Origin of the sequence: Mycobacterium sp. shizuoka-1, from assembly GCF_002723835.1 — a bacterium.
Lineage (GTDB): Bacteria > Actinomycetota > Actinomycetes > Mycobacteriales > Mycobacteriaceae > Mycobacterium.
The window spans coordinates 168,206-210,127 of sequence record NZ_BEWG01000020.1 but is presented as its reverse complement, the minus strand read 5'-3'; the positions used below and the strand labels follow the sequence as shown (position 1 = coordinate 210,127).

Here is a 41,922-nt window from a genome sequence, read left to right as displayed (position 1 = left end):
CTCCCCAACGGCCAGACCGAATGGATCCCCCCACCCGACCTACCCATGCTGCGCGGCGGCACCAACACCTACCACCACCCCGAACGACTGCTGGAGACCGACAGCGACCCACCGCGCGACGAAGACGGCGCCGCCTAGCTGTCTTGACCCGGTGCCGAGAGCCCCATACCGTGACCGGGTGGCGACGTTGGCCACACGGCGGCTTCAGGAGCCCGCAGGCACGGCATCGCTATTTGACCACCTACGACGAGCTCCGGTCGTTGAGCCCCACACCGGACGTCGTCCACGACATTCCCACCGAATTCGGCACTGTTCGGGTGTACCAGCACGGGCCGGATGGCGGTGTCCCCATCGTCTTGATCCACGGCTTTTTCCTGACATCGGCCATGTGGTGGGCGCAGATTGGCGATCTGTCACGGGATTTCACTGTCTACGCGATCGACATGCTGGGGCAGCCGGGAGCCGGCATCCAGACGACATCACTGCCCACTCCCGCGGACGCCGCACGCAATGTCGATGCGGTCCTGGCCGAACTTGGCCTGAGCGCTGTCCACCTGGTCGCGCACTCCTACGGCGGCTGGCTGGCAACCCACACGGCGGCCGAAACACCTCACCGGCTGGCCAGTCTGACGCTGATCGATCCCGCGCACACCGTGGTGCGGCTGTCCGCCCGGTTCTGGCGAACCCTCGCACTGCTGTTGACGCGTCCAGGATCCGCGCGGGCGGTCCGAGCAGCGGCGTGGGTGACGGGCCACCCCGTGCCCGGCAGTGCCATCGACATGCTCACCGACCTGTTCGTGACCGGATTCGCCTGTTTCGCAACGCCGTTGCACACCCCGCCGCTGCGCTTTCACGGTGACCCGCTGCTGCGGTCGGTCGACCTCCCGGTCCAGGTGCTGCTGGCGGGCACGTCGATCCACAATTCGGGCAAGGCGATCAGCCGAATCGAATCGGCGGTACCGGGATGGCGCTACCGGCTGTGGCCACAGGCCTCACACGCGCTGCCTGCCGAAGCCCCGACCGAGGTGAACGAGTGCATCCGCAGCTTCGTCACGGAGGCGCTCACGCCCTGACGGAGACTTTGAAGATCAGGGCCCGCAACGCGCCGAAGGCACCGTGCGCACTGATGTACAGCCGTTTCGTGTCATATCCGGCAACGTCTTTCATGGTCTCCGCGCCGAACCGAGCCGGGGCCTGCCCGTCGATCACCGTGACGTCGGCACCAAGCAGAGCGTGCCTCACGTGATCACGTTCGGCACCGGCGGCGGTGGCCACGACCTCGCCGACAGTCCGCGTCCCACCGACCGACGGAATCGCCGCGCAGGTGACACCACGCTGGTCGAGGAAGCGATTCACCGACTCGATGGTGGCATCGGCGCCGACGACCAGGCTGAGATTGCCGAGGTTGATCGTGATCTCGGTGTTGTCTCCGGTCGTCAGCGCCGCGTCCGGATCAGGTGTCAGAGTGCCGTCGAGGGCGGCCCGAACGGCGGTCCCGAACGCGTTGACGTCCGGCTCGTCGGCAGACGGCTCGGGCAGCATCACCCCGGGGTTCAGCAGCCCTCCGGGATCGAAGGCCCGCTTGATCGACCGTTGTGCGGCAATCTCCACCGGGGTGAAGCGCTTGGTCATGAACGGAATCTTCTCGGTTCCGACTCCGTGCTCGCCGGTGATGGTGCCGCCTAATGTCAATGCAGCCGCGATGATCTCGTTGTTCGCTGCTTCTAGCGCGGCCGCGGCCAGCGGGTTGTCCTTGTCGTAGAACGTCGTCGGGTGCAGATCGCCGTCGCCGGCGTGGCCGCACACCGCGATGAACAACAAGCCGTCGCGGTGGCGCTCGGCGGTGGCCTGGATGGCTTGCTGCATCTCGGGGATCCGATCCCGGGGCACGGTGACATCGCCGATGAAGAAGCCTTTGCCGCTCTGCACCACCGAGTTGGGAGCGTTGAGGCGGCCGAACCACAGAGCGGCGCGGTCCTCATCGGTCTCGGCGATGCGCACTTCGGTGGCCTGCTCGCGCAATACCCGTTCCACGACCGCCTGATCCCGGGCAACCTCGGCGGCGGTGCCGTCGACGTCGATGAGAACGATGGAATCGGCATCGAGCGGATAGCCCGTGTCGTAGAACTGCTGCAGCCCAGCGATTCCCGCCCGGTCCAGCCACTCCACCGCCGCCGGCACCACACCGGTGGCGATGATTGCGGCGATGGTGTCGGCCGCCGTGCGGGCGGTGGCGAAGGCGCCCATCAGGCTATGCGTGACCTCGGCGACCGGCCGCAAGGCGACCGTGGTTTCGGTGACGACGCCCAGAGTTCCCTCCGAGCCGATCAGCAGACCGAGGAGGTCAGGCCCCTCGTCGTCGGCGCGGAAGGTCGCCGTCGACCCGTCCGGCAGGACGACGTCGGCGCTGAGGATGTGGTTGTAGGTGACGCCGTACTTCAACGCGTGTGGCCCGCCGGCATTCTCGATGATGTTGCCCGCCACGGTAGCCAGGTGTGCCGAGACGGGGTCGGGTGAGAAGCACAGACCGTGGGGCGCCAGCGCCGCCTGCAGGTCGGAGTTGATCACCCCGGGCTCGACACGGGCGCAGTGGTTTTCTGGGTCGATGTCCAGAATCTGATCCAGTCCGGACAGGTCGAGCAGGACACGCCCCGCGCTCGGCATCATTCCGCCCGAACAGTTCGATGCCCCGCCGCGCGGCACGATTGCCACCTTGTGTCGAGCGGCGAGCTTTATGATCGGGGCAATGTCGCCGCGGCCGTGCGGGCGCAGCAGCAGGTCGGCCACTCCACCGACGCCCCAGTAATCGCGGCCGCGATGGGCCAGTAGTTCCTTGTCGGTGGTCACGTCGCCGTAGGCAGCGGCCGCCACGGCGAAGGACTCGATCGGTGAAGTAGGCGGGGGCATCTCAGTCATCGTCCTTCTGTTCTTTCAACCAGGCTTCTTCTTCCCCCGGCGCGGGCAATACCCGACCACCTTCGATGGCGAAATGTGCAGGGCTGTTCTGGATGACGACGAGCACCTGCTTGGCCGGGATGCCGGTGACCCGGGTTGCCGCAGCGGCAATCTCGGCCACGAGTTGGCTGCTCTGGGCTTCGGGATGGCCGGTACGAACCCAGCCGTTGATCAGAAGTGGCTGGGCAGGTTTGCCGTCGGTGTAGACGTCGTCGGAAGCCAATTCGTGGAACACGACATTGACGTACGTGCCGGGCACGTGGTTGATCATCGAGTGGATCCGGGTCAGTTCCCCTGCCAGCTCAGCCTTGGTGTCGGCGCTCAGCGTCGAGCGCACTGTCGTGCACGTGTAGACGGGCATCGGTCAGCCCAGGAATGGCAGTTGCGGCACGGTGGGCACAACCAGAACGGTGGGCCCGTCGGCGGCCAGTGCCGCCTCGAACTCCCGGACGAGCTCCTCGGTGCCGCCGACCGTAGCCGTTCGGCACCCGAAACCCGTTGCCAGCGAACCGATATCGAGGTCGGGCAAATCCATTCCGGGGACGTTGGGAGTCTTCTCCAGCAGCGCAAAGGACTTCAAGACGCAGTACTCGCCGTTGCGCTGGACCACAAATACGATGGGCAGCTTGTGCTGCGCAGCCGTCCAGATGGCCTGTATCGAATATTGGAACGACCCGTCGCCGATGGACGCGACGATGGTCCGCTTCACCCCGCGCGCCCGGTCGCCGAGCGCGATGCCCACCGCCGCCGGAACTCCCCACCCGATTCCGCCGCTTCCGGTGGCGAAGAAGCTCCCGGGCCGCCGGGTGGGCCACCACGTGATCAGGTCCGCCAGCGTGGAGGTCGACTCCATCACGACCGCGGCATCGTCGGGTTTGACCGAACTGAGCACCGCATAGACGTCGTTGGGCAGCAAGGGCGCCGATGCAACGGGCAGCTCGGCGGCGCGGTCCCTGCTCAATCCCGGCGGAGCCGTCCGGCCGTCGGGAACCTCGACGAGGTCCAGCAGCTGTTCGAGCACGCTGCCCATGTCGCCGAGCAGGCTGTCGCCCACCGGCGCGGTTGCCGCGAGGTGCGGATCGGCGGTGACATGCAGCACGGCGGTGCCCTCGGGCACGTAATCGCCCGCGACGAACGGGTAGTAGCGGAACACCTGCGCGCCGATCACGATGACCACGTCGTACCCGCTCAGTGCCTCGCTGACCCCGGCGATGGTCAGCGGCAGCGGACCGCCGTACAACGGGTGGTCTTCGGGGAACGAGCATCTGTCCGAGAGCGCGCTGCCGCGCACCGGTGCCCGCAGTTTCTCCGCGAACGCGACACCGGCGTCCCAGGCGCCTGCGCGATCCACCTCGGGACCGAGCACCAGCAGCGGCCGTTCCGCCCGGCTGATCCGCGCGGCGAACTCGCGCAGGCGTTCGGCGTCGGGTTGCACCCGGCGGCTGACCGTGCGGACGACGGCCGGGCCCAGGGCCGGCTTGTTCCAGTCGTCGAGAGGGATGGACAGGAACACCGGGCCGGCCGGCGGCTGCGTCGCCACCGCGTAGGCGCGCATGAATGCGGCGGGCACATCCTCTGCGCGTGCCGGCTCGTAGGCCCACTTGACCCATGGCTGCGGCATGACCGTCGGATCAGGGTTGTTCAGATACGGGTCGCACAACGACATCTCGCGGGTCTGCTGGCCGGCGGTGATGATCAGCGGCGTGTTGGCCCGATAGGCCGCGACCAGGCTGCCCATCGCGTTGCCGGTGCCGGCTGCGGTGTGCAGATTGACCAGAGCGGGCCGGCCGGTGGACTGGGCGAAGCCGTCGGCCATCGCCAGCACCGAAGCCTCCTGCAGGCCGAGCACATAGGTGAAGTCGTCCGGAAAATCCTGGAGAAACGTCTGTTCGGTGGACCCGGGATTACCGAACATCGTGGTCAATCCGAGCGCGCGAAGCAGGTCATAGGTCGCCTCGTGGACAGTTGTGGTGCTGGTCATCGGATGACCCCTTCGTCGGTCACGTGCGGGCGGTCGATGCACAGATCACACACTCCGGTGATGCCCCACCGCCCCCGTGAAAACCACGGGGGCGCACGAAACCGGTGCCACCCCCGTACGGCGGCGACAATTTCCAGCTTCAGTCGCTGCGGCATCGCCGGCATGCCAAGATCACCGGCATGAGCAGGGGTGCTCTCATCGGCCGGCAGGCCGAACAACAGCAGCTCGTCGAGCTGTGCGATCGCGCCAGAGCCGGCCACAGCGGTGTTCTCGTCGTCGACGGCGAGGCCGGTATCGGCAAGACGGCACTGCTCGCCGACCTGGTCGCGACGGTCGACGGCGGACTTCGCGTCATCCGCATCAGCGGCGCCGAATCGGAAATGGAGCTCGCGTACGCCGGTGTGGCGCAGTTGTGCCGCCCGATCCTCGCCCACATCGATCGGCTGCCCGACCCGCAGAAGAACGCTCTGCGGGCGGCATTGGGCCTGCGCGACGATGCCGCGCCGGATCGGCTGCTGGTGAGTTTGGCGGTGCTCACGTTGCTCGGCGACGCCGGCGCCGAACGCCCAACCGTCTGCATCATCGACGACGCACAGTGGGTCGACCGCGCCTCGCTGCAGGCGCTCACCTTCACCGCCCGCCGGCTTCTCGCCGACCCCGTGCTGATGATCTTCGCCACCCGCACCGAGTTGGCTCCCCACGAGCTGACGGGTCTGCCCGACCTTCATCTGACCAGGCTCGCCCACGCCCACGCCAGCACGCTGCTCGCCGACGTCATACCCGGTCAGTTGGACGAGGCTGTCCGCGAGAACATTCTCGCCGAAGCAGATGGAAATCCGTTGGCCCTGCTCGAGCTTCGCCATTCGATGGCACCCGCGGCGCTGGCCGGCGGTTACGGACTCACGGCCGCGACATCGGTCACGCGCCGGATCGATCGAGAATACGACCAGCGGCTCGATGGGCTGCCGCCCGCAACCCGGAGCCTGCTGCTCGTTGCCGCCGCGGAGCCCACCGGCGAACCGACATGGTTGTGGGCTGCCGCCGCCCGCCTGGGCCTCGGTGCCGACGTGGGCGTGCCCGCCGAACACAGCGGCCTGATCACGATCGGATCCCGCTTGCGCTTTCGTCATCCCCTGGTTCGGTCTGCCGTCTACCGCAACGCGTCTCCGTCGCAACGGCGGCACGTCCATGCCGTGCTCGCCGACGTGGTGGCGGGCCCGGGGGCCGAGGAGCACCGCGCCTGGCATCGGGCGCACGCCACGAGTGCACCCGATGAGACTGTCGCCGTCGAACTCGTCCAGTCCGCCGAGCGAGCCCGCCGTCGCGGCGGCGTTGCCGCCGCCGCGGCGTTCCTTGCGAATGCGGTTGAGTTGACGCCCGATCCCGCCCGGCGGGCCGAGCGGGCGCTGGACGCGGCACTGCTCAAGCTGGACGCAGGTGATCTGGAGTCCGCGACCCGGCTGCTTGGGACTGCCAGGGGCGTCGGGGACGAATTACTCAGCGCAAGAATGGATCTCCTACGCGCCAAGATCGCCTTCGCCGCCCAGCGTGGCCGAGACGCACCCCCGTTGCTGCTGGCTGCGGCGGAGAAGCTGGGCCCACTGGATCCGCTGCTGGCCCGCCGAACCTATCTCGACGCACTGACGGCGGCGATGATCGTCGGCCGTCTTTCCACCGATAAGCAGGCGTCCGCGGCAGCGATCGCCACGGCCGCGCGCCAGGCTCCGCCTCCGCCCGGTCCGGCGACGGCGGCCGACCTTTTCCTCGACGGGATCGTGTGCCGACTGACCGAAGGTCATGGCGCCGCCGCCCCGCTACTGCAGCGGGCCATCAGCGAGTACCTGAAGGAGGACGAAGCCGGTGTCGCCGATCCGCGATCGCACGACCTCACCCTGCGCGTCCTGCTCGATCTGTTCGATCAGGACACCTACGACACACTCAACGCCCGTCAGGTCGAACTCCTACGTGCTGCAGGGGAATTGACGGTTCTGCCCGCCGCACTGACCACGTACGCGGGAGCCTGTGTCACCTCCGGCGACTTTGCGCAGGCCGCGAATCTGCTCGAGCAGTCCGAAGCGATCTCCACCGCGACTGGCGCACCGCCGCACCGTTCCATCCAGACCTATCTCGCCGCGTGCCGCGGCGACGAAGAACAGGCCGAACAACTCGCTCAGGCCACGATTGCGGACGCGACCGCGCGTGGCGAAGGCAGCGAGATCACCGTCGTTCTCTTCTCGTTGGCGATTCTGCACAACGGCCTCGGGCAGCATGACAAAGCGTTGACCGCCTGCGCATCGGCCCTGGAATACGACGATGTCGGCATGTACGGCCACCTGCTCAACGAGATGGTCGAGGCTGCCGCCCGGTCCGGCCAGTCGAGCATCGCCGAGACAGCCGCCGCGAACCTGATCGAGCGGGCCGAGGCGACCGGAACGCCAACCGCACGCGGATACGCGGCGCGAGCCAGGGCGCTCACGGCCGGCGGCGGCGACGCCGAGCACGACTATCGGGTTGCGATTGCAGAACTGGCGCGCTCACCGCTGAAGGTGATGACCGCTCGCACCCACCTCCTCTTGGGCGAGTGGTTGCGCCGCGCCAACCGCCGAGCCCAAGCACGCGATGAGCTACGCATCGCTCATGGAATGTTCCGGGACATGGGTGCTGACGGCCTGGCCGAGCGGGCGCTGCGGGAACTGCAAGCCGCCGGCGAGTCGGTCCGGAATGAACGAATCGACCGGGCTGCAACGGCATTGACCACACAAGAGAGCTACATCGCCAGACTGGCGGGAGACGGTTACAGCAACTCCGAGATCGCCAGCCATCTGTTCATCAGTCCGCGCACGGTCGAATGGCACCTCAGCAACATCTTCGCCAAACTGGGGGTATCGTCGCGCCGCGAACTCAGGCGACCCCGCGAACCACGCTAGCGCCCAGCCTGACTCAGCCTTCCCGCTCCACCACCACATCCGACGGCACCTTGTCGGGGCGCAGACCACGCCAACTCGGGTGCCGCAGCCGGCCGTCCGACGTCCATTCGCCGTAGCGCACCTCGCCCACCAGTTCCGGGCGCAGGTACGTCACGCCCTTGGCGTCGAGTTTGGGAAGCGGTGCGGCGAAGGGGGATTCCTCGGTGTGCAACGGCGCAAAGGTCTTCTTGAGCCGGGCCAGCTCCTTGTCGGAGAAACCGGTGCCGACCCGGCCGACGAACCGCAGTCCGCCATCGTCGGGAATGCCGAGCAACAGCGCCCCGATGCCGCCGGCGCGCCCGCCGTTGCCCGTACGCCAGCCACCGATCACCACCTCCTGGGTGTTCCAGTTCTTGTCCTTGATCCACGCCGCCGAACGCCGGCCGGGCTGATACGTCGAGTCCCACTTCTTGGCGACGACACCTTCCCACTTCTTCTTGCGGGAGTAATCCAACGCGTCCGGACCGTCACCGTCGAGTAGCGGTGGCACGATCAATTCCGTTCCCTCGGCCAATGTTTCGAGGACCTTCCGGCGATCGCGGTATTTCGCCTTCAACAACGAGCGGCCGTCGAGTCGCAGGATGTCGAACGCCCAGAACTCGATCCTGGTGGCACGCACCCGATTCTGCATCTCACCGAAGCTCGGCACGCCGTCGGAATCCAGGGCGACCACCTCGCCGTCCAGGATCACCTCGTGCTCGGCGAGCTCGGCGGCCAGCGACTGCAACTGCGGATAATCGGCGGTGAGATCGCGTCCGCTGCGGGACTGCAGCCGCATCTGACCGTGGTCGATCTCCACCAGCAACCGGTAGCCGTCGAACTTGCCCTCGAAGCCGTACTGCGCTCCGGTGAGTTTCTCGACCGAGCCGAGGGTGGCCAGCATCGGCGAATAGTCCTGCAGCCGCGGCGCGGGTTGCTCCTTCATCCGGTGCGCCAGCCACTGGTCGCCGTTCGTCTGGATCAGCGCATACCGTCCCGAGATCCGCTGCCCATGCAGGTCGACGATCACCTCACCGCCCTTGGCCGGACCGTCCGGGGCGCGATCCCGGAACTTCTCCGCCTCGTAGGTGCCGGAGTCCCAGATGATCACCTTTCCGCCGCCGTACTCCCCCTTGGGGATGGTCCCCTCGAACGTCGCGTACTCCAGCGGGTGGTCCTCGGTGTGTACGGCGAGGTGGTTGACGGCCGGGGTGTCGGGCAGGTTCTTGGGCACTGCCCAGGACACCAATACCCCGTCATGCTCCAACCGGAAGTCGTAGTGCAACCGCCGCGCGTGATGCTCCTGGATGACGAACGTGTTGTTCTCCCCGACCGCGGGTGTGGCTGCGGGCACCGGCTCGGGGGTCTTGCCCGCGTCGCGCATGCTGCGATACGTCGTCAGCCGGTCGCGCGGTGGGACGTCAGTGTCCAAAGCGGCCAGCAGATCGCCGTGCTCGGCCACCCGATCCAGGACTTCGTGGTACTCCAGGTGGCGCAATTCGGGATCGCCGATCTCGTCCCACGTTCGTGGCGCGGCCACCGTCGGGGTCTGCCGCCCGCGCAGCGAGTAGGGGGCGATCGTGGTCTTGGACCCGTTGTTCTGGCTCCAGTCCACAAACACCTTGCCCGCCCGCAGACTCTTGGTCATCGTCGCGGTGACCAGTGTGGGCATGCTCTGCTCCAGCTGCTGGGCCACCCGCCGGGCCAGTACCACCGCCCCGTTGCTGCTGACCGGATCGGCCAGCGGGGCGTACAGATGCAACCCCTTGCTTCCGCTGGTGAGCGGATAGACCGTCAACCCGATGTCGTCCATCAACTCGCGGACCGCGTTGGCAACCTCGCACAGCTGCGGCATGGTCACGCCCTCGCCAGGGTCCAGGTCGAACACCAAACGCGTTGCCGGGCCAGGTTTTCCATCGGGAGTGAATCGCCATTGCGGCACATGCACTTCCAGCGACGCCTGCTGGGCGATCCAGGCCAGCCCGGTCGAGCTGTCGATGATGGGATAGGTGGTGGCACCCGAGCGGTGCACCACCGTCGCACGATCCAGCCAGCCCGGCGCCGAACTGGCCAGCTGCTTTTCGAAGAAGGCCGGCTCATCAACCCCGTTGGGCCAGCGTTTGCGGGTGACCGGGCGGCCGGCGATGTGCGGCAGCATCACCTCGGCGATCGTGGTGTAGTAGGCGAACACATCGGCCTTGGTGGTTCCGGTCGCGGGGTAGAGCACCTTGTCGGCGTTGGTCAGCGCAACGCGCGGTCCCCTCGTCGCGCCCGGGGGCCACACGTCATTCACCATCACAACGTATTACCCACTGCTACCGTGGACCAGTGACCAAAATGCTGGTGGCCGCCGTGCTGGCGCTGCCCGCGTTGATCGGCGCGCCTGCCGCGGGTGCCGATCCAGAAGATCACGTCCCCTACTGTTCGGCCGGCCAGGACCCCGTCAACAGCAACTGCCGGCCAGCACCCAATCAGGAGAACAGCGGTGGCGGTGCGCCAGGGGCCAACCCCGACCTGCCGACCGGGGTGAATCCGGGCGTCGCGCCGGCCGTCTGACTCAGAATCTGGGTTCAGGCCTGCATACTGGACAGATGCGTTCCATCTGGAAAGGCTCGATCGCATTCGGTCTGGTGAACGTCCCCGTCAAGGTGTACAGCGCCACCGAGGACCACGATCTGAAGTTCCATCAGGTGCACGCCAAGGACAACGGCCGCATCCGCTACAAGCGCGTCTGCGAGGTGTGCGGTGAAGTGGTCGAATTCCGCGACATCGCCAAGGCCTACGAGTCCGACGACGGCCAGACCGTGGTGATCACCGACGACGACATCGCCACCCTGCCCGAGGAACGCAGTCACGAGATCGAGGTGGTCCAGTTCGTTCCGGCCAGCGAGATCGACCCGCTGATGTATGACCGCAGCTACTTCCTCGAGCCGGACGGAAAATCGTCGAAGTCCTATGTGCTGCTGGCCAAGACGCTCGCCGACACCGATCGGGTGGCGATCGTGCACTTCGCTCTGCGCAACAAGACCCGGCTGGCGGCGCTGCGGGTCAAGGACTTCTCCAAGCGCGACGTGATGGTGGTGCACACCCTGCTGTGGCCCGACGAGATCCGCGATCCCGATTTCCCGGTCCTCGACAAAGAAGTGGAGATCAAGCCCGCCGAGCTGAAGATGGCCGGGCAGGTCGTCGACTCGATGGCCGACGACTTCCATCCCGAGCAGTTCCACGACACGTATCAGGAACAGCTGCGCGAACTCGTCGAAGCCAAGCTCGAGGGCGGCGAGGCGTTCACCACCGAAGAGCAGCCGGCCGAGCTGGACCAGACCGAGGACGTCTCGGATCTGCTGGCCAAGCTCGAAGCCAGCGTGAAACGGCGGCGCGGTGAGGCGGGCGGCTCGGACGACGCGGCATCCGCCGCGAAGGCGCCCGCCAAGAAGGCGCCGGCCAAGAAGACGGCCGCGAAGAAAGCGCCGGCCAAGAAGGCGGCCGCGAAGAAGGCACCCGCCAAGAAGGGCTGACCTTTCTGCGGATTTTCGTCGAATCTTCGAACTCGGCACCAAAATAGAACGTGTTTCAGTTACGTTCCGGATGGAGCGTTAACAGCCTTAGTGGTCTTGTTACGGTGTTCGCCGACAAGGGAAGAGAGACACGTGATACTCGACAAGTTCAGACTTGACGGTCAAGTTGCAGTGGTCACCGGTGCCGGTCGCGGTCTGGGCGCGGCGATCGCCGTGGCCTTTGCCGAAGTCGGCGCCGACGTCGTGATCGGCTCACGTACCCAGTCCGAGTTGGAGTCGGTCGCCCAGCAGATCGAGGGGGTCGGCCGGCGCGCCCACATCGTCGTCGGCGATCTCGCGCACCCGGAGACGACGGCCGCGCTGGCCGGCACCGCGGTCGACGCATTCGGCAAGCTGGACATCGTCGTGAACAACGTCGGCGGCTCCATGCCCAACGCGTTGATGACCACCAGCGTCAAAGACATGAAGGATGCGTTCACGTTCAACGTGTTGACCGCACACGCCCTGACCCTGGCGGCGGCGCCGCTGATGATCGAGCACTCCGGCGGCGGCAACATCATCAACATCACCTCGACCATGGGCCGGCTGGCCGGTCGTGGTTTCGCCGCATACAGCACCGCCAAGGCGGCGCTGGCGCATTACACCCGGCTCACCGCGTTGGACCTGTGCCCGAAGATCCGGGTCAACGCCATCGCACCGGGATCGATCCTGACCTCGGCGCTGGAGATCGTGGCCTCCAACGACGAACTGCGCGACCCGATGGAGAAGGCGACGCCGATGCGCAGGCTCGGCGATCCGCTCGACATCGCCGCCGCCGCGGTGTATCTCGCCTCGCCCGCCGCCAGCTATCTCACCGGCAAGATGCTCGAGGTCGACGGCGGCCTCATCGTGCCCAACCTCGACCTTCCGATTCCCGACCTGTAAGGAGCACCATGCCCATCCGCGTCGCACAGATCGGCACCGGCAATGTCGGTGTCCACGCGCTCAAGGCATTGATCACCAACCCGGAATTCGAGCTCACCGGGGTGTGGGTCTCCTCTGACGCCAAAGCCGGCAAGGACGCCGCCGAGCTGGTCGGGCTGGACGGCACCACCGGTGTCACGGCCACCACCGACCTCGACGAGGTGCTGGCGGCCAAACCGCAGTGCGTGGTCTACAACGCGCTGGCCGACCACCGACTGCCCGAGGCGCTGGAGGATTACCGGCGCATCCTGGCCGCCGGGGTCAACGTCGTCGGCAGCGGGCCGGTGTTCCTGCAGTGGCCGTGGCAGGTGATTCCCGACGAAATGATCCAACCGCTGGAAGATGCCGCACAACAGGGCAATTCGAGTCTGTTCGTCAACGGCATCGACCCGGGGTTCGCCAACGACCTGCTACCGCTGGCGCTGGCCGGCACCTGCCAGAACATTCAGCAGATCCGCTGCATGGAGATCCTCGACTACGCCACCTACGACAGCGCCACGGTGATGTTCGACGTGATGGGCTTCGGCAAGCCGATGGACGAGATTCCGATGCTGCTGCAGCCCGGCGTGCTGAGCTTGGCCTGGGGCTCGGTGATCCGGCAGATCGCGGCGGGCCTTGGCGTGGAACTCGACGGCATCGAAGACCTCTACGTGCGCGAGCCCGCGCCCGAGGACATCGAGATCGCGGCAGGCACCATCGCCAAAGGCACCGCCGCTGGACTTCGGTTCGAGGTGATCGGACTGGTCGGCGGTGCCCCGGTGATCGTCGTCGAACACGTCACCCGCCTGCGCGACGACCTGTTCCCCGAGTGGCCCCAGCCGGCCCAGCCCGGCGGCAACTACCGGATCGAGATCACCGGCGAACCGTCCTACGCCATGGATCTGTGCCTGAGCTCACCCAATGGCGACCACAATCACGCCGGCCTGGTGGCCACCGCGATGCGTCTCGTCAACGCCATCCCGTCGGTGGTGGCCGCCCCGGCGGGGATCCGCACGACGATCGACTTGCCGTTCGTCACTGGCAAAGGGCTGTACGCTGCTGGGTAGGGGAACTGCCAGGAAGGGAATACCGATGCGGCACAGGCTCCGCTATGCGTGTGCGTTGCTCGTCGCCGCGGGCGCGGCCGCCGGTGCGCCGGCTCCGGCCGCCGGAGCCGACACGACGTTGATCACCCCGTCGGGCCCAAGCTGTGTCGACACCGGGGGCAGCTCGGTGATCGGTGGCCAGACCACCGAATGCGCCACCCCCGGCAACGTGCAGCTCAACTCGACGCCCGAAGTCCCCGAGGATTTTGCCTATCCCTGGGGCGACGAGTTCTTTGGTCCCGCACTGATTTTCGGTGGCCCAGGCCCCGCAGGCGGCGGTGGGGCCCATGGCGGCGGAGGCCGCTGAGCTCGAGATCGCGGCCACAAAGGAGGCCACCATGGTTACCAAGATTGTTCTCGGCGCTCCGATTGTGCTCGCGGTCGCGGCAGTCATCGCGGCCGCACCGGCCGCGGCCCGCCCCGCGCAATGCACCGACACCGGTCCCAGCACCACAGTCTGCGAAACCCCCGGGCATGCGGCGATTGTCACCTCGCCCAACCCGGCTTTGCAGAACCCGCTGGCCGGCTGGGGCTTCGGCGGCTTCGGCATCGGCCTCGGCGGCGTGTTCATCGGTTTGTGAAGTTTCGGGTACCCTAACTTTCTTGTTGGTGTCCCCGGATAGAAGGCTCGTGGTGTGACACAGGTCCTCCGTCGGCCGGGCTGGTATCTGCTCGGTCCGGCCTTTGTCGCGGCCATCGCCTACGTGGACCCCGGCAACGTCGCGGCCAACATCAGCGCCGGCGCCCAGTTCGGCTTCCTGCTGGTGTGGGTGATCGTGATGGCCAACGCGATGGCGGGGCTGGTGCAATACCTGTCGGCGAAGTTGGGCCTGGTCACCGGCCGCACACTGCCCGAAGCGGTCCGCGACCACACCCGCACCCCCAGCCGCATCGGCTACTGGATCCAAGCCGAGTTGGTCGCGATCGCCACCGACCTCGCCGAGGTGGTCGGTGGTGCGATCGCACTGCGGCTGCTGTTCGATCTGCCGCTGTTGGCTGGCGGGGTGATCACCGGCGTGGTGTCGCTGCTGCTGCTGGCGGTACAGGACCGGCGCGGCCAGCGGGTCTTCGAGCGGGTGATCACCGGCCTGCTGGGGGTGATCGCGGTCGGCTTTCTGGCCAGCCTGTTCGTCAAGGCGCCGCCGGCGGCTGACGTGGTGGGCGGCCTCGTCCCCCGCTTCGACGGCCCGGAAAGCGTCCTGCTCGCGACCGCCATGCTCGGCGCGACAGTGATGCCGCACGCGGTCTACCTGCATTCCGGGCTTGCCCGCGACCGGCACGGCCACCCGGCGGCGGGCGCCCCTCGCACCCGATTGCTGCGGGCCACCCGCTGGGACGTGGGCATCGCCATGCTGATCGCCGGCGCGGTCAACCTGTCGATGCTGCTGATCGCGGCGACCAATCTGCAAGGCCTCGGCGACACCGACTCGATCGAGGGCGCCCACGCCGCAGTCCGCGACACCCTCGGCCCCGCGGTGGCACTGCTGTTCGCGATCGGGCTACTGGCGTCGGGGCTGGCGTCGACCTCCGTCGGAGCCTATGCGGGCGCCATGATCATGCAGGGCTTGCTGCGCAAGACCTTCCCGCTGCTGGTGCGCCGGCTGGTCACCCTGATTCCCGCGCTCGTGGTGCTCGCGATCGGGATCGACCCGAGCCGCGCGCTGGTGATCTCCCAGGTCGTACTGTCCTTCGGGATCCCGTTCGCCCTGATACCGCTCATCAGGCTGACCGGCAATCCCACGCTGATGGGGGCCGACGCGAACAGCCGTCTGACCACCATCCTCGGCTGGTCCGTCGCCGCGGTGATTACGCTGCTGAACGTGGTTCTCATCTATCTCACGCTCGCCCACTAGTGATGAGGCACCCGTATTTCGCCTACGGGTCGAACCTCTGCGTGCAGCAGATGGCCCGGCGCTGTCCCGGGGCCGCCGACCCGCGGCCGGCGACCCTGGCCGACCACGACTGGCTGATCAACGAGCGCGGTGTCGCCACCGTCGAGCCCTTCGCCGGCAGTGAAGTCCACGGGGTGCTGTGGTGGCTGACCGACCACGACCTGGCCACCCTGGACAGCGCCGAAGGGGTGCCGGTGCGCTATCGCCGCGACCGGCTCACGGTGCACACCGCCGACGGCCCGGCGCCGGCCTGGGTGTACATCGACCACCGGACCGAACCCGGTCCACCCCGGCCCGGCTATCTGGAGCGCATCATCGACGGCGCGCTGCACCACGGCCTGCCCGCGCGCTGGGTGGAGTTCCTGCGCCGCTGGGACCCGACCCACTGGCCGCGACCACTGGCATCGAACGGCACTGGGCCGCAATCGCTTTCCGAACTCCTCGCCGATCCGGCGATCGTCGAGGTGAGCCGGCTGCGGTCGCGGTTCGGGTTCCTCGCCATCCATGGCGGCGGACTGGAGCAGATGACCGACGTGATCGCCGAACGGGCCGCCGACGCGGCGGGCGCCTCGCTGTATGTGCTGCGCCACCCGCAGGACTATCCGCATCACCTGCCGTCGGCACGCTACCTCGGTGCCGAATCCGCCCGGCTGGCCGCATTTCTGGACCACGTCGACGTGGCGGTGTCGGTGCACGGGTACGGGCGCATCGGGCGCAGTACCGAGCTGCTGGCCGGCGGCGGCAACCGGGCATTGGCCCGCCACCTCGCCGCCACCATCGACGTTCCCGGCTACCGGGTGATCACCGATCTGGGTGACATCCCCGCCGAACTGCGCGGCCTGCATCCGGACAACCCGGTCAACCAGCCGCGCGCGGGCGGGGCGCAGCTGGAGCTGCCGACCCGGGTGCGGGGCATCAGCCCGCGCAGCCAGCCCGCGCAGGCCGATGGGCTCTCGCCCGCCACCTCGGCCCTCGTGCGGGGGTTGGCCGCGGCGGCCCGGTCCTGGTCCGGCTAGCGGGAACACGAACTCCTGCAGACGAATCGGTTAACGTCAGCCCCGTCCGCGAACACCGGCACGGACGCTGCTGGAGGATCCCCTGTGTGGCCGACGTCGACTTCGCCCTGCTGGATCTGCCGCGCGCGGCTCCCCCAGCCGATCAGGAGGCGTACCTGCGCGCGGCGATCGCCTGGCACTTCGGCCCCGACACCGGCTCGCCGTACTGGTTGCGCATCGCCGCCGGCCTCGACTTCGACCCGCTGACCGAGGTCCGGACCTTCGCCGACCTGCGCCGGTTCCCCAACCTGGTCAACGAGTTACGGCGCACCCGGGCCGAGGACCTGATTCCGCGTGGCTACGGGTCACCGCCGCCGGTCCCGCTGATCTTCGAATCGGGCGGCAGCACAGGCGCACCCAAGCGGACGGTGCAGCTGCCCGATTGGGTGGCCCAGGTCGCCGACTGGCAGACCGAGGATTTCCGTCGCGCCGGGTTCGTCGCCGGTCGCGCGTTTCTGTGCCTGATGCCCAGCGGCCCGCACGGGGTGGGCTACTTCTCCCGGGTGGTGTCGGCGCGGCTGGGGTCGATCTGCCACACCGTCGACCTCGACCCGCGGTGGGTCAAGGCACTGGTGGCCCGTGGCGCGGCGGCGGAGATGTCGGCGTACCTGCGCCACCTCCTGCAGCAGGCCGACCACGTCCTGCGCAGCCAGGAGATCGTCAACCTGCACACCACGCCGCCGCTGCTGGATGCGATCGCCCGCGACGACACTCTCGCCGGGTTGGTCGGTGACACGGTCCGCTTCATCCTGCTCAGCGGCGCGCACGTGGATCTCGACACCCTCGACGTGCTGCGCGATGTCTTTCCCGCCGCCACCATCGCCATGGTGTTCGGCAGCACGATGATCCTGTCGCAGGCCCAGACCCGGATCGTCGGCGAGACCGCCGTGTTCGATCCGCGCAGCCCCTACATCGTGTTCCGGGTGGTCGATCCCGACACCGGCGGCCAGGTCGAGTACGGCAAACGCGGCCAGGTGGTGATGAACCACATCAGCAAGGGCATGTTCATCCCGAACAACCTCGAACGAGACAGCGCGATCCGGTTGCCCGGCCCGGCCGGGCAGATCGGTGACTCGGTCGCCGAGGTCGCACCGGTCGCCACGCTCGACGGCGAGCCGGTGATCGAAGGCGTGTATTGACCGTGATCGAGCTGCCCGCATTGAGCGGATCCGGCGAATACCGCTCCCGCAAAAGAGAAGTCATCGCCGACGCCGCGGGCGCGCCGATGGCCAAGCTCAGCGTCGCGCCGCCACTGTTCATCGCCCGGGCGATGGCGGCCCAACGCAAGTCCGCGCCGCTGCCCACCGATCAGCGAAAAGCACTGCTGGACAGGGCCGCCGGGGCGTTCGTCGAGTCGACGGCTGCCGGGCTGGACTTCGAGTCCTACGTCCGGGCGACCAGCCGGGTCTCCGGTCTGCCGGTCGCGGTCGCCCGCGCGCAGGCCCGGGAGGTCAGCCAAGCCGTCGCCTGCACGTTCGACGCCGTAGCGCCGGCCCGCCCGGTCGCGGCGGCGCCGCATTGGCGCTCGGTGCAGCCTGGCACCGGACGCGCGATCTGGTCGCGGCGCGGCGAGTTGTTCGGTGTGCACGCCTCCGGCAACGCGCCCGGCGTGCACGGACTGTGGCCGCAGGCGCTGGCGCTGGGGTACCGGGTTGCGATCCGCCCGTCGCGCCGTGAACCCTTCACCGCACATCGGCTGGTGACCGCGTTGCGGGAGGCCGGTTTTCGCGACCAGGACGTACTGTACCTGCCCACCGACCACAGTGGGGCGGACGACATCGTCGCCGCGGCCGACCTGGCGTTGGTGTACGGCGGCGCCGACGTCGCAGCCAAGTACGGTGGCGATCCGGCTGTGCACGTCAACGGCCCGGGCCGGACCAAGATCCTGCTCACCGCCGAACAGGACTGGCGCGAGCACCTCGACGTGATCGTCGATTCGATTGCCCGCCTGGGCGGGATGGCGTGTGTCAACACCACCGCTGTTCTCGTCGAGGGGGACCCGGCGCCGCTCGCCGGCGCGATCGCCGAACGGCTCAGCGCCATCGAAGTGCTGGCGCCCGAGGACGAGCGCGCGATCCTGCCCGCCCAGTCGATCGCCTCCGCGCGGGCTCTCGCCACCTTCCTCGCCACGCGCGCGAAGGGCACGACCGCCGTATTGGGCGCCGACCAGATGGTGGCCGACCTGGGCGACGGCCGGGCCGTGCTACGACCGGCCGTGCATCTGCTGGCCGACCTCGACGCCGAGCAGCTCAACACCGAGCTGGCCTTTCCGTGTGTCTGGATCGCCGGCTGGAATCGCGCCGACGGCGTTGGGCCGCTGCGGAATTCACTGGTGGTCACCGCGATCACCGACGACGACACCCTGGTCGGCGACCTGATCGACGAGCCCACAATCGCCAACGTCTACCACGGCCCGGTGCCCACCTACCACACGGCGCAGGAGCTGCCACACGATGGATTCCTGGCCGAGTTCCTGATGCGCACCAAGGGATTCGTCAAGTGAGCGTCGCCTCGGCGGCAACGGCGAGGACGTCGTCGATCTGATGGCGTTCCCGCCAGGCGGCCCGCTGCCGCATGGCACCGTTGCCCTCCCGCAGCAGCCGGGCCAGTTCGGCATGCACCCATTCGTCGTCGCCGAGTTCGACCAGCGCCGGGCGTAGCACCTGCAGCCAGTGGCCCAGCACGGCCGACGTGGGGGCGCTTGCCCAGCCCTGTGTCACGTCGAGCGCCTGACCGTCCAAGCCGTCGTGCGCCGCTTTCCACGAGGCGGCACGCACCAGGTGATCGTCGATCCTGGGCATGGGTTCACCGGCCCGCTCGGCGGCCAGCGCCGTCATCACCGCGGCGCGGGTCAGCGTGGCCAGTAGCACGGTCTCGGCCGCCGTGGCCGGCACGTCGGCGACCCTGACCTCGACGGTCGGGAACTTCGTGGACGGGCGCACGTCCCAATAGACCATCCCGTCGTCGAGCATGGCCCCCGAGTCGAGCATCATCGCGACGACGTCGTCGTAGTGTTCGGCCGACTCGAAATGCGGTGGCGGTCCGGCACTGGGCCACCGGCCCCACAACACACTGCGCCAACTCGCGTGCCCGCTGTCGGCGTTGCGGTAGATCGCCGAGTTGGCGGTCAGCGCCAGCAGCAACGGCAGCCACGGCCGCAGCCGGTTGCCAACGGCGATCGCAGCGGCGCGGTCGGGCACCTCGACGTGCACATGACATCCGCAGATGCCCTGCTCATGGGCGATCATGCCGAACTGGCGGCCGATCGCGCGGTAGCGCTCGGTGTCGGTGATCGGGAAGCTCGGTGGCACCGTCGGCGGCAGGCCGACGGCCAGCAGTTGCGCACCCGCCTGCCCGGCGGCCTCGGCTGCGACCTGACGCAATCGGGTGATTTGTTGGCGCAGCTGCGAACTGGTCTCCGCCACCTCGGTGGCGGTCTCGACCTGGCAGGTGGTCAGCTCCAGTTGCAGGTCGACGCCGCGGGCGGCGGCGTGCTTGGCCACGTCGGCGTTGCGGGCAACCGGTTCACCGGTGCTGGGATCGACGAGGAGGAACTCCTCCTCCACGCCGACGCTGGGCAGATTCACGGTCCACAGGGATGCCCGCGCGGGGCCGGCGTCAAACTCGGGCGTCGGCACCCGGTGCCACCGACCGGGACCGATCCTGTCGATGCGCCGGGATCCGGCCATAGCATGCCGAGATGGTCAAAGATTTTCGCTTCGGCATCGGCGTGCGATCGGTCAAGTCGGCGCCGAAGCTGCGCGACACGGTGCGGCGGTTCGAGGACCTGGGTTTCGACGTCCTGCACGTGCCGGATCATCTCGGCCGCTTCGGGGTGCCGGCGCCGTTCCCCACCATGGTGGCCGCGGCGGAGTATTCGAAGACGATGCGGGTGGGGACCTTCGTGATCAACGCGGCGTTCTACAAGCCGGCGATCCTGGCCCGCGACGCGATCGCCGTCGATGTCCTGAGCGAGGGCCGGCTCGATCTCGGCCTGGGCACCGGATATGTGCGAGAGGAGTTCGAGGCCGCCGAGATGCCGTATCCGAGCGCCGGCGAACGCGTCGACCACCTGCGGCACACCACCAGATATCTCAAGGAGACCGCGCCGTCGATTCCGATCCTGATCGCGGGCAACGGTGACCGCGTGCTGCGGATCGCCGCCCAGTACGCCGACATCATCGGCCTGACCGGCGGCGGGGTGCCCGAGTATCCCGGCCACGACCCGCTGGCCGAGCGCATCGACTTCGTCCGCGACGCGGCCGGCGAGCGGTTCGCCGACCTCGAGCTCAACATCGCGATCACCGGGGTGCCCACCGATGCGTCCGGCATCCCGGACCTGGCCCTGACTCGCGGCTACGCACCTGATGCCACCGAGGAGCAGCTGCTGGCGCTGCCGACCGTGCTGTCCGGCACCCCGCGCGATATCGCCGACACACTGCGCGCCCGCCGAGACGCCTACGGCATCACCTACTTCACCGTGCAGGACTATCACGCCGAATATTTCGCGAAGGTCATCGCCGAACTCCGCTGAGGGGTTTGTGCAGCCGCGAGTCGGGCAATGGCTTCAACCACACAGGCACCCCAACGACGGTTTCACAGGGCTATTCGGATGCAGCAGTACAGCGATAACGAGACAAGAATGCAGCAGTGCGCGCAGGGTGTGCTGATCGGACTGGCCCAGGACGTCGAGCCGGAGGCCGACAGCAATGCCACCGCGGTCGCCCGCTACGAATGGGGCGCGCTACTGCCACGCCGGAGACAGCCATGAAACACCGCCTCGTCGCCTGGTTTCGCAAGGACTACCCGCAGGCCGCGCCCGCGCGCGGTCACTGCCCGCTGATCGCCCTGTGCGGCGAACGCACCGACACCAAGCGGTAAGCTCCCAGCCGGTGCGCCCCCGTAGCTCAGGGGATAGAGCACGGCTCTCCTAAAGCCGGTGTCGCAGGTTCGAATCCTGCCGGGGGCACTGTTCAGAGGTGGTATCTAGCCACACTATCTAGCGTGATTCATCGTTTATTCATCGTTAAGCAAGTCGGCAACCGCGGTGTGCGCATACGGCCGCGGGCCATGTATTTGTCTTGCGTCATCGAGATCCGGCTGTGGCCCAGGTGGTCGGCGCCGATCCTCGCGGACAGTCCCTCGTCGTCGATCAGCGTGGCCACGGTCTTACGGAAGCTGTGCGACGTGGGGCTTGGCAGCCGAGCCGCAACACGTCTGCTGGCCCAGGCTAGAGGGCAACGTGAGCCTTCACGCTGGGCCAGCAGACGGCTGCTCTACTTCAGCGGGCAGGCTGCACGGTGCGCCAGCGCCACATCGAGCCGATCCTTATCGGACCGCATCCAGCTCGCGCCGATCTCGACGATGTCGCCGCACACCAGGCAACGAGCAGATACCTCGTCGTGGTGCACGTAGCTCAGGTCGAAGAGCTCAGCCGGCAGGTTCGACACCTTGGCGTTCGCCATGGTTGTTCTTCTTTCTTGATGATGGTTGTGGGTCAGTCGATCCCCACAAATTCCGGGTCACAACTGGGGGAAATACAGCGCATGGCCTAAAGATCCGCTCACGCGTTGGTGTTCGTCACGGCCGCCTATGGTTCAGCGCACCTGGTGACAACTCGACGCGCCGCCATGACTTCCGCGCGCACGCCGCGGGCCCGCCTGAAGATCCGCTGGCGCCCACCGAGGCCGCGAGAAAGATCCGCACGTCGCCTCGGCGGCGAACACTACACCCGTGTGTGCCGAGACCACAAGAGGTCGGCGCAACCCCGGGGGGAGGACCCCCGGCGGGCATGCCGAGACGCGCCGGATGGCATAGCGCCCGCCTGTCCGTACGAAACTCGGACCGTTTGACGTTCGGAGTTTCATACATTTGACAATGCCCCCGTAGACGTCCTGCGATGCTTTTGCGCATGGCGACTCAGCAACATGGCGGCGCATACGCCGATCCGGAGCTAGAAGGCAGTGCGATCCACCGCGACCAGTTGATCACCAGCCTTCGGGAGCGCAACCCGGACCTGGCGCAAAAGAACATTCGCATTTCGGGCTACTCCGACCCCGTCGATGGGGAATGGGACTTGAGCGGCCCGCGACCTCTCCGTCTGTACAGCGTGCACTTCATGGTGAGCGACCCTTTGGCCGAGTCCGACATGAGGGCATGGTGGGATCAGCTTTCCGGCGATGATCAGGAGCGCCTGAAGCAGGCTTTACAGCAGTACCCGGCTGAGCCGGCGATCGTGGACCTGCTCGTGTCGGCGGGCGAGCCAATGAGTACAACGTGGACGGCGACGTCGATCGCCGACCGTCCTCAAGCGATCGCAATTCACGATCCATTGAAGTCGTTCCTCGAGAACAAGATCGACGACGAGGAGTGAACCCACACCACTGCTGACCATCAACGCGGCGGCGGACTACTTCCGCCAGGGCGGTACGCCTTTCACGCCCCACAGGGCTCGCTGTAGGCGGCCGAGCGCGAGTGGCGGCGGGTCGTTGTGGTATTCGCGGTGGACGGCGAAGGACAGCAGGACGTTGCCCATGTGCTTGCCTTCGTCGTCGAGGCGTTCCATCCCTTGGTCGAGGTACTCCTGAATTTCTTGGCTGGTCGCGCCTTCGGCGAGCCGCTTATTGATTTCGCGGCGCATCAACAGCGCCCACCACGCACTCAGTCGCGCCCGGTGTTGATGTGACCACAGCTCACGAAACATTCTGAGTTCGGGCGTGACTTCGAGGTCTGTGAAGTAGGTTGTGGCGCCGGCGGGGAGTTTCCATGCCCTTCGCCGCTGCGATCGGGTGGCCCATTTGCGGCCTACCGCATGAGCAGACCCGCGCACGGAGATTGCTCCCTCACGGGTGCCGTGGCCGTGCCCGGCGAGGGCTGGCCAGAGGTAAAACTCCGCAGTGACGTGGCCGCCTGGCTCGAGTCGGATGGGATTCGAGAGGTCGGGGGTCAGATCCTTTGGGTCACAGTCTTTCCGAAGGAACTGCCATGGCTGAATGGTTGCGCGGTGCCGCCGGAGGGTCCAGCGATAGCGGTGCCGGACCGCGTACGAGATGTTCTCGACTGACACCGCTGTTCGACCCACGTTGGTGACCCTTACTTGGCCGTATTCGATACCTATGTCGGACATGCCGTCCATGCCGGCCCGGACGTCAGCGAAGGCCGGCCGGCCGCGGCCTGCAGTCCTCCACGTCATGTGCCCGCCATCATCGGTGTAGCAGAACACGAGCTGCACCTTCAGCCGCGCGCCAGAGAGTCGGTACAGCGTCAGCTGCCAGACAACGCCAACAAGAGCGACCGATGCGCTGCAAATCGACACAATGAACGCAGCGACGGCAAGAGGGTCCGGGCCTGCGGGTTCAGGCGGCATGGCCAAAAGTCAGTCTTGCTCGCGCCGGTAGCGCATCCACGCAGGCTCCCCGGGCTTCGCAAGCTTCGCGGCTCGTTCATTGAGCGCGGCGAGCTGCCGGGCCTCTTCTGTCTCCAGATCAGTCTCGTGCTGACGGGCCTGGAGCTCAAAGGGCAGGTCGACAGTCTCGTACTGCTCGTTCGCGTACTCGATGGCTTCGTCAACTGCTCTCACCGCGCGCTCGAAGCTGTCCTCAGGAGCAGTGATGTGCATCCCCTCGCCGTCGTCAGCATGCTTGTAGTTGAACTGCGCCTTGAATCCCAGGTCGCTCAGCTTCGCGTGGAAATGCTGCTTCCACTCGGCCGGCGCCGTCGGTACGGTCCCGATGAACAGATCGACGGTTCTGGCTCCGTACCCCGGCTTCACCTCGGGTGTTCCCACGCGGGCCACCGGCTCCCAATCCGCCATAATCTGTGGCTCCTTGTCTCCATCGAGTAGGACTGGTCCAGGCGCAGACCGTACCGAGGCCCACCGACAACCCATCGTTTATTCATCACTTTTGACGGAGAATTGCAGGGAAACCTTGAGAACTATCGCGGCTATACCAGGATCAAAGCGCCTGAGTAACTATCATTTGCGTGCACCCGGGGGATAGCCAGAGAATTGGATCTTTCAGAAGCCGGTGTCGCAGGTTCGAATCCTGCCGGGGGCACCAAAGTGTTTCTTTCAAACCTGCGCCATCTGGCGCAGGTTTTTCGTTGGCCCTGATCAGGGCATCTGCCAGGGGTTGCGCTCGCCTCTGATCACCGTCGGCGTTGGCGGCATCTGCCGCGTGTTGAACTGCCGCTTCAGCAACGGCAGGATCAAGCAGAGTCCGAAAAGGCTCCGCCAGCTCGCTGCTGAGATCGTCGTCTTTGACCTCAAACCGGGCGAAAAATGCCTGGTTGAAGAGCCGCCTTTCGTGGTGCCCGGCCAGCACGTAGCCCTTGCTCCAGTTCGTCGCGTAGTCGAGTGCTGCATGGAGCGCGGTTTCGAAGCGGTCTACCTCAATATCCGTCGCAGCCAGCCGTGTCTCGATCGCGGAGAGCTGACGCGCAATGCGATCCTGCTCCGTCTTAAGCAGGTCAAGCGGGACAGCACCTGCGTAGTGGGCTTGCAGAAGCCAGATCCGTTCACCTGTGAGGCCGTCATGCTGCGTGGTGAGTTGCTGCCGTTCGGTATTAGTGGCACGTCGATACTCGCGGAACTCGTCGCGCACCATCGCTTCAATCTTGTCCCGGAGGTCGGGCTGCATCTGCAGCGCCCGGTACTCACCTTCGATCAGTTCTTCCAGTCGAGCGATCAGGATCGCGCGCTGCGTACAGTCCGTCGTCTTGGTGCCGTCCAAGGCATATGAAATATGGATATACCTTGCCGGAGCGGTTCTTTGACATCGTGACGATCAGGCGACTGCCGCATCGCCCGCAAAACACGCTTGATTTCAGATAGTGCGGATGCTCGCGCTGCTTCTCCCCCATCGCGTGCGACGCGAGCACATCCTGCACCCGTGTCCACGTCGCCGCATCGACAAGCGGTTGATGGCGCCCGGGGTATCGCACCCCGCGGTAGGTGACCTCACCCTTGCAATAGGGCGTGGTCAGAATTTTATGCAGCGAGTTGTACTTGATGGGCCGACCTGGCGACTTCGGCGTCGGCCTGGTGGCCAACCCACGTCGCTCAAGCTCGGTAGCGAGCAGCTTGAGTGTCCAGTCACCCGTCGCATACGCGGTGAAAGCCCACGCAATCAACGGAGCTTTATCTGGGTCGACATCGACGGTTCGGACTTCGCGGCCCTCAGCATTCACAGCGCGAACATTGCGATAGCCGAGCGGCGCCTTGCCGGGGTTCCGCCCGTCTTGGCCTTCTGCTCCATGCCCTTGTTCAATTCTTGCGCCAGGTTGCGGCTGTAGAACTCGGCGATTGAACTCATGAATACTTTCAAAAATTTATGAAAGAATTAACACGCCGTGCGAGGATTTGATCACAAAACAATGAGTTTGCTGACATCGAGAGTTAAATAACCACTGCCGCAAAGCTACTGCGCAAGCTTCAGCGGGCAGACGCGGTCAGAATACGGAGAAGGCTGTCGTTTAATTCGCGGGAATTGATTGGATGTAGCTGGCGTCGAGGGGGCCGTATCCACCTGAATAGTTCTGGATATCGACGATCACAGGTTTGCCGCCATGGAATTGGAAGGTTGCCTGAAAAGTTACGGTGCCACTAGACAGGCCACTGATCATTCCGTCAACAATTTTCGATGGAACACCGGCTGCGGTGTATCCGTTGGGTAGAGTCCCGTCGTGGAACACAGGCGATTCAATCGTTTTACCGTTTACTGAAGAGACATTCACTCCTCGGAGTACGACATCGCTGCCGCCCCCTTCAACGAGCCTCTGGTGCCCCTTAAACGTAGTTGAAGTGAAGTCATCGAATATTGCACCACTTAGTTTAAGTCGGGTATTTTCAGGGAGATCAGAATTTTGCTGGATGTCTTGGATTGTTGTGAACAGAGTAAAGATTTCGTCTCCGGACATTTGCTCGGACTGAGGGACAAAGCTTTTAATGTATTCATAGCCACCCGCCGCTTCTTGCTCGTTGAATCGTTTTCGTACTTTTTCGTAATGCTCTTCTAGCAGAGTTTTGCCAGTAAATTCGGGGTTGATAGAGGCTTGATTAAGCACACTATATGCCCAGTCGAGTCGTTCTTGGGCGGTGAAGTATCGTTCGTTGAGGAACTGATCAGGGGTTGCATTGCTTACATTGAGGTTGGCTGGGCGCTCTGCCCTAGTGCTTTCTGCTTTTTGTTCGGCAAGCTTGTCTTGGACTGTGTCAAGGGCGATTTTGTCGACATCGTGTCCTATGTGATCTTTGACGACGGTTTCATATCCTAGGATGGCTAGGCCACCTAATACGAGCGCGCCAATTCCCTTTTTGAGTTTATTGTATTTTTTGTCGTTGTTGTTTGGGTTGCCTGGGCTTTGCGGCAACTGATCCGAGTTGGCGACCATGGTATAAGTGCTCCTTAAATTTACTTGTATCTATTACACTAAATGGTGAGAAAAAGCAATGCCAGGTTGGCGCTAGCGCATAATGTGGATTACTGCTTGTTTGGCACCGCCGTTGGTGGTGCCGTTTACACATCCCGCCAGTTCCGACCGCGCGTGCTCAACCAGCGATTGATGCCCGAAAAGGAGCAGCCGGGCCTCTGCGCGTTCCGCGTCGGACCGGTCTTCTCGCACCTACGGGTTCCAGCGGCTGTCTTCATTCATGTCCTTGAAAGCTGCTCGCGTCGATACGAACTTGTCCGCGATTGCCGTGGCGCCGCGCCTGGGCTTCCACAGCATGCGGTCGTGGTCGAAAACGCCTTCAGTCGACAGGGTGGTGGTCGCTATGGACACTCGCGCTCTTGCGGTTGAGGGATGTATTGCTCACGGCCTGCTGCTGGAGGTCGCCGAGCGGGCCAGGTAGCCGCCGTTGGCGCTAAGTCAATCTTCCACTGTTTCTTCGTGTTCGATGTCCATCCGTCTCGGGGGTTCCCCGGCGACCAGCTTCGATGATCCGCGCCGAGCATCAGGCGGATTGACTCACGTCGCCTTCCAACCCGGGCGGTCGCCGTCCGATCGAATCGGTGTCCTGGTGGCGAAAGCCGTTTCCGCCGGCGCGTTTGGCCCGATACATGGCCCAGTCGGCGGTGGCGACGAGCTGGTCGACCAGAAGCTTGTCGTTCCCGTGGGCCTCGTTCGGCCGCACCGCGCTGGTGCCGACGCTGGCGGTGACCCCCGCCGGCGACTGCGCGATCGCCGTGCAGATCCGGTGCGCCAACTCCCGGCAGTCCGCGGTCGGCGACGTCGTTGCAAGCAGGAACTCCTCGCCGCCACTGCGCGCGACGACCGCGATGTCGCCGGCGGTCTGCGTGATGGCTTGGGCGACATGCACCAGCGCCTCGTCGCCGGCCGCGTGCCCGTACCGGTCGTTGACCGCCTTGAACGCGTCCAGATCGATCAACGCCACCACCAGATAGGCGCCTGAGGCCCGGGCCATCTCGATCAAGCCCGAGGTGTCGCGGTGGAAGGTCCGTCGGTTCAGCAACCCCGTCAACGGATCACGTTCGGCGCGAAGCAGATCCGCCCCCAGCGCGCGGACCAGTATCTGGATCGCCAGCGGAAGCGCGATGTTGATCTGGATGATCAACCACCAGTCCACCGCGGCCAGAACCGGTTGTCCCTCGGCGGCCATCCGCGCCGCACCGCTGGTCACCACCGCCGCGGCGACGGCGAAGTTGTACAGCACGAACCCGGTGGTGAGGAAGAACGCGATATAGGCACCGATGGTGGCGAACGCGATACACCCGACCACCGAAGGCAGCGCCCTCGGATAGGCCAGACACGCCATCGCGATCGATGCGTTGGTGACCACGGCGAAGACGAAGGCCTCGCGCCGCGTCGGCCAGCGCACGGCGAACAGCACCGCCCCGCCGATGCCACCGAGCACCGCCAGCCAGGTCAGGGTGATGGGCACGGTCCCGGTCGGGCCGTCGGCGGATCCGAGCAACGCCAGCAGACACGCGACGAACGAACTCGCGAGGAACGCCATCAGGGCCCGGGTGGCCCCGCGCATGCCTCGGTCGGCCAGGTAAGCGCTCAACCAGTCGTAGTGGTCAGAGGTGCGCCACCACCGCTCGAGCACAGCACTCGACATGGCCCAACCCCCGCAGTACCGGAAAAACTATGGTCACGATACCGAGGAGCTAATCGCCCCGGGTCTCGATCACCCGGTTCGCGATGTCGACAAGCCTGGTGTTGGTGGTCTGTGACAGCTCCCGCAGCATCTCGAACGCCCGCATGGCGTCGACATTGAAGCGTTCCATGATCACGCCCTTGGCCTGGCCGATCACGTCGCGGGTGGTCAACGCCGACTCCAGCTGCTCGCCGTGGCGGCTGGCGATGATCGCCGATGCCGCGTGCGCGGCCAGCACCGAGCCGATCGCCTCGGACTGACCGTCGAACGCGTGCGGCGCCAGCCCGAACAGATTGAGCGCGCCGGCGGTCGACTCGCTGGTGTACAGCTTGAACGACAGGCCACTGCGCACCCCGAGTTCGGCGACTGCACTGCTGTACTTGGGCCAACGACGTTCCGTGGTGAAATCGTCGGTCCGCACGATCAGCTCATCGATCGCCGCCTGAATACAGGGACCTTCCCCGCACGTCTCCTGCAGCGCGTCGAGCTCGTAGATGAGCTCGGAGGTGCCGAACAGCGATTCGAACTTGCCGCCCTTGCCGATCAACAACACACCGCAGGTGTCGGTGCCCGGAATCATCTCGGCCGCCGCAGCCGTCACGCCGGCGAGAACCTCGTCGACATCGCGCGGCAGGGCGGTGGCCCGGGACAGCTCGGCCATCCGCTGCGCCAGATCGTGGTTGGACCTAGACATCGGTGTGGTGTTCCCCGAAGCCCATCGAAACTAACCGAAACCACTCGCCGCCCCACCCGACGACGACGTTTGTGGATGATCGGCCCTGGCAATGCTGCGCTGAAGCGGGCGCGGTGGTCGACACCCACGCCCGCCGAGGTCCTGTCGGTTCAGACCGCGAGCCGATGGGACCGCCTCCCCTCGCCGCGGCTCGGGCATTCCGGCCCGCTACTCTTTTAGCTGTAGTAACTTCGGCGCTGTGGCAGGCAACGTCTGGATTCTCGGTGGCTACCAGAGCGACTTCGCTCGAAACTTCGCCCGGGAAGGCCACGACTTCGCGGCGCTGACCCGCGAGGTCGTCGATATGACTCTGGCTGAGTCGATGATCGACGCCGTCGACATCGGCGTCGTCCACGTCGCCAACGCGTTCGGGGAGCTGTTCTCCCAACAAGGACACCTCGGTGCCATGCCGGCCACCGTGCACGAGGGGTTGTGGGACACCCCGGCCACTCGGCACGAGGCGGCCTGCGCCTCCGGCAGCGTGGCCGCGTTGGCGGCGATGGCCGACCTGCGCGCCGGCAACTACCGCACCGCACTGGTGGTCGGCGTCGAGTTGGAGAAGACGGTGCCCGGCGACACCGCCGCCGCCCACCTCGGTACCGCGGCCTGGACCGGTCACGAGGCCACCGATGCCAAGTACGTGTGGCCGTCGATGTTCTCGCAGGTCGCCGCGGAGTACGACCGCCGCTTCGGACTCGACGATGCCCACCTGCACGCAATCGCGACAACGAACTTCGCCAACGCGCGGCGCAACCCCAACGCCCAGACTCGCGACTGGCAGGTCCCCGATCTCGCGTCGGGCGGCAGCGACGACACCGTCAACCCGCCCGTGGAGGGCCGGATCCGTCGTTACGACTGCAGCCAGATGACCGACGGCGGGGCCGGCATCGTGCTGGTCAACGACGACTTCCTCCGCGATCACCCCGGGGTGCGCCCGATCGGGTTGATCGAGGGCTGGGGTCACCGCACGGTCGGACTCGGTCTGCGCCAGAAACTCGACCATGACGCGGCCAACCCGTATGTGGTGCCGCACGTTCGAGCCGCCGTACACGACGCGTTCGGCCGGGCCGGCGTCGGGATCGACGACCTCGACGGCTTCGAGGTGCACGACTGCTTCACCCCGAGTGAGTATCTGGCCATCGATCACATCGGCCTGACCGGCCCCGGCGAGTCCTGGAAGGCGATCGAGAACGGCGAGATCCAGATCGGCGGCCGTCTGCCGATCAACCCGAGCGGCGGGCTGATCGGCGGCGGGCATCCGGTGGGTGCGTCGGGCATCCGGATGATGCTTGACGCCGCCAAACAGGTCAGCGACCTGGCCGGTGACTATCAGGTCGACGGAGCGCGCCGTTTCGGTACCCTCAACTTCGGCGGGAGTACCGCCACCACAGTCAGTTTCGTGATCAGGTCGGCAGACGATGGACACTGAGATCGTCGGGAAGTTCCTGTCCACCCTGCCCGAGGACGACGACCACCCCTACCGCACCGGACCGTGGCGGCCACAGACCGCCGAGTGGCGCGCCGACGATCTCACCGTGGTGGACGGCGAGATTCCCGTCGACCTCGACGGGATCTACCTACGCAACACCGAGAATCCCCTACATCCGGCGTTCAAGGCCTACCACCCCTTCGACGGCGACGGGATGCTGCACATCGTCGGATTCCGCGATGGAAAAGCGTTCTACCGCAACCGGTTTGTCCGCACCGACGGATTCGCGGCGGAAAACGCCGCCGGCGGCCCGCTCTGGCCTGGACTGGCCGAGCCGCTGTCGCTGGCGAAGGTGGACCACGGCTGGGGCGCCCGCACGCTGCTGAAGGACGCGTCCAGCACCGACGTGGTGGTGCACCGCGGCACCGCGCTGACGAGCTTCTACCAGTGCGGCGACCTGTACCGGGTCGACCCGTACTCGGCCGAAACCCTCGGCAAGGAGACGTTCAACGGCGCGTTCCCGGCCGACTGGGGAGTCTCGGCACATCCCAAGGTTGACGATCGCACCGGCGAGATGCTGTTCTTCAGCTACTCGAAGTCCGCACCGTACCTGCGCTACGGCGTGGTCGACGCGAACGACGACCTGGTGCACCACACCGACGTCCCGCTGCCCGGCCCACGGCTGCCGCACGACATGGCCTTCACCCGAAACTACGTCATCCTCAACGACTTTCCGCTGTTCTGGGATCCCGAGCTGTTGGAGCGCGACCTGCACGTCGCCCGTTTTCACCGGGACACGCCCTCACGGTTGGGGGTGCTGCCCCGCCGCGGGAGCAGCAGCGACATCCACTGGTTCGAGGCCGATCCCACCTATGTCCTGCACTTCGTGAACGCCTACGAGGACGGCGACGAGATCGTGCTGGATGGCTTCTTCCAGGGCGACCCGGAGCCGACGGACAACGGCACCGGCACCAAGTGGCAGCGGGCCTTCCGGTTCCTTGCTCTCGACCGGATGCAGACCAGGCTGCACCGCTGGCGGCTCAACCTGCGCACCGGCGGTCTCACCGAAGAACCGCTGTCGGACACCATCACCGAGTTCGGCATGATCAACAGCGGGCATCTCGGTGAGCCGTACCGCTACACCTATGCGGCCACTGGCAAGCCGGGCTGGTTCCTGTTCGACGGACTGGTCCGCCACGACGTGCACACCGGCGCCGAGCAGCATTACCGCTTCGACGACGGCGTCTACGGAAGTGAGACGGCCATGGCGCCCCGGGCCGGTAGCCAGGCCGAGGACGACGGCTACCTGGTGACGTTGACCTCCGATATGACCGCCGACGCGTCGTACTGCCTGGTGTTCGACGCCGCCCGGCTCCCCGACGGGCCGGTGTGCAAACTTCAACTGCCGGAACGGATCTCCAGCGGCACCCACTCCACCTGGGTGGCTGGCGATGCGTTGCGCCGCTGGCGTGCCACCGATTCGGCCGCCGAGGCGATCGGGCTGTAGTGGGCGATACCGTACCCGCCGGGACACCCACCGTCCTGGCGCCCGATGGCCCCAATGCCATCGGCCGGATGCTGGGCCTGCTCGGCGACGAGTGGAACCTGCTGATCGTCCAGCAGGCGCTGTTGGGCGCCAGCCGGTACAGCCAGTTCATGGCCCGCTTGCCGATCTCGAATTCGGTTCTGACCAACCGGTTGCGGACGCTGGTCGACGACGGCCTGCTGACCCGCAAGGTGCATGCCTCCACCCGGGCGCGGACCGAGTATCTGATCACCGAGCGCGGCCGGTCGCTGTGGCCGGCGTTGCTGTCCATCTGGGGTTGGGAACGCAACTGGGTGACCGGGCATCGCGAGAACCTGCCCGCCATGTGCCACACCGCCTGCGGGTCGTACTTCACCCCACAGTTGCGGTGCAACGCCTGTCACGCCGCAGTCGCGGGCGCGGAGGTGGCCCTGAGCCTGGGGCCCAGCGGGACGTGGTCTCGCTCGGCGCCCGCCGCCTCGACACGGCGCCGCTCGGAGAGCGACGCCACCGCCCGGCATGCGGGCCTGTTTCCCGAGACCATGAGCATCCTCGGGAATCGCTGGGCGGCAGCTCTTCTGGTGGCCGCCTTCCTGGGCACCACCCGCTTCACCGATTTTCAGACGCAATTGGGGGCACCGCCGAGCCTGCTGGCCGAGCGGCTGCAGACCTTCTGCCACATCGGTGTGCTGACCACCGCGCCGACCGAGCGCTCGGGCCCCGAGCGGGCCGCCTATCTGTTGACTGAGAAGGGTCTGGCGTTCTTCCCGGTGCTGACCGCCGCCCTGCAATGGGCCCAGTGGTGGTTCCAGGCCCCCGAAGGTCCCGCGGTGGTGATGACGCATCGGGAGTGCGGGGCCGGCTTCACCGGCGAACTCGCGTGCGATCACTGCACCGAGAGGCTGAGCGGCGCCGAGGTCACGCCGGTCGCTATTTAGGCGGGAGTATCTGGAATCCCTTGAGAATCACCGCGGAATCGGCGGCGTAGGTAGGGTTGTCGGGCTTGATCGTCTGCACTGTCAGCGTGGTGACGTAGTTGACGTCACCGGCCTGATAGACCACCGCGAGTGAGGTCGCGTTGCGAGCCGGGATCTTGCCCATCGCCGGGGCGGTGTAGCTGGTCGATTGCGCCGGTGACCCGCACACCTGCGCCGGGGCGGACTTCAGATCCTTGACCTTCAGCTTCGACACCAGCTGGGTGTTCTGGGCGTCGAGAATCTGCTGCGGCTTGCCCAGGTCGGACCCCACCTTCTGCAGCGTCACGACCGCGTTGGGGGTGAACCCCGCGTCGGTGAGGCTTTCGTTGCGCAGCGCGAACCGGATCGTCTCGGAGTCCAACTTGGTGGTGCGCTCCCAGCCCTGCGGTTGCGGCAACCGCAGTCGCGGCTCCTGATCGGTGCGGGTCGGGATGTCGGCCATCGGCACCGACACTTCGTCGCATTTCACCGCTACCGGCTTCGCGTCCTCCGAACAACCCGCGATGGCCACCACCAGCGCGGCCGTCAACGCGGCCGACAGCCGTAACGTCATCCTGCGCAATCTCGTCCCTTCGCGAAAACCCGGCCCAGCCTACCCGCGACCGGGCGAGATCCGGTCGAAAAGTATTAGCACTCTTACTGCCCGAGTGCTAATCTGGCGGTGCACAGTAGAGCTGCCCGCCAGGGTGGCGGGCTTACGTTCGAAGATCCAGGAGGTGAGTACTGTGCTGCGCTTCGATCCGTTCAATGACCTCGATGCCATGGCCCGGGGACTGTTGGCCAGCCAAGCTGGAACCGATCGCAGCCCCAGGTTCATGCCGATGGACCTCTACAAGGTCGACGACCACTATGTCCTGACCGCCGACCTGCCCGGCGTGGATCCCGGTTCGATCGACGTCAACGTCGACAACGGGACCCTCACGCTGACCGCGCACCGGTCGGCACGCTCGGAGGACTCGGTGCAGTGGCTGACCAGTGAGCGATTCTTCGGCACCTACCGTCGCCAGCTCGCACTCGGCGAGGGCATCGACACCGGCAAGATCTCGGCCACCTACGAGAACGGCGTGCTCACGGTGACGATCCCGCTGGCCGAGCGGGCCAAGCCCCGCCGCATCGAGATCACCCGCACCGGCGAGAGCAAGCCGATCGAGCCGACGACCGTCGACGCGGGCTGAGGCCCAACCTATTCCGTCCGTTCCTGCTCGGCCGTCACTCGTGACGGCCGAGCAGGAACGTGAGGTTGTTGCGCACTGCCGGCCATTCGATGTCCAGGATCGAGTAGACCACGGTGTCGCGGCGCGACCCGTCGGCCAGCAACTGGTGACTGCGCAGCACGCCGTCCATCTTCGCGCCGAGCCGTTCGATGGCCGCCCGGCTGGCCTGATTGAAGAAATGCGTGCGCAACTCCACAGCGACGCAACCGAGTTCGTCGAACGCATGGCTCAGCAGCACCAGCTTGGTCTCGGTGTTGACCCCCGTGCGCCGCGCCGACGCCGAGTGCCAGGTGTGTCCGATCTCCAGACGGCGGTTGGCGGCGTCCACATGAAACAGGCTCGACGAGCCGACGACCACACCGTCGGTACGTCGCCGGATCACGTACGTCACGCCTTCGTCGGCAGCCTGCATGGCAGCCATCCTGGACACCCACGCTGCCGCGGTCTGCGGCGTCGGCGCGCTGGTGAACCACAGCTCCCCCACGTCCTCGGCGGCGACGGCGATCTCCGGAATGTGGGAATCATCCAGCGGCTCAAGGGAAACCCAACGCGGGCCGGTCAGCGTGACGGGTGCGACGAACCGGCTCATCGTCTGCCCGCCAGCGCCGCGATCAGTGCCCACGCCGACGACAACAGCGCACCGGCCGTGCACGCCGCTCCGAGGTAGAACCCGTATCCGGCCGACATCGGCGGGCTGACGTTGAGGTGGTAGTACCAGTAGGTCAGCACGCCGAGCAGCACCGAGATCACCAACGCTGCCGCGGCGGCCAGCCGCGGGGACAGCTCGCGCGCCACCATCGCGCCGGTGACGATCAGCACCGAGGCCAACAGCACGATCAACTGGCCGGCGCCGAAGCGTGGCGGAAGCACAATGCTGCCGACCGTGCCACCGATCGCGCTGGCCCGGCCGCCGCCGGCCGCCGATGTGGTCAACCACGGCAGCCAGGCGCTGACCGCCAGCGCCGCCGCGCACAGCACGACGAACCAGCCCGGGCGCAGGTGTGCCATGGTCAGACCCTAACCCGCCTCGTCCAGGACCCCGGAACGCCGCATCGACAAGGTCCGATCCAGATCCAGCCGGGCCAGGAACTCGTCGTCGTGGCTGACCACGATCAGCGCACCGCGATAGGCCGCCAGGGCGTCCACCAGTTGGTCCACGGTGGCCAGGTCGAGATTGTTGGTCGGTTCGTCCAGCACGATCAGCTGGGGTGGCGGTTCGGCGAGCAGCAACCGTGCCAGCGCCACCCGGAATCGTTCCCCGCCCGACAGCGTGGCCACCGGCCGGTAGACCGCATCACCGCGCAGCAGGAACCGCGCCAGGCGGGTGCGCACCAGGGCGGCATCGGCATTCGACGCTCCCGCCAGCACGTTGTCCAGGACACTGGCCCGCTCGTCGAGACCGTCGATGCGTTGGGGGAGGTACCCGACCCGGTCGGTCAGCAACCGCCCGGCGGACCCGGCGAGCAGCGCCTCGAGCAGTCTGGTCTTCCCGATTCCGTTCGGCCCCGTCACGGCAATCCGTTCCGGACCCATCACCACCAAAGGTCCACGCCGGCCGGGCAATTCGGCGATCCGGCGGCTGGCTGGAACCTCCAGATCAGGCAGGTCGACGCGGATGCGTTCGTCACTGCGGAGCCTGGCCTCGGCTGCCTGCAGGGCGTCGGCCGCCGCGGCCGCCTTGTCCTCGAGCTCGGTGCGAAGTTTGCCTGCCGCCACCTCGGCGGATGCCGCCCAGGTGTTCATCACGATCTTGGGCGCGCGAAGGTTGTCATAGTCCTTCTGCGCCTTGCGGTTACGCCGCGCCAGCTTGATCTCGGCCGCCGCGCGCCGGCGCTTGTGCACCCGTACCGTCTGCTCAGCCGCCGCGACCGCCTGCGCCGCAGCGGCCTGTTCGCTGTCCAGGTGCGCCCGCCACTGATCGTAGGGGCCGCCGAACGTGGTCAGCCGGTGGTTGTGCAGTTCAGCGGTGTTGTCCATCCGGTTGAGCAGGGCGATGTCGTGGCTGACCACGACCAGCGTGCCGGGCCATTCGGCGATCACATCGAACAACCGGGCGCGGGCGTCCCGGTCGAGGTTGTTGGTGGGCTCGTCGAGCAAGGTGACCTGAGCCGGCTCCAGCCGCGCAGCGGCGACCGCCAGCAGTGTCGCCTCCCCACCGGATACCTGCCCGACCGTGCGGGTCAGGTCGGCGGTTCCCAGTCCGATGCGGGACAGCGCCTGAGCGGCACGGTCGGCGACGTCCCAGTCGTCGCCGATCACGTCGAAGTCCCCCTCGGTCGCGACGCCGGACTCGATGGCGGCCAACGCCGCCAGCTTGGCGCCGATGCCGAGCACGTCGGCGATGGACAGGTGCACGTCCAGCGTCAGGGTCTGCGGCAGGTAGGCGACGTCACCGGTCACGATGACGCTCCCCCGGCTCGGGGTGAGTTCCCCGGCGATCAGCCGCAGCAGGGTCGACTTGCCGGAGCCGTTGGCACCGACGAGCCCGGTGCGTCCGGACGTCAGGGTGCCGCCCACTGCGTCGAGTGCGACGGTTCCGTCCGGCCAGACGAAGTCGAGGTCGATCAGGGTGACGGCAGAGTCGGTGGGCATGGGTCTCCAATGTGGTGGTCAGCGGGCTGGTGAGCGGCGCTGTGATCCACGGCGGAGACCGTCCTTTCCGACTTGCGGTGCGACATCGAGTACGAGCGAGCGCCACGCTAGTGCGGCAACGCAGACGGGGGCAACCGATTTATCTACGCTGTTGCGATGACCGATCTCCCCGACTGGGTTCGACAGCTCGACATGAGCCCGCACCCCGAAGGTGGCTACTTCCGCGAGACCTGGCGCAGTGAGCTGGTGATCGGTGAGTCGGCGCTGCCGCCCGATTACAACGGCCCGCGCAGCGCCGGTACGGCCATCTACTTCGTGCTGATGCCCGGCCAGCAGTCGGCGTGGCATACCGTGCGCAGCGCCGAGATCTGGCTGTATCACCGGGGCAGCCCGCTGCTGTTGGACATCGGGCCGGAAAGAAACAGCGCCACAACGGTTCTGCTCGGTCCGGACATCAGCGCCGGGCAGCAACCGCAGGTGCTGGTGCCACCGGGCCACTGGCAGCGGGCCCGACCCCGCGACGACGAGCCGACCCTGGTCAGTTGTGTGGTGGTGCCGGGCTTCGACTTCGCGGATTTCGCGCTAGGTCCGGCTAGCGAGTGACCTGACGCAGAACGTCGCGCGCGGCGGCCACGAGTTCGGCGTTGCCTGCCGCCGCCGAGCCGTCCGGCAGCACCAGGGTGTCCTCCAGGCCGATCCGGGTCTGCAGCCCGCGTAACCCCGCGTGTGCCAGCAGCGGCCAGCAGCTGGCGTCCAGGCCGTGCAGCAGCACCGGCGCGGGCGACGATGCGCGGCGGATCCTGGCCAGCAGGTCGTCGGCGGTCTCGGTATCGCCGTCCGAGGACAACTCGATCATCACCCGCATGCAGTGCGGCGCGAGTTCGGAGCGCGCCCAGTCGTCGGCGGCATCGGCGTGGAAGATCCCGATCTCCACCCCGATTCCGCGGCTGAGCAGCACTGCCGCAAGTTCGGGCGAACCGGGCTCGTGCCAGTTGACCGAGGCGAAATCGGGCACCACCGTCCACGACTCGACCGCGCGCAGCCGCTGCTGCTGATCCGGCAGCGCCCAGAAGCCCGTCGTGACGCCCAACGGCAGGCCGGGCAGCGCGCGCCGGACGGTGCTGACCGCCGCGGCGACGATCTCCGGTGCCAGCGAATCGACCCCGTCGGCGGTCTTGGGATGCAGGTGAACGGCCTGCGCTCCGGCAGCGTGGGCAGCCACCGCGGCCTCGGCCAGTTGGGCCGGCGATACCGGCAGCGCCGGATGCGCGTCGGGGGTGCGGGCACCGTTGATGCAGGCTTTGACGTAGGGAGCTGTCGGCATACGTCATTCTGACCCGTCACCGCCGCGGTTTCCGAAGTAGCGTTTCCCCATGCAAGGCCACACCATCGTCTGCGGGGACGACGCCCTCGGTCTGCGGATCATCGACGAGCTCAACAATGCCGGGCTCATCGTGGCGATCGCGCATCACCCCGAGGACCTCGAAGCAGCCGGGATCGCCACCGCCCACGCCGTGATCTGCGCCGACGACGACGATGCGCTCAACCTCGAGGTCGCGCTGCTGGCGAGGCGGGCCAACCCGACGGTGCGCGTGGTCGCGCGCCTGGCCAACACCGTGCTGCGCGAGGCCATGGCCGACGGCAACGGGCCCGGTGCCATCCTCGACGTGGCCGACCTGGCCGCCCCGTCAGTGGTGGAGGCCCTGCTCAAGCGCACCACCCACACGATCTCGGTGGCCGGCGTCGACTTCGTCGTCACCGGCACGACCGCGACCAGGGACGGCACCCTGCGAGAGATCTATGGTGACCTCGCCCCGGTGGCCATCGTGCGTGGCGACGACTCCGAGTCCCCCGGCAAGTTGATCGCGTGTCCCGGCCGCGACGTGCACGTCCAGGCCGGCGACTGGACAGCGATGATCGGCACCGTCGACGAACTGGCCGAACAGGGCATCGAGATCGCCAAGCCGATACCGGCCACCCCGCAGGCGCGCCCGCTGTTCGTCCGGATTTCCGACTCCGTACGCGCGTTCGGCGACGACCTGAACCCGATGTTCTACCGGGCACTGGCGGCGTCGGCCACCCTGCTTGTCGGTTCGACCATCATGCTGCGCTTCGCCTACCAACAGCCCGGCATGGACTGGATCGACGCGCTGTATTTCTCCGCCGAGACCATAGCCACCGTCGGCTACGGCGACTTCAACTTCCTCGATCAACCCGACTGGCTGCGGCTGTGGGGCGTGGCGATGATGTTCGCCGGTGTCGCCACGACCGCGATCGTGGTGGCGTTCGTCGCCGACGTGCTGCTGTCCCGCCGCATCTCCCAGGCCGCCAGCCGGCAGCGGGTGCGCCACCTGCACCGTCACGTCGTGGTGGTGGGCCTCGGATCGTTCGGCATCCGGGTGGCCTCGGTGCTCAAGGCGGCCGGCCACGACGTCGCGGTGATCGAACGCAACGAGGACAACCGCTACCTGTCGGCCGCGGCCGAGCTGGAACTGCCAGTCATCTTCGGCGACGCCACGCTGCGCCAGACCCTGGAGGCGGCCCGGATCGACGACGCCCGAGCGGTCGCGGTGCTCACCCAGAATGACATGGTCAACATCGAGACCGGCATCGTGCTGCGCGAGATGCTCGGTGCGCGAAGCCTTCCCGAGGTGCACCGGGCCGATATCCCGATCGTGTTGCGCATCTACGACCGGGCGCTCGGCGCCGCGGTGGGCCAGCGGTTCAAGTTCGAATACGTCCGCTCGATCGTCGACCTGGCCACCCCGTGGTTCATCGGGGCGGCGATGGGTCTCGACGTACTGGGCACGTTCTCGGTGGGTCAGCGCTCGTTCATGGTGGGCGCCGTGCAGGTGCAGCCCGGCAGTGAGCTCGACGGTATCCGGATGTTCGGGCTCTCCACCGACACCCGGGTCATCGCGATCGGCGGCGCCGACGTACCGCTTCGGCTGCATCCACGGCGGGATACGCAGCTCAACGCCGGAGACATCGCCTACCTGGTCGGGCCGTACCGCGAACTGATCGCCACGCTGCGCAAGGGCCAGCGAGCGACGAGCACCACCCCGCTGAGCGGGCCGACGCGCAACGGCTGACCGCCGGATCCGCCCGGACCCCGCCACCGGGCTGCCCTACCCTTTGCTCATGACGTGGTCGGGTGACCAGTGACCGGCGGGCACAACCGAGACGAGATGCGCCGCCGCATCGAGGAGCGCTACCACCGGCTGGAGGAGTCGCGCCGCCTCGCCCCGTTCGCGTCACTGGTCGCACGCTTCACCGAAATCGACGGCGGCACACAGGGTGCGGTGGTGTCCACCCAGCTGTTCACCACGGTTATACCGCTGATCATCATCGGGTTCAGCTATATCTCCGGGTTCGCCGACAACGCCAGCCCGGGGACGATTTTCATTCGGCAGTTCGCCCTCGAGCATCCGCTCAACGATCGGGTCAGGGAGGCGTTCGGCAACTCCGCGGGGTTGCGACCGGACTGGACGCTGATCGGGGTGGCGGGGTTCCTGATCTGGGGCGTCCCGATGTCGGCCACCATTTCGACGATCTTCTCCAGGGCCTGGCGCCGCGAACCCTACGGCCTGCTCACCCGACTGCTGCGCGGCACCGTGTGGTTCGGGCTGTACCTGGTGATGATCGCGGTGCGGGAACGGATCACGTTCGGTGGGCATGTCACCGGTTCCGGGCGGGTGCTGTTGTTCATCGCCGGGCTGATACCGGTGTGGCTGTTCTGGTCGATCACCCCCGTACTACTGGTCCGTGACGGTGGACGCGGGCTGACCCCGCTGGCGCTGGCCGGACTGGCCGGTGTGGCGATCGACGGGATCGCCATCCCGTTGGGCTCGCGGGTGTTCTTCCCGTCGCTGCTGCACGACTGGGACGGCTTCGGGCCGATCGGGGTGGCGATGGCGCTGCTGATCTGGTGCGGCGTGGTGGGCACCGGGTGGGTGTTGACCGCCTGCATCGGGGCGGTGCTGTGGGAGCGCACGGCGCCGTCGGAGATGGTCGTCGACTCCCAGACCGGCTAGAGCAGACCGAGCACCCGCAGCGCGTTCTCCTTGAGGATCAGCGGCACCACAGCGGGATCGAGTTCCAGGGTCTCGAAGTCACGCCGCCACCGCTCGATGGTGATGTAGGGGTGGTCGGTGCCGAACAGCGCCTTGGTCCGCAGCTGTCGCCCGATCGCCGAAACCAGCTGGGGCGGGAAGTATTTCGGCGACCAGCCGGACAGGTCGACGAACACGTTGGCTTTGTGCGAGGCAACGGCGATCTGCGCATCGACCCACGGCACGGCCGGATGAGCCATCACGACGGTCAGGTCCGGGAAGTCGGCGGCGACGTCGTCGAGCAGCATCGGGTCGGAGTAGCGCAGCTTGATCCCATGCCCACCCGGCAGCGCCGAGCCCAGGCCGGTCTGACCGGTGTGGAACAGCGCAGGGACACCGGCGGCGGCGATCGCTTCGTAGATCGGATAGAACCGGCGGTCGTTGGGCTCGAAACCCTGCAGACTGGGATGGAACTTGAAACCCCGAACGCCATGGTCGCCGGTCAACTCCCCCACCCGGCGCACCGCGTCGGCGTCCCACGGGTCGACCGAGCCGAACGGGATCAGGACGTCGTTGTGCCGGATCGCCCCCTCGATCAACTCCGTCACCGAGTTGGGCTGGTGGCCCGAAGCCGTGCGCGCGTCGATGGTGAACACCACCGCCGCGGCGTTGTGCTTCCGGTAGTGCTCGGCGAGGTCGTCGACGCGCGCGAAATAGTCCTCGCCGAGCTTGAAGTAGCGGCCGGTGGCCTCGGCCAGTTCGGCGTCGTAGGCGCAGTGGCCGGTGGCGTCGATCTCCACGTGAGTGTGGAAGTCGATCGCATCGACCGCGGCGACATCGATGGCGGGTGAGTACCTGGCGGTCATCGGCGCAGTCTAGAAGAAG

43 protein-coding genes, 1 tRNA gene and 1 pseudogene are annotated in these 41,922 nt (G+C 66.8%); 24 read left to right on the top strand and 21 right to left on the bottom strand.

Annotated elements, in window-relative coordinates:
* The first annotated feature begins 260 nt into the window (after positions 1–260).
* Positions 261–1,073: an alpha/beta fold hydrolase gene (locus MSZK_RS06280; RefSeq protein WP_199203217.1), complete on the top strand. Its 813-nt coding sequence runs from the start codon at positions 261–263 to the stop codon at positions 1,071–1,073.
* Here the strand turns inward: MSZK_RS06280 and MSZK_RS06275 are convergent.
* From MSZK_RS06275 to mdlC, 3 genes are read right to left on the bottom strand one after another with little or no spacing between them, the layout of a single operon-like run.
* Positions 1,063–2,916: an FAD-binding oxidoreductase gene (locus MSZK_RS06275; RefSeq protein ID WP_099245916.1), complete on the bottom strand. Its 1,854-nt coding sequence runs from the start codon at positions 2,914–2,916 to the stop codon at positions 1,063–1,065. The two genes, MSZK_RS06280 and MSZK_RS06275, sit on opposite strands and share 11 nt — an antisense overlap.
* Entirely contained in the window at positions 2,909–3,316 is a 408-nt protein-coding gene (locus MSZK_RS06270) for a tautomerase family protein (RefSeq protein WP_099245914.1), read from the bottom strand. Before MSZK_RS06270 ends, MSZK_RS06275 begins: the two co-directional genes overlap by 8 nt.
* Before the next feature lie 3 nt (positions 3,317–3,319).
* Complete coding sequence (gene mdlC, locus MSZK_RS06265; protein WP_099245912.1) at positions 3,320–4,936, bottom strand: benzoylformate decarboxylase; 1,617 nt, start codon at positions 4,934–4,936, stop codon at positions 3,320–3,322.
* Between the two features lie 179 nt (positions 4,937–5,115).
* Between mdlC and MSZK_RS06260 the strand changes: the two genes are divergently transcribed.
* Entirely contained in the window at positions 5,116–7,863 is a 2,748-nt protein-coding gene (locus MSZK_RS06260) for a LuxR family transcriptional regulator (protein WP_099245971.1), read from the top strand.
* 13 nt (positions 7,864–7,876) lie between these two features.
* On the opposite strand, the gene MSZK_RS06255 is transcribed toward MSZK_RS06260, so the two are convergent.
* Positions 7,877–10,177 carry an ATP-dependent DNA ligase gene (locus MSZK_RS06255; RefSeq protein ID WP_099245969.1) on the bottom strand — a complete coding sequence of 767 codons (2,301 nt, stop codon included), beginning with the start codon at positions 10,175–10,177 and terminating at the stop codon, positions 7,877–7,879.
* 41 nt (positions 10,178–10,218) lie between these two features.
* Here MSZK_RS06255 and MSZK_RS06250 point away from each other — a divergent pair, with 41 nt between their 5' ends.
* From MSZK_RS06250 to MSZK_RS06205, 10 genes are all read left to right on the top strand, one after another.
* Entirely contained in the window at positions 10,219–10,437 is a 219-nt protein-coding gene (locus MSZK_RS06250) for a hypothetical protein (RefSeq protein WP_099245910.1), read from the top strand.
* A gap of 35 nt (positions 10,438–10,472) precedes the next feature.
* Positions 10,473–11,399, top strand: a complete 927-nt coding sequence (locus MSZK_RS06245) for a Ku protein (RefSeq protein ID WP_099245908.1) — start codon at positions 10,473–10,475, stop codon at positions 11,397–11,399.
* Between the two features lie 132 nt (positions 11,400–11,531).
* Complete coding sequence (locus MSZK_RS06240; RefSeq protein ID WP_099245906.1) at positions 11,532–12,323, top strand: SDR family oxidoreductase; 792 nt, start codon at positions 11,532–11,534, stop codon at positions 12,321–12,323.
* 8 nt (positions 12,324–12,331) lie between these two features.
* Positions 12,332–13,408, top strand: coding sequence for a diacylglycerol kinase (locus MSZK_RS06235; RefSeq protein ID WP_099245904.1), 1,077 nt, complete (start codon positions 12,332–12,334; stop codon positions 13,406–13,408).
* A 25-nt stretch (positions 13,409–13,433) separates the two neighbouring features.
* Positions 13,434–13,754 (top strand): hypothetical protein, encoded by a 321-nt coding sequence (locus MSZK_RS06230; RefSeq protein WP_099245902.1) that lies wholly within the window; start codon positions 13,434–13,436, stop codon positions 13,752–13,754.
* The gene (locus tag MSZK_RS06225) at positions 13,735–14,028 is read left to right on the top strand and encodes a hypothetical protein (protein WP_233211137.1); all 294 of its coding nucleotides are present in this window, start codon (positions 13,735–13,737) and stop codon (positions 14,026–14,028) included. The genes MSZK_RS06230 and MSZK_RS06225 overlap by 20 nt, the downstream gene beginning before the upstream one ends.
* Before the next feature lie 54 nt (positions 14,029–14,082).
* Positions 14,083–15,300, top strand: coding sequence for an Nramp family divalent metal transporter (locus MSZK_RS06220; RefSeq protein ID WP_099245900.1), 1,218 nt, complete (start codon positions 14,083–14,085; stop codon positions 15,298–15,300).
* A gap of 2 nt (positions 15,301–15,302) precedes the next feature.
* Entirely contained in the window at positions 15,303–16,355 is a 1,053-nt protein-coding gene (locus tag MSZK_RS06215; protein ID WP_099245965.1) for a poly-gamma-glutamate hydrolase family protein, read from the top strand.
* 86 nt (positions 16,356–16,441) lie between these two features.
* The gene (locus tag MSZK_RS06210; RefSeq protein WP_099245898.1) at positions 16,442–17,533 is read left to right on the top strand and encodes a phenazine antibiotic biosynthesis protein; all 1,092 of its coding nucleotides are present in this window, start codon (positions 16,442–16,444) and stop codon (positions 17,531–17,533) included.
* 2 nt (positions 17,534–17,535) lie between these two features.
* On the top strand, positions 17,536–18,897 hold the full coding sequence (locus MSZK_RS06205; protein WP_099245896.1) for an aldehyde dehydrogenase family protein: 1,362 nt from the start codon (positions 17,536–17,538) through the stop codon (positions 18,895–18,897).
* On the opposite strand, the gene MSZK_RS06200 is transcribed toward MSZK_RS06205, so the two are convergent.
* Positions 18,890–19,981 carry a glutamate--cysteine ligase gene (locus tag MSZK_RS06200; protein ID WP_233211136.1) on the bottom strand — a complete coding sequence of 364 codons (1,092 nt, stop codon included), beginning with the start codon at positions 19,979–19,981 and terminating at the stop codon, positions 18,890–18,892. The genes MSZK_RS06205 and MSZK_RS06200 overlap by 8 nt on opposite strands.
* A gap of 113 nt (positions 19,982–20,094) precedes the next feature.
* Between MSZK_RS06200 and MSZK_RS06195 the strand changes: the two genes are divergently transcribed.
* The 4 genes from MSZK_RS06195 (at position 20,095) to MSZK_RS06190 (ending at position 21,363) form a co-directional block, all read left to right on the top strand.
* Positions 20,095–20,928: an LLM class F420-dependent oxidoreductase gene (locus MSZK_RS06195; protein ID WP_099245893.1), complete on the top strand. Its 834-nt coding sequence runs from the start codon at positions 20,095–20,097 to the stop codon at positions 20,926–20,928.
* 108 nt (positions 20,929–21,036) lie between these two features.
* Positions 21,037–21,165, top strand: coding sequence for a hypothetical protein (locus tag MSZK_RS33380; RefSeq protein WP_255414190.1), 129 nt, complete (start codon positions 21,037–21,039; stop codon positions 21,163–21,165).
* On the top strand, positions 21,162–21,275 hold the full coding sequence (locus tag MSZK_RS32845) for a DUF3349 domain-containing protein (RefSeq protein WP_233211135.1): 114 nt from the start codon (positions 21,162–21,164) through the stop codon (positions 21,273–21,275). Before MSZK_RS33380 ends, MSZK_RS32845 begins: the two co-directional genes overlap by 4 nt.
* Positions 21,276–21,290: 15 nt before the next feature.
* A tRNA-Arg gene (locus MSZK_RS06190) sits at positions 21,291–21,363 on the top strand.
* Between the two features lie 47 nt (positions 21,364–21,410).
* On the opposite strand, the pseudogene MSZK_RS33535 reads toward MSZK_RS06190, so the two are convergent.
* Positions 21,411–21,622: pseudogene (locus tag MSZK_RS33535) on the bottom strand (site-specific integrase); the annotation flags it as partial.
* A 48-nt stretch (positions 21,623–21,670) separates the two neighbouring features.
* Positions 21,671–21,859: a hypothetical protein gene (locus MSZK_RS06180; RefSeq protein ID WP_099245891.1), complete on the bottom strand. Its 189-nt coding sequence runs from the start codon at positions 21,857–21,859 to the stop codon at positions 21,671–21,673.
* A 446-nt stretch (positions 21,860–22,305) separates the two neighbouring features.
* Between MSZK_RS06180 and MSZK_RS06175 the strand changes: the two genes are divergently transcribed.
* Positions 22,306–22,767 carry a hypothetical protein gene (locus MSZK_RS06175; RefSeq protein WP_142389879.1) on the top strand — a complete coding sequence of 154 codons (462 nt, stop codon included), beginning with the start codon at positions 22,306–22,308 and terminating at the stop codon, positions 22,765–22,767.
* Positions 22,768–22,803: 36 nt separating this feature from the next.
* Here the strand turns inward: MSZK_RS06175 and MSZK_RS06170 are convergent, their stop codons facing one another.
* From MSZK_RS06170 to MSZK_RS06135, 8 genes are all read right to left on the bottom strand, one after another.
* Positions 22,804–23,760, bottom strand: coding sequence for a hypothetical protein (locus MSZK_RS06170; protein WP_099245880.1), 957 nt, complete (start codon positions 23,758–23,760; stop codon positions 22,804–22,806).
* A 9-nt stretch (positions 23,761–23,769) separates the two neighbouring features.
* A complete protein-coding gene (locus MSZK_RS06165) occupies positions 23,770–24,207 on the bottom strand; it encodes a hypothetical protein (protein ID WP_099245878.1) in 438 nt (145 codons plus the stop codon).
* Between the two features lie 142 nt (positions 24,208–24,349).
* The gene (locus tag MSZK_RS06160; RefSeq protein ID WP_142389878.1) at positions 24,350–25,126 is read right to left on the bottom strand and encodes a hypothetical protein; all 777 of its coding nucleotides are present in this window, start codon (positions 25,124–25,126) and stop codon (positions 24,350–24,352) included.
* Entirely contained in the window at positions 25,050–25,583 is a 534-nt protein-coding gene (locus MSZK_RS06155) for a recombinase family protein (protein ID WP_158230554.1), read from the bottom strand. The genes MSZK_RS06160 and MSZK_RS06155 overlap by 77 nt, the downstream gene beginning before the upstream one ends.
* Entirely contained in the window at positions 25,580–25,708 is a 129-nt protein-coding gene (locus MSZK_RS33375) for a hypothetical protein (RefSeq protein WP_255414189.1), read from the bottom strand. Before MSZK_RS33375 ends, MSZK_RS06155 begins: the two co-directional genes overlap by 4 nt.
* A 160-nt stretch (positions 25,709–25,868) precedes the next feature.
* Complete coding sequence (locus MSZK_RS31965) at positions 25,869–26,786, bottom strand: hypothetical protein (RefSeq protein ID WP_142389877.1); 918 nt, start codon at positions 26,784–26,786, stop codon at positions 25,869–25,871.
* Positions 26,787–27,348: 562 nt separating this feature from the next.
* On the bottom strand, positions 27,349–28,476 hold the full coding sequence (locus MSZK_RS06140; protein WP_099245867.1) for a diguanylate cyclase: 1,128 nt from the start codon (positions 28,474–28,476) through the stop codon (positions 27,349–27,351).
* A gap of 49 nt (positions 28,477–28,525) precedes the next feature.
* Positions 28,526–29,209: a GAF and ANTAR domain-containing protein gene (locus MSZK_RS06135; protein WP_099245865.1), complete on the bottom strand. Its 684-nt coding sequence runs from the start codon at positions 29,207–29,209 to the stop codon at positions 28,526–28,528.
* A gap of 238 nt (positions 29,210–29,447) precedes the next feature.
* On the opposite strand from MSZK_RS06135, the gene MSZK_RS06130 reads away from it, so the two are divergent.
* Genes MSZK_RS06130 through MSZK_RS06120 form a run of 3 tightly spaced genes read left to right on the top strand, consistent with a single transcriptional unit; the run spans position 29,448 to position 33,140 of the window.
* Complete coding sequence (locus MSZK_RS06130) at positions 29,448–30,677, top strand: acetyl-CoA acetyltransferase (protein WP_099245863.1); 1,230 nt, start codon at positions 29,448–29,450, stop codon at positions 30,675–30,677.
* Positions 30,667–32,184, top strand: coding sequence for a carotenoid oxygenase family protein (locus MSZK_RS06125; RefSeq protein WP_099245861.1), 1,518 nt, complete (start codon positions 30,667–30,669; stop codon positions 32,182–32,184). The genes MSZK_RS06130 and MSZK_RS06125 overlap by 11 nt, the downstream gene beginning before the upstream one ends.
* Entirely contained in the window at positions 32,184–33,140 is a 957-nt protein-coding gene (locus MSZK_RS06120; RefSeq protein ID WP_099245859.1) for a helix-turn-helix domain-containing protein, read from the top strand. Before MSZK_RS06125 ends, MSZK_RS06120 begins: the two co-directional genes overlap by 1 nt.
* Here MSZK_RS06120 and MSZK_RS06115 read toward each other — a convergent pair.
* The gene (locus MSZK_RS06115; RefSeq protein ID WP_099245857.1) at positions 33,133–33,732 is read right to left on the bottom strand and encodes an LpqN/LpqT family lipoprotein; all 600 of its coding nucleotides are present in this window, start codon (positions 33,730–33,732) and stop codon (positions 33,133–33,135) included. The two genes, MSZK_RS06120 and MSZK_RS06115, sit on opposite strands and share 8 nt — an antisense overlap.
* A 172-nt stretch (positions 33,733–33,904) precedes the next feature.
* On the opposite strand from MSZK_RS06115, the gene MSZK_RS06110 reads away from it, so the two are divergent.
* Positions 33,905–34,354, top strand: a complete 450-nt coding sequence (locus tag MSZK_RS06110) for an Hsp20/alpha crystallin family protein (protein ID WP_099245855.1) — start codon at positions 33,905–33,907, stop codon at positions 34,352–34,354.
* 34 nt (positions 34,355–34,388) lie between these two features.
* On the opposite strand, the gene MSZK_RS06105 is transcribed toward MSZK_RS06110, so the two are convergent.
* The 3 genes from MSZK_RS06105 to MSZK_RS06095 are packed head-to-tail and all read right to left on the bottom strand — an operon-like array spanning position 34,389 to position 36,985.
* Positions 34,389–34,982, bottom strand: coding sequence for a GNAT family N-acetyltransferase (locus tag MSZK_RS06105; protein WP_099245853.1), 594 nt, complete (start codon positions 34,980–34,982; stop codon positions 34,389–34,391).
* Positions 34,979–35,401, bottom strand: a complete 423-nt coding sequence (locus tag MSZK_RS06100) for a hypothetical protein (RefSeq protein ID WP_099245851.1) — start codon at positions 35,399–35,401, stop codon at positions 34,979–34,981. The genes MSZK_RS06105 and MSZK_RS06100 overlap by 4 nt, the downstream gene beginning before the upstream one ends.
* Before the next feature lie 9 nt (positions 35,402–35,410).
* Complete coding sequence (locus MSZK_RS06095) at positions 35,411–36,985, bottom strand: ABC-F family ATP-binding cassette domain-containing protein (RefSeq protein ID WP_099245849.1); 1,575 nt, start codon at positions 36,983–36,985, stop codon at positions 35,411–35,413.
* Between the two features lie 156 nt (positions 36,986–37,141).
* Here MSZK_RS06095 and MSZK_RS06090 point away from each other — a divergent pair, with 156 nt between their 5' ends.
* The gene (locus MSZK_RS06090; protein ID WP_099245847.1) at positions 37,142–37,588 is read left to right on the top strand and encodes a cupin domain-containing protein; all 447 of its coding nucleotides are present in this window, start codon (positions 37,142–37,144) and stop codon (positions 37,586–37,588) included.
* On the opposite strand, the gene MSZK_RS06085 is transcribed toward MSZK_RS06090, so the two are convergent.
* On the bottom strand, positions 37,578–38,309 hold the full coding sequence (locus MSZK_RS06085) for a 3-keto-5-aminohexanoate cleavage protein (RefSeq protein WP_099245845.1): 732 nt from the start codon (positions 38,307–38,309) through the stop codon (positions 37,578–37,580). The two genes, MSZK_RS06090 and MSZK_RS06085, sit on opposite strands and share 11 nt — an antisense overlap.
* Positions 38,310–38,358: 49 nt before the next feature.
* On the opposite strand from MSZK_RS06085, the gene MSZK_RS06080 reads away from it, so the two are divergent.
* Positions 38,359–40,077, top strand: coding sequence for an NAD-binding protein (locus MSZK_RS06080; RefSeq protein ID WP_099245842.1), 1,719 nt, complete (start codon positions 38,359–38,361; stop codon positions 40,075–40,077).
* Between the two features lie 96 nt (positions 40,078–40,173).
* Positions 40,174–41,019: a hypothetical protein gene (locus MSZK_RS06075; protein ID WP_233211134.1), complete on the top strand. Its 846-nt coding sequence runs from the start codon at positions 40,174–40,176 to the stop codon at positions 41,017–41,019.
* Here MSZK_RS06075 and MSZK_RS06070 read toward each other — a convergent pair.
* Positions 41,016–41,903 (bottom strand): amidohydrolase family protein, encoded by an 888-nt coding sequence (locus MSZK_RS06070; protein WP_099245837.1) that lies wholly within the window; start codon positions 41,901–41,903, stop codon positions 41,016–41,018. The genes MSZK_RS06075 and MSZK_RS06070 overlap by 4 nt on opposite strands.
* Positions 41,904–41,922 lie beyond the last annotated feature (19 nt).

Excerpts from the sequence above, each read along its gene's own strand:
- MSZK_RS06080 (WP_099245842.1), top strand. The coding sequence starts at position 38,359 with ATGCAAGGCCACACCATCGTCTGCGGGGACGACGCCCTCGGTCTGCGG.
- MSZK_RS06140 (WP_099245867.1), bottom strand. The coding sequence starts at position 28,476 with ATGTCGAGTGCTGTGCTCGAGCGGTGGTGGCGCACCTCTGACCACTAC.
- MSZK_RS06250 (WP_099245910.1), top strand. The coding sequence starts at position 10,219 with ATGCTGGTGGCCGCCGTGCTGGCGCTGCCCGCGTTGATCGGCGCGCCT.
- MSZK_RS06270 (WP_099245914.1), bottom strand. The coding sequence starts at position 3,316 with ATGCCCGTCTACACGTGCACGACAGTGCGCTCGACGCTGAGCGCCGAC.
- MSZK_RS33375 (WP_255414189.1), bottom strand. The coding sequence starts at position 25,708 with ATGAGTTCAATCGCCGAGTTCTACAGCCGCAACCTGGCGCAAGAATTG.
- MSZK_RS06070 (WP_099245837.1), bottom strand. The coding sequence starts at position 41,903 with ATGACCGCCAGGTACTCACCCGCCATCGATGTCGCCGCGGTCGATGCG.
- MSZK_RS06180 (WP_099245891.1), bottom strand. The coding sequence starts at position 21,859 with ATGGCGAACGCCAAGGTGTCGAACCTGCCGGCTGAGCTCTTCGACCTG.
- MSZK_RS06095 (WP_099245849.1), bottom strand. The coding sequence starts at position 36,985 with ATGCCCACCGACTCTGCCGTCACCCTGATCGACCTCGACTTCGTCTGG.
- MSZK_RS06230 (WP_099245902.1), top strand. The coding sequence starts at position 13,434 with ATGCGGCACAGGCTCCGCTATGCGTGTGCGTTGCTCGTCGCCGCGGGC.
- MSZK_RS06175 (WP_142389879.1), top strand. The coding sequence starts at position 22,306 with ATGGCGACTCAGCAACATGGCGGCGCATACGCCGATCCGGAGCTAGAA.
- MSZK_RS06225 (WP_233211137.1), top strand. The coding sequence starts at position 13,735 with ATGGCGGCGGAGGCCGCTGAGCTCGAGATCGCGGCCACAAAGGAGGCC.
- MSZK_RS06090 (WP_099245847.1), top strand. The coding sequence starts at position 37,142 with ATGACCGATCTCCCCGACTGGGTTCGACAGCTCGACATGAGCCCGCAC.
- MSZK_RS06135 (WP_099245865.1), bottom strand. The coding sequence starts at position 29,209 with ATGTCTAGGTCCAACCACGATCTGGCGCAGCGGATGGCCGAGCTGTCC.
- MSZK_RS06255 (WP_099245969.1), bottom strand. The coding sequence starts at position 10,177 with ATGGTGAATGACGTGTGGCCCCCGGGCGCGACGAGGGGACCGCGCGTT.
- mdlC (WP_099245912.1), bottom strand. The coding sequence starts at position 4,936 with ATGACCAGCACCACAACTGTCCACGAGGCGACCTATGACCTGCTTCGC.
- MSZK_RS06170 (WP_099245880.1), bottom strand. The coding sequence starts at position 23,760 with ATGCCGCCTGAACCCGCAGGCCCGGACCCTCTTGCCGTCGCTGCGTTC.
- MSZK_RS06105 (WP_099245853.1), bottom strand. The coding sequence starts at position 34,982 with ATGAGCCGGTTCGTCGCACCCGTCACGCTGACCGGCCCGCGTTGGGTT.
- MSZK_RS06165 (WP_099245878.1), bottom strand. The coding sequence starts at position 24,207 with ATGGCGGATTGGGAGCCGGTGGCCCGCGTGGGAACACCCGAGGTGAAG.
- MSZK_RS06100 (WP_099245851.1), bottom strand. The coding sequence starts at position 35,401 with ATGGCACACCTGCGCCCGGGCTGGTTCGTCGTGCTGTGCGCGGCGGCG.
- MSZK_RS06085 (WP_099245845.1), bottom strand. The coding sequence starts at position 38,309 with ATGCCGACAGCTCCCTACGTCAAAGCCTGCATCAACGGTGCCCGCACC.
- MSZK_RS32845 (WP_233211135.1), top strand. The coding sequence starts at position 21,162 with ATGAAACACCGCCTCGTCGCCTGGTTTCGCAAGGACTACCCGCAGGCC.
- MSZK_RS06125 (WP_099245861.1), top strand. The coding sequence starts at position 30,667 with ATGGACACTGAGATCGTCGGGAAGTTCCTGTCCACCCTGCCCGAGGAC.
- MSZK_RS06275 (WP_099245916.1), bottom strand. The coding sequence starts at position 2,916 with ATGACTGAGATGCCCCCGCCTACTTCACCGATCGAGTCCTTCGCCGTG.
- MSZK_RS06235 (WP_099245904.1), top strand. The coding sequence starts at position 12,332 with ATGCCCATCCGCGTCGCACAGATCGGCACCGGCAATGTCGGTGTCCAC.
- MSZK_RS31965 (WP_142389877.1), bottom strand. The coding sequence starts at position 26,786 with ATGGTCGCCAACTCGGATCAGTTGCCGCAAAGCCCAGGCAACCCAAAC.
- MSZK_RS06215 (WP_099245965.1), top strand. The coding sequence starts at position 15,303 with ATGAGGCACCCGTATTTCGCCTACGGGTCGAACCTCTGCGTGCAGCAG.
- MSZK_RS06075 (WP_233211134.1), top strand. The coding sequence starts at position 40,174 with ATGCGCCGCCGCATCGAGGAGCGCTACCACCGGCTGGAGGAGTCGCGC.
- MSZK_RS33380 (WP_255414190.1), top strand. The coding sequence starts at position 21,037 with ATGCAGCAGTGCGCGCAGGGTGTGCTGATCGGACTGGCCCAGGACGTC.
- MSZK_RS06260 (WP_099245971.1), top strand. The coding sequence starts at position 5,116 with ATGAGCAGGGGTGCTCTCATCGGCCGGCAGGCCGAACAACAGCAGCTC.
- MSZK_RS06195 (WP_099245893.1), top strand. The coding sequence starts at position 20,095 with ATGGTCAAAGATTTTCGCTTCGGCATCGGCGTGCGATCGGTCAAGTCG.
- MSZK_RS06115 (WP_099245857.1), bottom strand. The coding sequence starts at position 33,732 with ATGACGTTACGGCTGTCGGCCGCGTTGACGGCCGCGCTGGTGGTGGCC.
- MSZK_RS06245 (WP_099245908.1), top strand. The coding sequence starts at position 10,473 with ATGCGTTCCATCTGGAAAGGCTCGATCGCATTCGGTCTGGTGAACGTC.